Raw genomic sequence first — 57671 nt, 5'->3', positions numbered from 1 at the left:
CGCCGGGATGTAGTCGGCGACGCGGCCCTTGCCGATGTGCGGCCGCACCTCCTGGTGCACGACGTCGAGCAGGTCCTGGTAGTCCATGCCGGTGCTCCGGTGGGTACGGCGCTCAGCCGCCGCGGCGCGATTCCGACGGCTCGGGCGTGGGCTCGGCCGGCGTGGTGTCCTCGGTGCGCTCGATCTCCGGCGACTGCCAGGGCCCGTGCACCTCGTAGCGGTAGCGCGCCAGGCGGTCGATGCCGGGGCGCAGCAGGCGCTCCAGCACCGCGCCGGCCGCCGCGCCGACCGGGCCGGCGGCGATCGCGCCGGCGATCGGCAGCGCCACGCCGACGCGCGGCGTCACCGTCACCACCTGATCGTACTCGCGCCGGCGCAGATCGACCTCGCCCGACAGCTCGATCTTCGCCGCCGGGCCTTCGAGCGTCAGCCGCTCGGTGTGGGCGAGGCCGCCGGCGAAGCGCACCCGCCCCTCGATGCGGTCGAAGGCGAAGCCCTGGCCGAAGAAGTCGCGGAAGTCGAGCGTCAGCCGCCGCGCCACCGCGCCGAGGCTGAACAGGCCGAGGAAGCGCCCCATGCCGGGGTCGACCTCCAGCAGCTGGCCCTCGCCGGTGGTGAAGTGCAGCGCCCCCTCGGCGCCGGCCAGGCTGATGTCGGGCAGGTCCGCGGCCCAGCCCAGCTCGGCGTCGAACTCGGTGGCGCCGCGCTCGATGCCGGCGACGTAGCCGAAGGCTTCGAGCGTCTTGCCGATCGCCGCGCTCGAACCCTTCAGCGTCAGCGTCGAGCGCGGCCCCTGCGCCGTGCGCCGCCACTCGGCGTGCCCGCTGAAGTCGTGGCCGGCGGCGTGCAGTTCGAGCTGGGTCAGCGCGAGGCCGTCGGGCAGCGGCGCGCTGGCGAGGTCGAAGCGGCCGAGCACGCGGCCGTCGAGGCGCAGGTCGTCGATCGCGACGCGCAGCGGCGGCAGGCTGCGCGGGTCGGTGGCGGCGGGCGCGGCGGGGGCGGGCTCGGCGGCCTCCTCCGCCTCCTCCGCCGGCGCGTGCAGGTTGAGCCGCTGCAGCCGCACCTGCACCGGCCGCTCGGCGGCGGGCAGCCGCGGCAGCGTGAGCTCGCCGCGCAGCGCGGCGCTGTCGAGCGCGAGCTTGAGGCCGTCGCGTGCGCCGGTGGCGACCACCCGCACGTCGTTGAAGGTGTGGCCGGCGAGTTCGAGCTCGCCGACGTGGGCCTCGACCCGCGACAGCCACGCCGGGTACTCGGGCAGCTCGCCGCCGCCCCCCGCGTCGAACTCGAAGCGCGGCACGTCGGCGGTGATGCGGATGCCGGGCGTCGGCGGCAGTTGCGCCTCGCCGGCGCCGAAGCGCAGGTCGCCGCGCTCGATGCGCGGGCGGCGCGGGAAGTCGAGCAGTTCGAGCAGCGCGCGCACGTCGGTGCCGTAGCTCGCGGCGAGCCGGCTGCGCCCGTTGCGGCCGACATCGATGCGCAGCTGCGCGGCGCGCTTCTCGCCGGCGGCCTTGGCGAGCGGCGCCGGCAGGCGCACGTTCACCCCCTCCAGCGCGCTCTCGAACAGCAGGCTGTAGACGTTCGGCCCGCCCGCGTCGGCCGGCACCGCGCAGACCAGCGTGCCCTCGGCCGCTCCCTGCACCAGCGCGCCGCGCCCGCTGCCGAGCAGCGCCTCGGCGTTGGCGCGGCCGAGCAGGGTCCCGGGGCCGAAGCGGCCGCGGATGCGGAACTGCGTCTCGGTGCGCCCGCGCACCGTCACCGGGCCGACGTCGAGGCGCATCGGTTCGCCCTCCAGTGCGAGCGCGATGTCCTCGCCGCGCAGCCCAGCCTCGGAGAAGGCCAGCGCGCCGCGCAGCCCGGTCAGCGCCACGTCCCAGTCGGCGATCGCGAGCGCGGCGTCCTCGAAGTGCAGCGTGCCGCGGCCGCTCGCCGGGCGCTCGTCGGTGGGGATCTCCAGCGTCAGGTCGAGGCGGTGCGGCCCGCGCAGCTCGACCGTATCGGCGAGCCCGCCCATGCGCTCGGCGAGCGGGGATTCGCGCAGCAGCCGGGTCAGCGGCGCGCCGTCGGCACGCAGGCTGCCGGCGACCTCGACCACGGCGTCCTCCAGGTCGGCGATGCGCGTGTGCAGGCGCCCGACCGGCACCTCCCACAGGCGGGCGGCGGCGGTCTCGATGTCGAGCCCCTGGTTGTGGAAGTGCACGTCGGCAGCGAGCCCTTCGAGGCGCGGCCAGCCGGGGGCGAAGTCGAGCAGGCCGTCCTGCACCTGCAGGCGGGCGTCGAACTCGCCGCTGCCGTCGCGGAATGGGAAGGCGGCGAGCGGGCCGCGCAGCAGCGCGCGGCCGCCGCGGCCCTCGCCGCCGATCAGCGCGCGGTCGAGCCAGGCGACGCCGTCCGGCGGGATCACCGCGGTCGGCAGGTACAGCCGCGTCGCGGCGACGGCGACGCGCTCGACCTCGGCGTGCAGGTCGGCGTACGGCGTCACCCCCGGCACCAGTGCGAGCGTGCCGCCGACGCGCGCGCTGAGCGTCGGGTTGTCGACGCGGGCCTCGTCGATGCTGACCAGCCAGCCGTCGTCGCCCTGCGCCGCCCAGTGCACCCGCCCGCGCGCGTGCGTGAAGTCGAGCGGCGCGCGGAACACCGCGGGGGCGTCGAAGCGCAGCCCGGGGCTGTCGAAGACCAGCTCGCCGCCGCCGCCGGTGGCGCGCAGCTCGCCGCTCAGCCGCTGCAGGCCGGGCACGCCGTCGGCGGGCTGCCAGCCGAGCGCATCCAGCCGCGCGGCGAGCGCGAAGTTCCGCGGTCGCTCCGGGTCGAAGCGCAGCGCCAGCTCGTCGATGCGCCCGCCCGGCGCGAAGCGGGCGAGCGGCGCGGCCAGCGCCGGCTCGGCCTGGGCGGCGGCGAGCAGCGCCGGCAGCGGCGGCTCGTGCAGCGCCACGGTGTAGTCGTGGCCGTCGAAGGCGAGCTCGCCGCGGAAGGTGTCGCGCACCACGCCCTGTGCATCGTGCAGCGTGGCGACGCCGGCCGCGCTCCAGCGCTCGGCGTCGCGGCCCCAGTCGAAGTCGAGCGCGAGCCCGGCGGCGAGCCACGGCGCCAGGCGCGCGTCGAGCGCCGCGGGCAGCACCCCCGCCGGCGGCACCAGGTCGCGCGCCGACACGCGCCCGAGCAGGCGCTCGAAGGCGAGCCCGCGCCAGTCGCCCCACAGCTCGACGTCGCCTCGCCCGCCCTGCGGCCGCGCCGTCGGCGGCAGCGGCAGCGCGGCGAGCTCGATGTCGGTGGCGTGCAGGTAGAGCGTGCCGGCCCAGTCGGCGTAGCGCGCGCCGCGGCTGTCGATGCCGATCACCGCGCGCAGCCCGGCGGCGCCGGACGGCACCCGCGCCGCGGCGAAGGCGATGCGGGCGCGCTCGCCGTCGCGGCGCAGGCTCAGGCGCAGGCCGTCGAAGTCGAGCTGCCCGCCCGGCGCGGTGGGCTCGGCGAGCGTCATGCGCCCGTCGCTGATGTCGAGCGCCTGCAGGTGGCCGAGCCAGCCGGCGAAGGCGGCGAGCGGCAGCGGCTCGCCGCCGCGGCTCGGCAGCAGGCGGATGCGCCCGTCGGGGCCGCGGTCCAGGTGCAGGTGCACGCCGCGCAGCGTCAGCCGCGTCACCACCGGCTGGCGCGCGAAGAGCGAGGCGAGCGCATCGAAGCCGATCTCGGCGTCGCTGAAGGTGGCTATGGCGGCACCGGCGTCGGGGCCGTACAGGCGCAGCCCCGTGACCCGCACCGCCGGCCCCCAGGTGCGCCAGTCGGCGGCGAGCGCATCGACGCCGACGCGCACGCCGAGCGCCTGCGACAGCCCGGCCTCGAGGTCGCCGCGGTAGGCGTCGATGTGCGGCAGCCACAGCCGCGCCGCGCTCACCGCGAGCGCGAGCGCGAGCAGCAGCGCCACGCCGAGGCGGTGGCTCCACAGCCAGGTGTGGCGCAGGGTGGCGCGCAGCAGGCTCATCGCGGCGGCGGCCGGCGACGCGGTGCTACATCAGCACCACGTCGTACTGCTCGCGGGTGTACTGCGCCTCGGCCTGGAAGCGGATCGGCGTGCCGATGAAGGCCTCGAGCTCGGCGACGCTGGTGGACTCCTCGTCCAGCATCAGGTCGACCACCTCGGTGGCGGCGAGCACCAGGAACTGGCGCGCCTCCTCGTACTGGCGGGCCTCGCGGATGATCTCGCGGAAGATCTCGTAGCAGACCGTCTCGGCGGTCTTGATGGTGCCGCGGCCGCTGCACAGCGGGCAGGGCTCGCAGAGCACGTGCTCCAGGCTCTCGCGGGTGCGCTTGCGCGTCATCTCGACCAGCCCGAGCGCCGACACCTCGCAGATGTGGTTCTTGGCGTGGTCACGCTCCAGCGCGCGCTCCAGGGTCTTGAACACCGCCTGCTTGTGCTCCTCCGACGACATGTCGATGAAGTCGATGATGATGATGCCGCCGAGGTTGCGCAGGCGCAGCTGGCGGGCGATCGCGCCGGCGGCCTCGAGGTTGGTCTTGAAGATGGTCTCCTCGAGGTTGCGGTGGCCGACGTAGCCGCCGGTGTTGACGTCGATCGTCGTCATCGCCTCGGTCTGGTCGATGATCAGGTAGCCGCCGCTCTTCAGCTGCACCTTCTTGTCGAGCGCGCGCTGCAGTTCGTCCTCGATACCGTAGAGGTCGAAGATCGGCCGCTCGCCCGGGTAGTGCTCGATGCGCGGGCGCATCTCCGGCACGAAGCGCTCGGCGAAGGTGAGCAGGCGCTCGTGGGTCTCGCGCGAATCCACCCGCACCTTCTCGACGTTGCCGCCGACGAAGTCGCGCAGCACCCGCAGCACCAGCGGCAGGTCCTCGTGGATCACGGTGCCGGGGCGGGTCTCGCGCGCGCGCTCCTGGATCGACGCCCACAGCTTCTGCAGGAAGGCCATGTCGGCGCGCAGCGCCGGCGCCTCCACCCCCTCCCCCGCGGTGCGCACGATGTAGCCGCCGCCGAACTCGGCGCGCGCCGCGCCGATGATCTCCTTCAGGCGCGCGCGCTCGGTGTCGTCGTCGATCTTCACCGACACCCCCACCGCCTCGGTGCCCGGCAGGTAGACCAGGTAGCGCGAGGGGATGGTGACGTGCGTCGTCAGGCGCGCGCCCTTGGTGCCGAGCGGGTCCTTGACCACCTGCACCAGCAGCTCCTGGCCCTCGCGCACCAGGTCGGTGATCACCACCGCGCCGCGCTCGCCGGGGCCGGCCTCGCCGTCGACCACGACACTCGCCTGGATGTCGCTGACGTGCAGGAAGGCCGCGCGCTCCAGGCCGATGTCGACGAACGCCGCCTCCATGCCCGGCAGCACCCGCACCACGCGGCCCTTGTAGACGTTGCCGACCAGCCCGCGCTTGCGCGTGCGTTCGATGTAGAGCTCCTGCAGCACGCCGTTCTCGACCACCGCCACGCGCGTCTCGCGCGGCGTGACGTTCATCAGGATCTCCTCGCTGGTGCGCACCACCTCGGCGCCGGCACCCCCGGCCTCGTCGGCCGCCACGCCGCGATGCATGTTCACAGGACCTCCCGCCCGAAGGCGCGCAGCAGTTCACAGGTCTCGAACAGCGGCAGCCCCATCACCCCCGAGTAGCTGCCATCGAGCCGCTCGATGAAGGCCGCCGCACGCCCCTGGATCGCGTAGCCACCGGCCTTGTCGGCGGGCTCGCCGCTCGTCCAGTAGGCCTCGCACTCCGCCGCGCCGAGCGGACGCATCCACACCCGGCTCACCTGCACGCGCGCCTCGATGCGCTCGGCACTCGCCAGCGCCACCGCCGAATACACCCGGTGGTCGCGCCCCGACAGCCGCGCCAGCATCGCCAGCGCGTGTTCGCGGTCGGTCGGCTTGCCGAGGATTTCGGCGTCGACCACCACCGACGTGTCGGCCCCGAGCACGAGCCCGCGTCCGCCGAGCCCGGCCAGCCCCGCGCGCGCCTTGGCGAGCGCCAGGCGCTCGACGTAGGCCGCCGCGTCCTCGCCGGCGAGCGGCGTCTCGTCGACCTCGGCGTGCACGGTGGCGTGGCGCAGGCCGATCTGGTCGAGCAGTTCGCGGCGGCGGGGGGACTTGGAAGCCAGGTAGAGCGTGGTCATGGGCAGCGGCGAAGACGCGGCAGCGGCGCGCAGCGGGCGCCGGGCTGCACAGCGTGGCGTGGGCGTGCGTTCGGCGCAACCCGTCGCGGCGATGGCAGCGGCGGGATGCCGCGGGCACGGCGGGCGCGGGGACGGGTTCAGCGCAGGCTCGGGAACGCGAACTGCGCGCCTTCGCGCACGCTGGCGGAGGGCCAGCGCTGGGTGATGGTCTTGCGCCGCGTGTAGAAGCGCACCGCGTCCGGGCCGTAGGCGGCCAGGTCGCCGAACAGCGAGCGCTTCCAGCCGCCGAAGCTGTGGTAGGCGACGGGCACCGGCAGCGGCACGTTGATGCCGACCATGCCGACCTGGATGTGGTCGCTGAAGTAGCGCGCCGCCTCGCCGTCGCGGGTGAACAGGCAGGTGCCGTTGCCGTACTCGTGGGCGTCGATCAGGTCCATCGCCTGCTGCAGGGTCGGCACGCGCACCACGCACAGCACCGGGCCGAAGATCTCCTCGCGGTAGATCGTCATCGCCGGCGTCACCCGGTCGAACAGGCAGCCGCCGAGGAAGAAGCCGCCCTCATGGCCGGGCACCTGCAGGCCGCGGCCGTCGACCGCCAGCTCGGCGCCCTCCGCCACGCCGCGGTCGACGTAGGCCTTGACCTTGTCGAAGTGCGCGCGGGTCACCAGCGGCCCCATCTCGCAGCCGGCGCCGGTGCCGGGGCCGACCTTCAGCGCCCGCAGCCGCTCGGCGAGCTTGGCCACCAGGGCGTCGGCGACCTCGTCGCCGACCGCGACCACCACCGAGATCGCCATGCAGCGCTCGCCGCAGGAGCCGTAGGCCGCGCCCATCAGCGCGCTGACGGCGTTGTCGAGGTCGGCATCGGGCATCACCACCGCGTGGTTCTTGGCCCCGCCCAGTGCCTGCACGCGCTTGCCGCGGGCGCTGCCGGTGGCATAGATGTACTCGGCGATCGGCGTCGAGCCGACGAAGCTCACCGCCTGCACGCGCGGGTCGGCCAGCAGCGTGTCGACCGCCTCCTTGTCGCCGTTGACGACGTTGAGCACGCCCGGTGGCAGGCCGGCCTCGTGGGCGAGCTCGGCGATCAGCAGCGTCGAGCCGGGGTCGCGCTCCGAGGGCTTGAGCACGAAGGTGTTGCCGCAGGCGATCGCCAGCGGATACATCCACAGCGGCACCATCGCCGGGAAGTTGAACGGCGTGATCCCGGCCACCACGCCGAGCGGCTGCAACTCCGACCAGCTGTCGACCGCCGGCCCGACGTTCTTCGAGTACTCGCCCTTCAGCAGCTCGGGCACGCCGCAGGCGTACTCGACGTTCTCGATGCCGCGCACGAGTTCGCCGTGGGCGTCGTCGAGCACCTTGCCGTGCTCGTCGGTGATCAGCGCGCAGATGCGCCCGGCGTTGTCCTCGAGCAGTTGCTTGAAGCGGTACAGGGCACGCGCGCGCTTCTGCGCCGGCGTGTTGCGCCAGACCGGGAAGGCCGCCTGCGCCACGGCGATCGCCGCCTCGACGGTCGCGCGGCCCGCCAGCGCCACGCGCTTCGTGGTTTCGCCGGTGGCGGGGTTGTACACGGCCTGGCTGCGGCCGTCGGCCTCGGCGACGTGCTCGCCGTTGATCAGGTGTCCGACAAGGCTCATCGAAGTCCTCCTTCCAGCGTCGCTCGACTGCAGGGTGGCACGGCGTGTGCGCGGCGCATCGCCCCGACTGGAGCGCGTCACCGGGCGCGCTCATCAGGCCGTCGCTGCGTCGTGCCCGCAGAGGCAGGGCGGGCCGGACGACCGCGTGCCGCCGCCGTGGCACACGTCATAACCCGCATCCCGGCATTTTGCATCGGGATCGCCCCTGACCGCCGGGCCGGTGCACCCGGCAGGGCTTTGGTCTGCGGCACACCGGCCAGCCCGCCGTTGCGGGTGCCGGCGAGGTGCCCGAACCCCTTCGGTGCACGCGGCCAGCCGCTCCTTTTCGAAGCACTCGGGCGCCGCGAGGCCATCGGCTGGGCACGGCCAGGTATGGCCGTGCAGGCACCCGCCCCAGTACACGAAAGGGTGAGCAGCGCACCAGCGGCCACGCGAGAACGGCACAAATGAAAACGGCCCAGGCGCTTCCGCCTAAGCCGTTGTTTTATCTGGTGGGCGATGGTGGGATCGAACCACCGACCCCTTCCGTGTGAAGGACGGGGCAACGGATTTTACCGGCCACTCACGAACATCAAGCACCGATAAATGTTAATTTAAAATCAACATATTAAAACAACAACTGTTCGTACACTTTCGCCGAAGTACCCTTGCAGCCGGTAAATTTGTTGCCCATTCTGTTGCCCACGGATGCAATCCGACTGGCTGAAACCGCAAGGGGTTACCGCATGCTCACCGATGTGTCGATCCGCAAACTCCCCCCTGGCGAACACCCGGACCGCGACGGTTTGGCACTGCGCGTCGGCACCTCGGGCACGGCCACCTTCCGCTTTTCCTATCGCTCGCCGGCCGATAGCCGCATCCGCCGAATCACGCTCGGGCGCTACCTGCCCGCGAACCAGCGCACCGGCACCAACCAGGGCGAGGGGCTGACCCTGAAGGAAGCGCGCACCGAGGCGTTACGCCTGCGCGAGCTGGTCAAGGCCGGAATCGACCCGATGGCCACCGTGAAGGCCGAGCAGGCCGCCGCGGAAGCGGCGAAGCTCGCCGAGCTGCGCGCCCCCACCTTCGCCGCGCTGCTCGCCGAGTACGATGAGCGCGAGTTGTCGACCAAGCGCACGGGAGCCGACATGCGCAAGCTAGTGGAGCGCAACGCGCTGTCGACGCTCGGGCCGCGCAAGGTGAAGGAAATCACCCGCCGCGAAGTCGTGCTGCTGCTCAACGACATTCGCGATGCCGGATCGCCCGCCACGGCCGACAAGCTGACCACGATCTTGGTGCGCTGCTTCAACTACGCCTGCGAGGCCGGCATCCTCGACGCCAACCCCCTGGCCGGCATCAAGCGCAGCAAGAGCGAGCCGCGCGAGCGCGCCCTGAACGACGCCGAAGTGCGCGCGGTCTGGTGTGGGCTAGACACCAGCGGCATTCATCGGGGTACAGTGCTGGCGCTGAAACTGATCCTGGCGACCGGGCAGCGCCCCGGCGAAGTCGCCGGGCTGGCGTGGCGGGAGATCGACGACGACGTGTGGACGCTCCCCGCTGCCCGCACCAAGAACGGACGGGCGCATCGCGTGCCGCTGTCAGCGCTGGCGCTCGGACTGCTGGAAGACGCGCGCGCCCTCGCCGGCACGTCGGCCTATGTCTTCCCCTCACCACAGCGGCGCGTCGAGCAACCGGAAGCAGACCGGCCACTGGATCGGCACAGTCTGTCGCGCGCGGTACTGCGCAAACTCGAAGCCTTGGGCATGCCCGCCTGGACACCGCACGACCTGCGCCGGACGATGCGCACCGGACTGGCGGTGCTCGGCATCCCGCACGAGATCGCCGAGCGCGTCGTCGGACATGCGCAGGACAGGATCACCGCCACTTACAATCAGCACAGCTACGATCGCGAGAAGCGCGCGGCGCTGGACGCCTGGGGGCGACGGCTCGTCGAAATCACGGGTGACGAGGCACTGACGCCGAACGTCGTGGCGCTGCGTGGAGCTGCCTAGCGGCTTCGCCCTCAACTGACCGCCTGTGCCTGGCATAGGAACCTCTAGATATGAGTACTTCCGAGCGCATCACCATCGAACCCGGCAAGCGCGGCGGTCGACCCTGCGTGCGCGGCTTGCGCATCACGGTGTCCGACGTGCTCGGCTGGCTGGCCGATGACATGACACCAGCGGAGATCGTCGCCGACTTCCCCGAACTGGAGCTTGAGGACATCCGCGCGTGCCTGGCATTCGCCGCCGGGCGCGAACATGCGACGGTAACGGTACGGGCCGCGTGAAGTTGCTGCTGGACGAAAACCTGTCGCGGCGCATCGTTCCGCTGATCGAGCCCGACTACCCCGGCACGACGCAGGTAGCGCTGGTGGGCTTGGAGCGAGCGCGCGACCGCGAGGTATGGGAATACGCCCGCGCGCACGGGTATGTGATCGTCACCCAGGATGCCGACTTCAATGATCTGGCCGCTCTGCTGGGCGCGCCGCCGAAAGTGGTTTGGCTGCGTCTGGGGAACCGTACCCGACAACACATCGCCCGAAGCCTGATCGAGCGACGACACGAGATCGAGGCCGCACTGGCGGATGCCGCGGTGTCCTGCGTCGAGTTGATCTGACGCCGTAACAACGGCTGGCCCGCGCGCCCGACGGCGAAGCCGGACAAAACGCGCACGGCATGATGCCGCCTGCGCGTCGACTGCGGTTTTTACGAAACAGATTCAACCCCGCCACCCATCCAAGATACCCAGCCTCTGCGCCATCGCAGCCAGTGCCTGCGCGACGAAGGCATCATGCTCCGCGCTCAGGCGCTCGAAGGTGCGCCAGCGCATCCCTTTGAGCTTCCATAATTTTACCGAAATCATCAGGCCAGCGTGCCTCATGATTTTATTCCCGGTATGCCGGACGTTTCCCTAAGCCATTGCCCGGAAGCCGTTTTCGTCGCCTGTCGCGGCGTCCCGCGGCACCGCGATGCCATGCCCGATTACGCGTCTCAGCGCCGGCTGCGCAGTTCCTTCAGCTTCACCAACATCGCCAGGCTGCGCTCGAACTTGCGGTCGAGGTGCGTCTCGTAGCGCGACAGCTTCTCCAGCCGATGCGCCTGCAGGCCCTCGCCCAGGGTCTGGGCCTTGATCGCCTCATGGTGTCGGGCTTCTTTCTCCAGGCCGATACACAGCGGCTCCAGGTGCTCGCGGATGAAATCCGCCAGCCCTTCGGCGGTTGCCGGATACTCCTCGTCCTCCACATATGCGTGCCACCAGTCGCGGGAATCGGGCAGCAGCGTGCGCAGGGCCTTGTCGTAAGCCTGTGCGCCGCCGCGCCGGAGGATCGCCGCGGCCTTGCGGGTCGCCTCCAGATCGTGCCGTGCATCGCGCTGGCGTCTTTCGACCTCGTCCGGCGTCAGTACCAACAGGTCGCGCAGATCAGAACCCCGCCCCGAAAGCCCGAACTCGAACGGTACGGCTGCCGGAATCACACCCTCGGCGTTACGCGTGGCGCCCTTCAAGCCCTGATTGATGCTGGCACCCTCGGCCTGCAGCACCCGCCGCTTGCGCCAGACGATGCTTGCCAGTTCTTCGACCAGGTGCGCCTCGGTCGCCCCCGCCGGCTGATGCTCCTCCAGCAGCGCCGTCAGCAGGGCCTGGTATTCGTCCGCGTCCTCATGGGACAGCACGGTGTGGCGGCTCAGGATGCCGTGCTTCAGTGCATTGAAGCGCACCATCGCGTAGTTGCCCTGCGTCGTCGATGCAGCATCCGCGTTCGCCGGGAGCGGAATCACGGCGATGTCGGTTTCAAGTGTCGGCATGGTGGTCTCCTCGTTGCAGCAGCCCCGGCCAGCGCTCACGACCGGGTCGGCAGTCCGGATCGTCTGGACCTGGCGTGTAGCCTTCGCAGCGCCGGGGTGTATCGCGCCTCGGCGTATAACGCCGGCTCGCCACGATCCCGCCGCGCCAGGCCGCCAGACAGAGCCCTGACCCGGTCAGGTTCGCGCACTGATCGCAGCGCCGACGGTCATCGTCGAAGGGGTCGGGCCGCACCGGCGCCGCAGTTCGCTGCGTGAAATAGCGCCGCGCATCCGCGTCGGTGCAGCACCGCTCCAGCACCTCGACGATGATCGTCGCGTCGGTTTCTCCGATCTGCGCCAGCCAGGAGCGGATCGCCGATTCATCACGCGCCGTCATGGGAACGGCCACGTCGGCTTCGTGAAAACCGGCCACCGCTGCACTGCCATGGCTGCCGATAGAGGTCGCCGCGATCACGGTCGTGTCCGCTTCGGGCACTGCCGTTGCTGCCGTTGGATGTCTTTCGGCTCGATTGGCAGCAGGCCGTTCAACCCCAGAAGGATTCATCTGCCGCGCCCGCTCAAGCCAGTTCGCCATGACCGCCCCCCGGCTTGCATGGCTTCAAAACCTTCGGGTTGATGGCATAGCGCACGGTGCGTCGCCCGCTTCCAGGGCCGGTGCCGCCGACCTCGTCGCCCCGCAGCCAGTCCTCGGCTTCGAGCCAGTCGAGCGCCGCCTGCACGGACTCATCGGTGGTCAAGCTGCGCCACTGGTGACGTCGCACGTCCCGCGCCGTGAAGCTGTCCGCCAGTTTGCCCTGGCGCAGCTTGTCAACCAGGGCCTGCGCCGCGCGCAGGCCATCGTCAATCAGCAGGCCGTAGCAGCGCCGGGCATGGGCTTCGAGATACTCGCACCAAGCCGCCGCCCGCATGGCGGATATGGCCGTCACCGGCCCACGGATGCCGGTCGCGGCGCACTCGATCAAGTGCAGAATCAGCGCGAGGGCCGGGTACAGCTTGTCGAACTTCGCCAGGTGCTGCGCGATGAGCGGATGATCTTCAGCGGGCAACCGCACGCGATGCAGATCGCCCGACCATTCGATGAAAATCTCCTGCGCCGCGTCGTCGAAACGGAAGTACGGAAACTTGGCGACGTCGTCGTTGGGAGCTGCGCCACAGCCCTCCGGATCGAAATCGGCCAGCCTCTCGAACACGGTAAAGGCTTGGTCGCGCGCTGCCTTGTCCGGCATACGGTCGCGCCACTCCCAGGCCAGGGGATCGGGATAGAGCAGCATCTGAAAGCGTTGCAGCATGCCGTCATTCGCCAGCATATTCGCGGCTTGTTCGAGGTAGACCATCAGTTTGTCCGGCTGGATACCGCCGAAGATCGAAACGCACAGGTTCTGGATGAAGATCGAACCGCGCCCGATGCGGTCGGTATCGAAACTCGCATTGCCGTTCCAGGCCTCCAGATAGAAAGCGCGTTCGCCCTCGCGCCCCTCCCGGTCCCACGAGGCAATCAGTCCGACCAGTTCGTCGCGAACTACCAGTAACCCGGTGGGGTTGTCCCGCAGCAATTCACCCAGTTTTTCGATCGTCGGATCGTTTGATTTGAAGCGCCGCAGCATCGGTGCGCACGGCGCCTGCCGTCGATAACCCTGCAACTCCTTGGCGATACTGTCCAGGTCCTCGCCTTTGCCGTCCTTGGCTTTGGCCGCCGTCTTGATGCGCGCTTCGATGGCCTCCCTCCTTGCATCGAATACCATTTTCTCGGCCTCGAAGGCTTCCATATCCACCTGATACGTTTCCATCGCCCGTGCGATCAGGCGTTCCAGCGGTTTCAGCGCTGCGCCGATGGCCGGAGACTTTTTCGCCGACGGATCTCCAACGATGCCACCCCACAGATTCGGCACGATTAGCCACGTGTCGCGCGCCTTGGGCTTGATTGCGCAACGTGCCCCGATGATCGCTCCCAGCGCCACCAGCGCCGCCGCCGCGATGAACTCCGGCGGACACGGCATTCGATCGGCCTCGTCCACGATCCAGCCACGCAGGGCCTCGGGTAGCAGGGTCCCCGGGTCGAAGGCGGGTACGGGGCGCAGCGCCGCCTGAATCGGTTTCGGGTCAGGCCAGTCAGCACTGGCCGAGGGCTGGTCCACCACCGTCGCGTCGCCCTCGGGCCTGTGTGACCGCTCCGTGGTGGCAAGGGCCAGGATGTCCGCCTTCGTGGCGTCCGGGTGCGCCTCCAGCCACTCGACCGCATCGCCTTTAGGCCGCAGGTTCAGCGCCGCCACGTCGATCTGGCGCACGCTGCAGCCCAGCGCGCGCAGCGCCGCCGTCACCGCCGCGGCGTAGCGATGACCGGCGTCGTCGTGGTCTGCCCAGATCAGCACATCGCGCCCGACGAGGGTTCGCCAGTCGGCCTTGTCGGCCGAGTCCGCAGCGCCCGATGTCGTCACCAGCAACCCCAGCGCTGCCAGCTTGTCGGCCTTGTACTCTCCCTCGGTGACGATGACGGTTTCGGTGGGCCGCTCAGCCAGCTCGTGCAGGCGATACAACGGCTTGCCGCCCGGATACACCGGCTCGCCCAGCGTGTAGCCGGTGCCGTTCAGCTTCATCGGCCGAATCCACTTGACCCCGGTCTTGGGGCGTTTCAGACGAATCCGCCAATGCAGCGGCTGGCCACGAGCGTCGGTGTAGACGTGCAGGGCCTGCAGCTCGAAGCCTTGCCGGATCGCAGCGGCGGCGAGGCGAAGAGCGGCCTGTTGGGGGGATTCGGTCATCGCGAGGCCTCCCAGGCGCCCAGCGCCTTCGCCGCCTCGATGAAGCGCAGCTCGTGGCGCCGCATGTGGAAGGCCAGCACGTCGCCACCGTGCGCCCCGCACGCCATGCAGCGGAAAGCGCCGGTCTCGATCCGCACCCGCAAACTGGGCGAGGTGTCGCCATGGAACGGACAGAGTGCGGATCGCCAGTCGCCGCCGCCGGTCAGCTTCAGGCCCTGGTCCCGGTAGTAGTCGGCCGGCGCTGGCAGGCGGTCACGCCTGAAGGCGAAGGCCGGCTGATATCGTCCCCGCGTGGGGTTTGCGCGTCGCATCGCTCGCCCCCCTACACCACGACCATACGGGCCGCCTCGAGCGCCCTGACCAACGCGCGAATGTCCTCGTCGGATTTGCCGGCAATGCGTGCGGCGTTGAGCGCCGCCACCTCGTCGGCGGGCCAGCCCACTGCCCGCGCGCCGATCAGCACCGGATGGGTGAACAGGCCCTGCTGGATGTCGGCGTAGTGGGCACTACGCGACCTGCCACGTGCGCACAAAACGCTCGGAAGGCGAAGGATAAGGGGCACCATCATCAATCCTCTCGGAACGTTACGGGACTTACCGAGAGGCAGCGTAGGTGGGCGATTTGGGCGAAAAAACGCCCGAACAAGATTCGGCCCCATTGGAGCAATGCCGAAAAAACAACGTGTTACACCAGAAACGGAACACTATGCGGGAGCGACCTGATAGCGTGGCCGCGCCGTCTAGCGATGAAGAACAACAGCTTGGCGGGGGTGCGGATTGGGCGAAAAAATTCCGCCCAGCTTTATTTGGTCATCTGCTTGCGGATGGTCTCGGCATCACGACCATTCGCGATGTCCATCCTCGCGATCCGCTGTGAATACCACGTGCCGGACTTGCCCGGCTGTTTGAGCTTCAGATTCCGATACTCCTGCCGCCAACTCGCGTACATCGTCGCCGTAGTCTGTTTGCGCGCTTCACGCCGGGCGTTACTTGGCGTATGGCGGTTATCCGCCGTGCTCGCGCAATCCACCAGCCGGCGGATTCTGGCGCGATCCAGCGAGTACGCGCCGTCGTGATAGACGATCACATCGACCAAGGGCAGCGCGTTGCTGCCGGCGATCAGTTCCAGGGGACCCCCGACGCGCAGGCACAGCATCTGGCTGTGCTTTTTGCCGCTGACCATACCGATGTTCTGCAGATCGGCGCTGGCCGCCCGCTGCACGCTGCGTCGGACGCCCATGCTGTGCGCGACGAATTCGCACACGGCGTCAACGCTACACTGCCACTGCGTCAGCCACCCGAGCGGAACCGGTACGCGGTTGATATCGCTGCGCTTGTCGCAAACGATAAAGGCTTCAGCGCGGCGCCCAGGATCGGACAACACGCGCACGGGCATGACGCACTCACGCTCGCAGCCGGGGCATACCGCGCTGGTGGCCGGACGTGTCTCCGCCAGCAAGCCTTGATTCTTCATCGCCGCGACGGCGGCACTGGGCCATGCGCTCAGTTCGTGGTCGCTGATGATGACCGCCGCACCATGCCGCGCCCCCACACGCTCCAGTAACTCGACCAAGGCGGCTTCCGGTGTCATACCTCAGCCGTTTCCCCATCGGCCGCCGCAGGCGTCGGCTCCTTCGGTTCAATGCCGGAGGCTTCCAGCATGTCGCGCAGCTTCAAGTCCAGTTCGTCGTACTTGAGCGAGCAGGAATTGGGATGGGCGATGCGGATCGTCACCGCCTTGGCGGGCTTATCGGCATCCACCACGACCGACACCGCCAGTTCGACCTGGGTGACGTTGTACAGGTGCAGCGGGATGGACTTGCCGATCTGGTCGAGCAGGGCATAGACGCCATCCGGGTCTTGCGGGGTATCGGCTTCCAGTGTGATGCGGGTGCCTTTGTTCACCCGCGACGACAGCCGTATCTTCTTCACGACCACGTATTCAATGCCGCTACCCACCGCGTAGGTGAAGCTGAAGCTTCTCTGGCGCAGCGGGTCCAGATCATAGATGCGCTCGTCTTTGGGGGCGGGCGCTAGTTCGTCCAGTTTGAGGATTGCCGTGGCGAACATCTCTTGCAGCGGCCCGATGGCCTTGCGTGAGCCACGGCAGTGCAGGTCTAGCGTGCCATCCCTTTGCGAGTAGGCGTAAACGACCTCGAAGGCGGGGTTATGCGGGCGGCGATCGAACTGCCCTTCCACCCATTCGACGTCGTACCGCGAATGGTCTTCCGGGTAGGCGAAGAAGTAATCCCGCTCGCCACGGCGGAAGTGTTCCACCACGCAGTTCTTGCCTCGGCCCTCGGTGTGGTGGAAGTAATGGCGGATCAGGTGGGCAAGTTGCTGGGTGCTGGCGGCGTCCACCGCCGCCAGCCGCTGCGGCAGATTCTTGCGCTTGCGCCAATAGCTCAGGGTGTCGGCGCGGTAGAAATGGGTCGCGCCCTTCCAGAACGCCTTGTGCTCCAGGAAGGTGACCATGGCCCGCTCGAAGTGGTTGGGAAGCGCCGAGAGCTTTTCAACCAGTGCGGTGATGGCCTCCGGGGTTTCACGCAGTTGCCAGCGCGCCTCGTCGAGGATCGCCAGAAACCCCTTCTCGCAGCTTAGGGCGAAGATCTCCTGCAGTTCCGTATTCATCGCGTTGCGTTGATCGTCCGGCAGTTCCAGCCACGCCGCGAACAGCGCGTCCGGCCTGGTCTCCTTCATTGACGGGAAGTCCAGTTCGTCGAACACCCCTCGCGCCTCGAAATAGCGCGCGAGCAACGCATTCGGCATCTGCCGGAAGAACGCCTTCGTCGAGTAATGTCGGGTCATGCGTCCCCTCCCTGGCGTGAGGCGAAGTCGCTGTGATTGGACGATGCAGGATTTTACCGTATTGTACAGCACATCCGCAGTACAACCGCTGTGCAAGGGCACACTATGGCCTCGGGCAAGACCAGCACACTGACCTTCCGCATCGAACCGGCCCTGAAGGAAGCCCTGCGCATGGCCGCCGAGCGCGAGCACCGCTCCCTCGCCAACATGGTGGAGGTGCTGATCCGCGACTATTGCGGGCGCAACGGCATCGCCATTCCCGAACAGGGTGCTCTGTTCGATGACGACGGCGCGCCACCGGCCGGTGGCGCGCCGGCATGATCACGACTTGCCTTTCGCCCCTCGATCGTCGTTCTCCCCGCTATCCGGCACGGGCCGTCAGCGCCTACAGTCACAGTGTCGGACTCGCGGCAAACTCCGGAACAGCCCAGGGTGAGCAACGGGGACATCGGCGGCATCGCCTCACGGAGAAGAATCGCCATCAAGGCGAGACGTGAGGTGCAGTTGACATGGTGGAGCCAATCTTGAACCCATCGGTGAACGCTGAAGCGGTCGGGCATGCGCTCGACTTGGACAGACTGCTGAAGTTGCGTCTGCTGGTCGCACGCTTCGGCGAGATGGACCGAGCCAAATGGTGGAACACCAAAGGGCAGCTAGGGCGCCTCGGAACGGCAGCGCTGCGTCGCGGCTTTCCGCGCACCCACCGATTCGCGCAGGCCCGCGCGGTCTTCGCGGTCGCGGCGCACCGGTGTTCGGAGGTGTTCGACCCGCCGGGCTGCGTCACGCTGTGGCGCTTACCCGAAGCAGTCGAGGAAGCCTTCGATGCGCGCTGGGAGCACTGGCTCGACCACGCCGGCGAGTGGACTCCATTTTTCGAACAGCTCGAAGCCCTCCCGGGCGACAATCTGCTTGCCATCCTGCGGGCATTCGAGGTCGTGAGCGATTCAGACCTCGAAGCCTGCCACAAGCTGCCCCGCTCATCGGAAGGCCGCGCTGTCCCGCTCCCTAGCCTATTCGCCGGTACCGACGCCGATATCGCGCTGCTCGCACTTGGCTTCGCGTGCAGCGAGCCGGCAGCGTTGGTCGTCCCATACGCCCGGAGAGCAGACGCATGACACCAGCTCCGCGCACGAACGTGGCGTCGTCCTTCACCGTCATCAAGGGGGCAATGATCGAAGAAACGTACGCCGTCTTCGCAGCATGGAACTTCGAGCGATCGAAGCGCGAGAATCTCGACCGCCTCCGCGACGAGAACTTCATCGGCGCGAGCACCACCACCTGGCTGCGCGACGTCGCCAAGGTGCTGAACCGCCGCTTCGATCCCGCCGACCGCGACAAACCCCTCGTCGTGCTCGCGCAGCATGGCTTCCCGCTCGACGAGTGGAAACCGCTCTTGCTCTGGCACATGACGCGCGACGAATTTCTCGTCCGGGACTTCCTCGAAACATGGCTGTTCAGCGTGTACGAAGCCGGGACTTTTCGCATTTGCTCGGAAGACGTCGAGGTGTACCTCGGAGACATCGGCAAGCGCGGGGCAACCACAGAACATGCGTGGTCCGAAACGACCACGAAGCGCGTCGCCGCGGGACTACTGAAGATAGCCGCCGACTTCGGCCTTCTCCGCGGCACGATCACCAAAGAGTTCGCATCGTACCAGTTGCCGGAGCGCAGCTTCCTGTACCTGCTGCATGCGATGCGCGACGAGGAGCTCAGCCCGCGCAAGGTGGTCGCTTCTCCCGAGTGGCGCCTGTATTTCATGCGCCCCGCCGATGTCGAGCACGAGCTCCTCCGGCTCCACCAGTACCGCAAGCTCGACTATCAGGTCGCCGGTAGCCTCGTGCAGTTGACCCTCCCATGCGCGAACGCCCGCGAATACGCAGCAAAGATGGTGGTATGAGCGATCTCGAACACCGCATCAGGCAGAGCCTCGAACCCGTGCTCGAGCTACCGGATCCCCGGCAGCGCATCAGCGCGTACCACGACATGCCGTACGCGTTGTTCCGCTACGACCCGGAGGACGAGTTCGACCTGCGCAAGCAGGTGACGCTGCTCGAGACGCGGCTGTCGCAGAAGGGCAAGCGCGTCCGCCGCATCTCGCTCGCCGAGCGCCTCGACGCTGCCATGCGCCTCCAGCACCCCCTGTCCGAGTGGTTCGACGTCGAGCGCCAACTCGGCACCGACACGCTGGTGGAGACGGTCCACGCCGTGCTTTCGGAGGGCGAAACGACGCTCGTCGATCTCGTCGCCTCCCAGCTCCCGGCAGAAGGCGACCCACTGCGCGACGTCGTTTTCATCGTGCGCACAGGGGCGCTGTTCCCCTGCTATCGAACCTTCTCATTGTTGGAACAGTTGAAGGGGCGCGTCCACGTTCCGACAGTCCTCTTCTACCCCGGCGACCTCGATGGCGCGGCAGGCCTGCGCTTCATGGGCGTGCTCGACGCGGAGCACAACTACCGCCCGAAGATCTTCTGAGAACTACCGACGATGACGACGCCCATCAAGACCATCTTCGCCAACGACATCCACCGTCGCATCGAAGAAGTCATCAAGGTTGATCAGGCCGACGAGGAGATCATCCTCGACGAGATCAATGAGTACGTCGTCACGGGCGCGATTCTGTCGCACTACGCCGATATCTTCGATCGGTACGCAGAAACGCCAAACAAGCCGCACGAAGGCATTGCCATCTGGGTGTCGGGCTTCTTCGGCTCCGGTAAGTCGAGCTTCGCGAAGATGCTCGGCCTCGCAATTGCGAACCGTCGTATTGCTGGGGCGTCCGCGGCCGAACGCTTCGCCCAGCGCGCTGGCGACAACAAGCTCTCGGTGTTGCTTACCACCATCAGCGAGAAGATCCCGACCCACGCGGTCATCTTCGACGTCTCGACGGACCGAGGCATCCGCAGCGGCAACCAGACGCTCACCGAGATCATGTACGGGCTCTTCCTGCAGAGTCTCGGCTACGCGAAGGATCTCGACCTCTCGGAGCTGGAGATCGGCCTCGAGGAGAAGGGCTCGCTCGGCAAGTTTGAGGACGAGTACAAGCGGCTCTTCAAGAAGGACTGGGCCACCGAGAAGGGCAAGGTTGCCTTCGCGCTGTCGGAGGCGAGCCGCGTGCTCCACAGCCTCGATCCCGACACCTACCCGGTGGCCGACTCGTGGGTGAAGGCGGTTAAAGGCAAAGCCGACATCAGCCCGGGCAAGCTCGCCGAGCGGGCGAACGAGCTGATGAAGCGGCGCAAGACCGGCTACTCGCTGATGTTCGTGGTCGACGAGGTCGGTCAGTTCGTTGCCCGCGACATCCAGAAGATGCTCGACCTGCAGGCCGTCGTGCAGCAGCTCGGCGTGAAGGGGCGCGGCAAGCACTGGGTCGTCGTCACCTCACAGGAGAAGCTCGGCGAGCTCGTCTCCGGCCTCGACGACAAGAAGATCGAGCTGGCCCGCCTGATGGACCGATTCCCGCTCCAGGTCCATCTCGAGCCATCGGACATCTCCGAGGTCACGAGCCGCCGCGTGCTCTCGAAGAACGCCACCGCGCAGACCACGCTCGGAAAGCTGTTCGACGAGCACCGCGGTCGCCTCACCGAGCACTCGCGGCTCACCGCCGACATCAAGCTCCCCGGGCTGACGCGCGAGGCGTTCATCGAACTCTACCCGCTGCTGCCGTACCAGATCGACCTCATCATCCAGGTCGTGTCGGGCCTGCGCACGCAGGGCGGCGCCAGCAAGCACGTCGGCGGTGCCAACCGCACCATCATCAAGCTCGCGCAGCAGCTCCTCATCAACCCGGCGGTGAACCTCGCCGACGGCGCGGTCGGCGACCTCGTGCGGCTCGATCAGGTCTATGACCTCGTCGAGGGCAACATCGGCTCCGAGGTGCGCGCGAAGATCGCAGCCATCTCCAAGCTCGTCGAACACCCGCTGGCGCAGCCGGTGGCAAAGGTCATCTGCCTGCTCCAGTACGTGAAGAGCGTCCACCGCAGCGCGGAGAACCTCGCGGCAGCCCTGCACGGCCAGGTCGGCGGCGACTCCCAGCTCGCCTCGGTGAAGGAGGCGCTCCGCGCGCTCGAGGCCGCCCACCAGGTTCGCCACGGTGACGATGGCTACCGCATCCCCACGCCCGCCGAGGACGATTGGGAGCGCCTGCGTAACGGCATCAGCCCGAAGCCTGGGGACTCGCACCGGCTCTACCAGGAAGTGCTCTTGGGCTTCTGGCAGCCGCAGCCCTCGCACACGCTCTTCGACACCAAGACCTTCAAGGCGGGCCTCGCCATTCACGGCCGCGAGCTCACGGCGGGCGACATGATGTTCCAGGCCCATCTCGCCGAAGACGGGAAGGACTTCGACGGCCTCGCCGCCGAGCTGCGCACGCGCAGCCAGCAGGAGCGCAAGCACGTTTTCTGGGCCATCGCGCTCACCGACTCCATCGACCGCGAGACCGTCGAGCTGTTCCGCTCGAAGGAGATGCTCGCTCGCAAGGAGCGCGAGACCAAGGGCGAGGACACGCCCGCCCTCATCGCCGAGGAGCGCGTTCGGCTGCGTCGTCACGGCGACGAGTTGCGTCGCCTGTTCAAGGCGGCGGCGCTCTCGGGCCGCATCTACTTCCGGGGCAACGACAGGAGCCCCAGCGACCGCGCCGTCGACGTCGGGAAGACCGCCGCCGAGGTGCTCGGTCAGGTGCTGCCCGAGGTCTTCGACCGCTTCAAGGAGGCCGCCGCCAAGGCGACGGACGTGAAGAAGGGCACCGATGCGCTCTTCACCGCCGAGAACCTTCAGGGCCTGCCGAGCGTGTTCGGCAGCATCGGCCTCCTGCGCGACGAGAAGGGCAAGACCGTCTTCCGCACCGAGAGCGGCCCGCTCAAGGAGGTGCTCGACCGCATCGAGGAGCGCGCCAACTACGGCGACACCGCGAGCGGCCGCTACCTCACCGACGAGTTCGCGAAGGAGCCGTTCGGCTGGGACTTCGAAGCGGTGCGCCTGCTCGTTCTCTCGCTGCTGCGCGCCGGGAAGATCGAGGCGACCAGCAAGGGGCAGACGCTCGACACCGTCACGGGCGTCGAGGCGCGCGACACCTTCTCGAACAACAACCTGTTCCGGCAGGCCTCGTTCCGCCCCAAGAAGGGCATCGAGTTCGAGGAGCTGGTGAAGTCCTCCGAGGCCTTCAAGGACACCTTCGGCAGTGAGGTGAAAGAGCTGAACGCCGGCGCCATCGTTGCCGAGCTGCGCAAGGAGGTCGCGCGCAACGAGGACACCGTCGCCTCGGCGCTCGGCACGCTCACCGCGCATCGCCTGCCGGGCGGCGCAGTGCTCGACGGCGCCATCGGCCAGATGAAGGCCATCCTCCGGGGATCGGAGGACAACGCCATCGCGACCTTCAACACGAGTCACCGCGCCATCAAGGACGCCATCAAGCGCGCCGTCGAGCTGGAGCAGGTGCTGAGCGACCCGCGCCTCCACGACCTCGAGCGCGCCCGCAAGGCGCAGAGCGGCCTGTGGAGCTTTCTGAGCCAAGAGGCGGACCTCGCCGACGACCTGCGCACGCGCGCGACGGAGCTCGACGACATCCTGCAGCGCGAGACCTTCTTCAAGGAGCTGCCCGCCATCGAGCAGCACACCAAGGCGCTGGAGGTCGAGTACCAGAAGCGCTTCGATGAGGCGCTCGACGACCGCGTCGTCGCGTATACCAAGGCCTTCGACAAGCTGGTGAAGACGCCGGGCTGGAGCGAGATCGACGAGGACCAGCAGCGGCGCCTCGCCGAGCCCTTCGAGCGCGGCACGAAGCGGGACGAGGCCCGTGTGCCGATCCCGCAGCTTCGCGCCGACCGCGACGCCTGCGGCGGCCGCCTCAGCGCCGCCATCGCCGAGCTGCGACGCATCATCGACGGCGAGCGCGTCGTCACCGTGAGCGTCGGCAGCTACTTCGCCGGGGGCGTCGAGACCGAAGAGCAGCTCGAAGCGGCGCTAGACGGCGTGCGCGAGGAGTGCGCGCGCCTCATCGGCGCCGGCAAGAAGGTGATTGTTCAGTGAGCAGGGGTCAGGGATCAGGAGTCAAGAGCAACGGTTACCGAGACCTTCAGGTCTGGGAGAAGGCCATGCTGCTCGTTGAGCAGGTCTATGCGCTGACGGCCTCGTTCCCTGCCGACGAGCGCTTCGGGCTCACGAGTCAGCTTCGTCGCGCTGCCGTTTCGGTCCCCTCGAACATCGCTGAAGGCTACGGGCGTGGTGGTGGCGAGTACCGCCGCTTCGTGGACATCGCCTACGGTTCGCTTTGCGAGGTCGAAACCCAGCTCGAGCTCGGATCCCGTCTCGGTTTCGCCCGCCCTGACTCCCTGACAACTGCCCGTGACCTGGCGTCAGAGGTCGGCCGCATGCTCAACGGCTTGCGCAAACACCTGACCCCTGACTCCCTGAAACTTGAGCCCTGACATGGACAAGGACACACGCAACGCCATCGAACGCGCCACCCAGCGAGCGCGGAAGCTCCTCGAGGAGGACTTCGCCGCCCAGCTCGAGGGCGACTTCGACGTGCATCGAGACGGCGAGGTGGCCGCGAAGGCGGGCAAGCACCTCTCGGCCCGCCAGGCGTTCGCGCGCGAGCGCATCGTCGCCGCCATCGAGCACAAGCGTGCCGCCGGCATGACGGCCGCCGACGCCGCCCGCGACTACCTGCGCGACGCCGCCTTCACGACGCTCAACCGCTTCGTCGCCTTGAAGATGCTCGAGGCCCGAGAGCTGGTGCAGGAGTGCATCACCAAGGGCGAGCAGTCCGGCGGCTACCGCGAGTTCTGCGGCATGGCGCCGGGCCTGCCGCTCTTGCCCGAGAGCGCGGGCTACCGGCTCTACATCGAGTCGCTCTTCGACGAGCTGTCGACCGAGGTGAAGGTCCTCTTCGACCGGCGCGATCCGTCGAGCGTGCTGTGGCCCAAGCGCGCGACCTTCGAGCAGCTCCTCGACATCTTGAACGCCACCGAGCTCGCCCGCGTATGGGGCGAGGACGAGACCATCGGCTGGGTCTATCAGTTCTTCAACGGTCAGGACGAGCGCCGCAAGATGCGCGAGGAGAGTCAGGCCCCGCGCAACAGCCGCGAGCTGGCGGTGCGCAACCAGTTCTTCACGCCGCGTTACGTGGTGCAGTTCCTCACCGACAACACGCTCGGCCGCATCTGGTACGAGATGCGCGGGACGAAGACCGCGCTCGCGGACAAGTGCGAGTATATGGTCCGCAAACCCGGCGAGGAGTTCGCCCCGCGGGCGAAGAAGGACCCGCGCGACCTGCGCGTGCTCGACCCGGCCTGCGGTAGCGGGCACTTCCTGCTCTACGCGTTCGACCTGCTGCTAGCGATCTACGAGGAGGCCTACCTCGACCCGGCGAGCCCGAAGAGCGAGGCGACGGGCAAGGCGCTCGCCGAGGACTACCCGAGCCTCGACGCGCTGAAGAAGGCGGTGCCGGGGCTCGTGCTCGCGCACAACCTCCACGGCGTCGATATCGACCCGCGCTGCGCGCAGATCGCCCAGCTCGCCTTGTGGATGCGGGCGCAGAAGGCGTACCGCGACTTCGGCATCGGGCGCGGTGAGCGCGCACAGATCCGCCGCTCGAACATCGTCGTGGCCGAGCCGCTCGTGGCCGACGACCAGCTCGCAAAGGAGTTCGTGGCGAAGCTGGGCGACGCCGAGCTCGGGCTCGTGTTCACGTCGCTGGTCGAGTCGCTGAGCCTCGCGGGCGACCTCGGGCTCTTGCTGCGCGTCGAGCAGCTCGTCACGCGTCAGGCGAAGCGCGGTCATACCGGCGATCTGTTCGCGCCACCCGAGGAGCGCATCCGCGCCGCGCTCGACCGCTTCGTGCGAGAGGAGGCCGGAGCGACGAACACGCGGAGGAGGCTCTTCGCCGACGACGCCGCGCATGGCGTGGCGCTCCTCACCGTCGCCGAGAAGAAGTTCGACGCGGTCTTGATGAACCCGCCATTCGGCGCGGGGAGCATGCGGTCGAAGAAGACGTTCGACCAAGCATATCCACGGACCAAGAACGACATCTACGCGGCTTTCGTCGAGCGTGGGACGGAACTACTCGTCCCGTCGGGGATGGTCGGCGCCATCACTTCTCGAACCGGCTTCTTCCTCCCGCGATTTCAGCGTTGGCGCGAAGAGGTTGTGTTGAACTGCGCACCGCCCGTCGTTGTGGCTGACCTCGGCTTGGGGGTGATGGACGCCGCGATGGTCGAAGCCGCTGCGTACTGCTTGCAGCTTGGCGGCACGGACCGTCGCTCCCAAACGACCTTCATCCGCGTTCTTGAGGAGCGCACGGACAAGAAGGGTGCGCTGGAGACGGTTCTACGCTCACCGGACCGCGCGCTAGGACGACAGTGGTTCGAGGTCGACCCGAGCGCGTTCGGGGCTGTGACCGGGTCGCCGTTTGCCTATTGGGTGAGCGACGCGCTGCGAGCGGTGTTTGCGCGCCTCCCTAAGCTCGAATCGCAGGGACGCGTTGCGCGACGAGGCGTCAACACGAACGACGACTATCGCTTCCTTCGGCTCTTGTGGGAGGTCAGCGGCGACCATTGGGCCCTGCATGTCAAGGGTGGGCCCTGGTCGCCCTTCCATGCCGATCCACAAATGAAGGTGAAGTGGGGCCAGAGTGGCGAAGAGATGCTTGCGGAGCGCGTAACGACCCGCACGTACAAGTTCGCCATCGTGCCTAGTCGGGAACTGTATTTCCGACCCGGACTTACTTGGACGCGGCGCACGAAGGGAGAACTGTCCATTCGCGCATTGCCTGCCGGATGCATCTTCGGCGACAAGGGGCCTGCTGCGATCGTTGAAGGAGATGACGAAGAAGAGTTGCTCGCCCTTCTCGCCATCAGCAATAGCAAGGCATTCCGATCACTGATCGAGTTCCAGCTTGCCGCGGCGGAGCCGACCGGTCGCGGAGGCGCCGCACGGTCGTATGAGGTCGGGATACTCCAGCGGACGCCCGTGCCGGAGCTTCCTCCTACGGTTCGTACTGAGCTCGGACAGCTTGCACTCCAAGCTTGGAAAGCTCGCCGCGGACTGTCGCTTCGATCCGAGACGTCTCCGTCGTTTGCTGGACCGGCACTCTTGCTCGTTTCCGGCGAAGATCTGGCAGCGCGAACGAAGGCATGGAGCGAGCACGTTGACCAACTCCAACTGGAGTACGCGCGTGTACAGCAGGTCATCGACGAGAAGTCCTTCGCATCGTACGGAATCGGTGCGGACGATCAGTGCGCGATTTCGGCGGGGTTCGGAGCCAGCGAAGAGGAGGAAGAACAGAACGGAGAGGATCCCGGGCAGGAGGACGACGATGGCGACGAAGTCGAGGAGGCCGCAGGCGCAGATTCGTCGGAACTGGCACGTGAGCTGATCGGTTTCGCATTCGGAGTCGTCGCTGGACACTTCTCGGCTCGTGATGCCTCGGCGCCCTCTCAGCAGCCCGACGCTCTGCGTCCCTTCGACGCAGTAGGCACATCCCAACATGGCTCGAGGAAGCGCGGGGTGGTGGGTGTCGATGATCCGGGCAGTACGGAGGACATCACGGGCGCCGTGCTTCAAGTGCTCGACGAGCATATGGGTTCGCGGGCGGATGCCTGGCGCGAGGAGATTTGTCGGGCTGTCTCGGGCTCCGACGAGCTGAGACCGTGGCTGTCCCGGGAGTTCTTCTCCTACCATCTTCGACGCTACTCGAAGAGCCGTCGCAAGGCGCCGATCTACTGGCAGCTCGCGACGCCATCGGCGGGCTACTCGGTGTGGCTTTACCTCCACGCCTTCAGCAAGGATACGCTCTTCCGCGTCCAGAACGACTACGTCGCGCCCAAGCTCGCGCACGAGGAGCGGCGCCTTGAGTCGCTCGCCAGCGAGCTGCGCGACGGAGCGACCGCCGCCCAGCGCAAGCAGCTCGCCGCGCAGGAGGGGCTCGTCGAAGAGCTGCGCGCCTTCCTCGATGAAGTCAAGCGCGTCGCGCCGCTCTGGAAGCCGAACCTCGATGACGGCGTGGTCATCAACTTCGCGCCGCTCTGGCGGCTCGTTCCGCAGAACAAGCCCTGGCAGAAGGAGCTGAAGTCCACCTGGGACGCGCTCGCCGACGGCAAATACGACTGGGCCCACCTCGCGATGCATCTCTGGCCCGAGCGAGTGGTCCCGAAGTGCGCCAAGGACCGCAGCCTCGCCATCGCCCACGGGCTCGAGGACGTGTTCTGGGCCGAGGGCACCGACGGCAAGTGGACCGCCCGCAAGACGCCCATCAAGAGCCTCGACGACCTGGTGAAGGAGCGCACGTCGCCCGCCGTGAAGTCCGCGCTGAAGAGCCTGCTCGAAGCGCCCGCGCCGACGGGTAGCGCTAAGAAGACGCGAAAGGGAAAAGCCAATGCTTGAGTCCATTCACCTGAAGAACGTCGGGCCGGCGCCCGAGATGAAGATGGACCTCGCGCCCCGACTGAACCTCATCACCGGCGACAACGGGCTCGGCAAGAGCTTCCTGCTCGACGTTGCCTGGTGGGCGCTGACGCGCACCTGGGCACGGGAGATGGTGATCCCGAAGCCCGGCGCGAAGGCGGAGATCTTGTACTCATATACAAAGAAGACAGCGGGTGCGTATGCGTTCAAGAGCACCTACGAGCCCGACAAGATGCGCTGGACGGTGAAGGCAAGCCGTCCACCGATTCCAGGAGTGATCCTCTACGCGCAGGTCGACGGCGGTTTCTCGGTATGGGACCCAGCACGAAACTACTGGACGCAGGACGCGCCGGACCGGCCTAACGCTTTTCTTTTCACTTCTGAGGCCGTCTGGAAAGGGAACAGATACTGCAAGGGGCTGCTCGATGATTGGGCGCTCTGGCAGGCCGGCAATGACCAGTCTTTCCAGGTACTGAAGCACGTTATCGAGACGCTTTCTCCGTCGCACAGCGAGAAACTCGTCCCAGGCGACTTGCGGAAGCTCACCATCGACAATCCACAGCGCTACCCGACGCTGCGCATGCCCTATGGCGAAGACGTTGCGATCATTCACGCCTCGGCGGGAATGCGTCGCGTGATCGCGCTGGCCTACCTGCTGACCTGGGCGTGGCAGGAACACGTCGAGAGCACGAGGATTCGAGGGGACAAGCCGGCCCGAGAGATCGTGTTCCTCATCGACGAGATCGAGGGGCACCTGCACCCCCAGTGGCAACGCCGCATCGTGCCCGCACTGCTCAAGGTGATGGACGCTCTGACGGGCGAGCACGGCTCGAAGGTGCAACTCATCGCCGCGACGCACTCGCCGCTCGTCCTCGCGTCGCTGGAACCGTTCTTCAATGCCAATGATGACGCGTGGTTCGACCTCGACCTCGAGCAACGACAGGCCGTGCTCAGGAAGCGCCCCTACGTGCGTCACGGCGAGATCGGCAACTGGCTCGTCAGCGAGGCATTCGATCTGAAGGAGCCCCGTTCGCTCGAAGGCGAGCAGGCCATCGCTGCGGCGCAGGCGATACTCGATGCACCCGCGCCATCCGCGAAGGAGATCGCGCAGGCAGATCAGGGGCTTCGCAAGGCAGGCCTGCCGGACATCGACCCGTTCTGGGTACGCTGGGGCTATTTCATGGAGCAGCACCGGGCGCCTTCGAAGCGCACCTCGACTGGGGACAAGGGCAAGGGGGGGACGAAACCGTGATCCCCGTTGTGCTTGCACCCGAGCCTGCAGGCTTCGACCGCATGGTCCGCCAGCCCGGTCGCGCGGCGATCGACGAACTGGTGGGGCGTACGCCGCCCGGCAAGCGTCGCGGCCGGCGTCGCGCGCCGGTGGCCGACACCGAGTCGAACATTCCTGCGGACAAGTTCCCGCCGTTCTGGCGCAAGGCTCTCGACGGCATGATGCAAGCCTATGAACAGCGCTGCGCCTATCTGGCGATGTTCATCGAGGACACCGGCAACCCGACCGTCGACCACGTCATCCCGAAGTCGCAGGCATGGAGTCTCGTGTACGAGTGGTCGAACTACCGGCTGTGCGCGGGCATCGTGAACTCGAAGAAGGGGGAGCTGCTGGGGTTGGTGGATCCGATCGACGCGGAAGTCGGCTGGTTCGAGCTCGACCTCGCGAGCTACCGCATCGTGCGCGGGAGGCCGGCACCCGAGGCACAGCATCAGAAGATCGATGCAACGTTGGAGCTCTTGAACCTTCGGGACTGCTGGCGGCAGCGGCAGCGCTACGTCGAGGACTACTGGCTGGGGCCTGATGCCGGGGGCATCTCCTTGTCGTATCTCAAACGTCGTGCTCCGTTCATCGCATCCGAACTCCGGCGGCAGGGACAGCTCGTGCGAGGAGACGCCTGATGCACGCGCTTCACGACTACGTGGCGAAGCAGCTCGCCGACAAGATCAAGTCTCGGCGTGTCGTCGTCTGGTACGACGAGCGCGGTGAGTTCCGACCCTTCGTCGATGAGGTGCGCGGTGGCCCGCGCGCGGCGAGCGAGCCCGTGACGGTGGGCGTCGCCGGCATCAAGGCGAGCCTCGCCGAGTACGCGGGCTCGCTGTTCGAGCTGCGCGCCGTCGTCGAGCCGCTGGTGAGCGGAGACACGCCCGACTCGGTGATCATCTACGTGCCGGGCATCGCGCGCGACCGCCGCGCGTCGGTGCTGATGGAACAGGAGAAGGCCGGCACGACCTGGGAGCCGCAGCTCAAGCAGCTCGCCAAGAACGTCCTGCTCCAGAAGTACACGCTCGGCGTCGTCGACGAGATGCTGCCCTTCGACCGCAAGGTCTCCTATGAAGACCTCGCGCGCGCGGCCGCCGGCAACGCCGGCGCGGAGCCGCCGTCGATCTTGAAGAGCATCTTCCACGACGCCAGAGGCAACGACGGGCTCCTCACGGCGTGGCTCGTGAGCGACGCGCGGGACGCGGAGATCGTCAGCAAGGAGGCGACGCGCGAGCTGATCAAACTCGTGAAGGCGCGGCTGGGGCTCGACCTCGCTGCAGACTCACCGCTCTCGAAGCTGCGCGCCATCGTGCTGCGCTACGTGCTCGCGGGCGAGTTCCGCCTCGACCTCTCGTGTGACGCGCCCGCCTCGCTCGACAGCGTCGCGAAGCCGCCCACGAAGGACGAGGAGTCGGCCGTGCGCGAGCTCGCCCGGCGCCTGCGCACCGGCCACGCCGACACCTACGCGGCGCTCGCCGACCGCGTCGAGGAGGAGCTCGGGCTCAAGAACGCGAAGTTGCCCTCCGGCGCGCTCGGCGCCATCGACACGTTCCGCTTCGAGGAGCGCGCGCTCCTTCGCCACGCGGGCGACCTTATCTCGAACGGCAAGTTCGGCGAGGCGCTCGCGCTCGTTGCGAACCGAGAGCAGAGCTTCTGGCTTGACCGAGACGTCAGCCGGAAGGCCCAGTGGGAAGCGAGTCGGCGCATGGCCGAGCTGGGCAACGTCGCGATGGAAGTGCGAAAGGCCGTCAACATGACCTCGGGAGACCCTGCCGCGTGGCTCGATGCCTACGTGTCGAAGGACGGGTGGTTCCGCCTCGACCAAGCGCAGCGCCGCCTCGAGGCCTGGGTGGCGAACCTCGACGAGGAACCCGAGGAGCGCCCGCTCGGCGTGGTCCGGCGCGCCCACGAGGACACGTGCCACGCGATGGCGGAAGGCTTCACCAAGGCGCTCGTGAAGGCCGGGTGGACCGTGCCCGGGGCTCTCCACCAGACGCGCGTCTGGAGCGAGATCGTCGCTGACAAGCCCAAGCCCGTCGCCTACTTCCTCGTCGATGCGATGCGCTACGAGATGGGCGTCGAGCTCGCCGAGCGCTTGCCCAAGACGTCCGAGGTTTCCGTGCGCGCCGCCGTGGGCGCGCTGCCCAGCATCACGCCCATCGGCATGGCCGCGCTGCAGCCCGGGGCGTCCGCGAGCTTCTCGGTGGTGGAACAGGGTGGCAAGCTCGGTGCTCGCATCGACGACAGCTTCCTGCCCGACCTCGCCTCTCGGAAGAAGCACGCGGCCGCGCGTGTGCCGAAGCTGGTCGACCTTGCGCTCGACGAACTGTTGAGCCTCCAACCGTCGAAGCTCACGAAGAAGCTCGATGGTGCGCAGGTGGTCGTGGTCCGCTCGCAGGAGATCGATCACGCCGGCGAGACGGGCTTCACCTTCCAGGCGCGGCAGGTGATGGACACGGTCATCGACAATCTCGCGCGCGCGATTCGCAAGCTCGCGGCGACGGGCATCGAGCACGCGGTGGTCAGCGCCGACCACGGCCACCTGTTCTTCGCCAACGACCGCGACGAGTCGATGCGCACCGACGCCCCCGGCGGGAACACGGTGGAGCTGCACCGGCGCTGCTGGATCGGTCGTGGCGGGAGCACGCCGCCAGGATGCGTGCGCGTCACAGCTTCCGCTCTTGGCTACGCATCCGATCTCGAGTTCGTCTTCCCGGCGGTCTCCGGTGTATTCCGAGCGGGCGGCGACCTTGCCTTCCACCACGGCGGGCCATCGCTCCAGGAACTCGTGGTGCCTGTGCTCACGGTACGCACGCGGGCCAGGGAATCCGCCCCCCCTTCCGCCGGACCGATCGCGGCGTCTGCGCTTCCCGATGTGGTCACGAACCGCATCTTCAGCGTGACGTTCACTTTCGGCGGGAGGCAGATGATGCTCGACGCGACGGACATCCAGGTCCGCCCTTTGCTGGTAGCCGCGGGAAGGCAGGTCGGGGCCGTCGGAATGGCCGTCGACGCGCAATTCGATCGAGCAAGCGGGTGCGTGAGGCTCGAACCGAACAGTCCGGTCACAGTCGCGTTCCTGCTCAACGACGAAGACGTGGTTTCGCTGCGCGTCGTGGTGCAGGACCCGGCGACCGACGCGGAGCTGTACCGATCGCCCAATGACATCCCAGTTCGACTTGGAGTGTAAGCCATGACCAACGGGGCAGCCTCGACACGGGATGCACTCGACGACAAGGTGAACCGCCTGTTCGCCGGGAAAGTGGTGCGCAAGGACCTCGTCCGAAAGGTGAAGGTCGGCGCCAACGTGCCGGTGTTCGTGCTCGAGTTCCTCCTCGGGAAGTACTGCGCCTCCTCCGATGAGGTTGCGATCCAGATGGGGCTGCAGGTCGTCAACGACACGCTCGCCAACAACTACATCCGCTCGGACGAGTCGATGAAGGCGCAGGCGATGGTCAAGGACCGCGGGCGCCACACCTTCATCGACAAGGTGAAAGTGCGCCTCGTCGACTCGGACTACTGGGCCGAGGTCACGAACTTCGGGCACCGTAACGTGCACGTACCCGAGCACTATGTGCGCGAGTACGAGCGACTCGTCATGGGCGGCGTGTGGGCGCAGGTCGACATGCGCTTCGAGTACGACGAGGAATCGAAGGGCAAAAACCCGTTCTGGATCGACAAGCTGACCCCGATCCAGATCGCAACCTTCGACCTCGACGAGTACCGAGACGTACGCAGCCAGTTCACGACCGACGAGTGGCTCGATCTCATCGTTCGAAGCATGGGGTACGAGCCGGGTGAGATGTCGCGGCGGCTCAAGCTGCTGTTCCTGGTACGCCTCATCCCGCTCGCGGAGCGCAACTACAACTTGGTCGAACTCGGCCCACGGGGCACCGGAAAGACCTACGTCGTACAGGAGGTGTCGCCGTACTCGGCACTGCTCACGGGAGGAACCACGGTCGCGAATCTTTTCGGCCACATGTCGGGCCGGCAGAAAGGCATGGTGCAGATCTGGGACGTGGTCGGCTTCGACGAGGTTGCCGATCTCCAGAAGATGCCGAAGGAAGTCATCACAACGATGAAAACCTACTGTGAGTCAGGTACTTACCAGCGTGGCCAGGAAGCCGTCTCCGGCGATGCAAGCATCGCGATGTTCGGCAATACGAACCAGCCCGTCGACGTGATGGTGCAGACCAGCCACCTGTTCGCGCCGATGCCTGACATCATCCGCGACGACATGGCCTTCATCGACCGCATGCACTTCTATCTCCCCGGCTGGGAAATCCCGAAGATGCGGAACGATCTCTTCACGGACCACTACGGCTTCGTGGTCGACTACCTTGCCGAGGCGCTCCGCGAGCTGCGCAAGCACAACTTTACCGAGATCATCGATCGCCATTTCTCGTTCGGCGCGCACCTCAACGCGCGTGACCGCAAGGCGGTGCGCAAGACGGTTTCGGGTCTCGTGAAGATCCTCTTCCCGCATGGCGAAGTGACACAGGACGAACTCGGAGAAATCCTCGAGTTCGCTCTCGAAGGCCGCCGGCGTGTGAAGGAACAGCTCAAGAAGATGGGCTCGTTCGAGTACTACCACACGTCGTTCAGCTACACGCTGCAGGAAACCGGCGAAGAGAGGTTCGTCGGAGTACCCGAGCAGGGCGGGCGCGATCTCATCTCGACAGATCCACTCTCCCCCGGAACGGTCTACAGCGCCGGCGTCACGTCGGATGGAACGGTTGGCCTCTACCGTGTGGAGATCTCGGTTTCGAACGGTACCGGCAAGCTCCGACTGGCCGGTGGCATCACCGGTGCCACGAAGGAGTCCGTCCAGCGCGCCTTCAGCTACCTGCTAGCCAAGAAGACCGACCTCGGCATTGCGCGCGATCTGGACGTCTCCGACCTGCACGTCGAAGTCATCGATCTGCTCGCGAACCGCGTCGAGGCTGAACTCGGGGTGGCATTCTTCGTCGCGGGCTATTCAGCGCTCCGCAAGGCGCCTGTGAGCCCCGCGCTGCTGATCCTCGGTGACATGAGCGTCCAAGGGAACATCAAGCCGCTACGCTCGCTCACGGAGCCGCTGCAGGTGGCCAAGGACAACGGCGCGAAGCGCGCACTCATCCCCATCGAGAACAAGCGGAACTTCCTTGATGTCAGCGCCGACATCATGGAGCACGTCGACCCGATCTTTTTTGGCGATCCGAAGACGGCGGCGATGAAAGTGCTGGGACTGGTATGAGGGTGGCAATTACCGGACAGGGGAAGACGCGAGATATGCCCGCAGTGCTGGAGATTGAGGCCACCATCAATCAGCACATCGCCTTCATTACACCTCTGTATTCCGGTGGCGTCGCCCGCTTCCAGAGCCGGTGCCGCCGCGGCCCCCACTCCACTCGAACTCCCCCACCGGTTGCGCGCCAGCCGAGCAGCAACATGCCATCGCCCTGTACCAGGCGCGCAGCACCAGCGACGACCTCGCCGTACTGGTCGCCGTGCGCATCGGCCTGTGCGACCTGATGCGCCGGGGCCTGCTGGACCCGGGGCGGGCCGCGCTCCTGTTTGAGCAGGAGCGTGACCGCGTGTCGTCGAGCCTGTTTCGCCGGTGACGAACAACGACCCAACCGACGACTCGCCGTCCACCGTGCATGCCGCCAGGTCGATAACCGGGCGAGCGGCCGACGCCGGACGCTACCGCTGGCGTGTGCACTTCGCCGAGTCCACGCGCCTCGCCACCGAGCACCGGGCCACGCAGTAGGGCGGCACCACGTCGTATGCCCGTGGCCAAAAGAAAAACACCGCTACCCGGAGGCGGCGGTGCTTCGATGTTGCCGTGTCGCGCCCCGGTCGGGGCGGCGGGCTCAGGCGAGCTGCGAGCCGGTGCCGCCGAGGTGCGCGCGCATGTAGGCGAACTGCTGCGCCGGCGAGGCGATGTCGCGGGCGTAGCGCAGGCGGCGGCCGCGGACGGCGGCGTCGGCCGCCTCGACCACTGCGGTGATTTCGGCGCGCTCGATGCCGATGTCGGCGAGGTTGCGATCACTGAGCGCGGCGAGCTGGCGCTTGGCGGCGCGGTTTTCGAAACGGTTCTGGGCCAGGCTGAACAGTTGGATGAGCGTAAACATGGGGCACCTCTTACTGCGTGCTGCACGCCGGTGCAGCTTTGATGCGTTGCAGCATACGACGAATGTCCGCATTCGCCGAACGAGTAATGTGCAAGTGCAGCATGAGATTATCTATACGGACCGATGCCTTGGCGTCCGTTGAAGGTCTTCGGCACGGTTCCAGTCAGGCGCAGGAGCGTTCGACCACCGCGTGCCGGGGATGACGGCCATCACGTTCGGCGAATGTCATCAGCAGGGCCGCGTCGCCGAGCACGTTGGCGGCGTGGGCGATTCCGGCTGCCAGGCACCGCATCGTGGATGAACACCCGGCAGCGCATCCTCGAATGCCTGCACAACTGGCGCGCAACGCGCGGCGGGGCGCCGACGGTGGCGGAGATCGCCGCGGCCGTCGGCCTGCGTTCGCACGGCGTCGTCCACCGCCACCTGAAGGCGCTGGAAGCCGCCGGGCTGATCGCGATGCCCCCACGCCAGCGCCGCAGCGTACGCCTGCTCGGAGCAGCCGCTACGGGCACCGAACTGCCGCTGCTCGGATGCATCGCGGCGGGGCGGCCGATCGAGGCCATCACCGATGCCCACGGCTTCGACCTGCGCGCGCTGCTCGGCGTCGGCCGCTACGCGTTGCGCGTCCAGGGCGACTCGATGATCGAGGCCGGCATTCTCGACGGTGACGCAGTGGCGATCGAGGCCTGCGAGCAGGCGCGCAACGGCGCGATTGTAGTGGCGCTGCTCGACGATGGTTCGGTGACGCTGAAGTACTACCACCCGCGCCCCGACGGCAGCGTGGTGCTGGCGCCGGCCAACGCCGCGCTGGAGCTACTGCGCTACCCCGCCGAGCGCGTGCGCATCCCAGAGGCGGCTGGTGGGCGTGGTGCGCCTCTACGGGGGGCGCCGTGAGCCTGGAGCGGTTGCTCGAACGGGGGCTCGTGTGGCGAGCCGGCACCAAGGCGGTGCCGCTGCGCGACGCAGCAGCGCCGAGCGGGCGGGCGGCGCTAGACGCCGCCATCGGCGGCGGCTGGCCCCTCGGCACGCTGATCGAGGTGCTGCTCGCCGACCCTGCGATCGGCGAGCTCGGCCTGGTCGCCCCCGCGCTCGCTACGCTCGCCGCCGGCGAGCGCTGGATCGTGCTGGTCGATCCACCGCAGCCGCCCTACGCCCCGGCCTGGGCGGCGGCCGGTGTCGCGCTAGAGCGCCTGCTCTGGGTACGCGTGGGGGACGCCGCCGCCGCCTGGGCCTGCGAGCAGGCCCCGCGCGACTCGGCCGCCGGCACCGTGCTGGCCTGGGGCGACGGTTTTGGCATGACGCAACTGCGCCGCCTGCAACTCGCCGCCGCGCATGGCGGCACGCTCGGCTGGCTGTTCCGCGCCGAGGCGCACGCACACGCACACGCACCCTCGCCGGCACCGCTGCGCCTGCACTGCACGGTGAGCGCGCAGGGGGTGTGCGTGGCTGTGCTGAAGCGGCGCGGCGGGCCTGCGCGTGCCGTGGTCGCCGTCCGCTGTACCGCTGTTCGCCGACGAGGAGGCATGGAGCGACCCGCGAGCCGAGGAGCCCCCGGTAGCCAGGGAGAATGGCGTCAAGCCATTTGAGCGTCGGGTCTGCGCAGCGCGTCTCGACGGGCGTAGCAGGCCCGATGCGCAGGGCGAACCGGGGCCGTTGGACACGCCGTAGAGGCACGGGATGGGCGCCCGCGAAGCCGGGATGCTCGACAGGGATGGCGAGTGGGTGCCCAACAGCTTCTACTCCACTCCGCTGGGCACCGATGCTCTGGCTCGATCTGTGGTGTGAGCACCTGGCGCTCGAATGCTTCGCCGACGATGGGCACACACCACTGGCGATCACCGCGACCGTCGCCGGGTGCGACCAGGTGCATGCCTGCAACGCGGCCGCGCGCAAGCGCGGGGTGACCGCGGGCGATGCACTCGCCGAGGCGCTCATCCGCTGCGCCGGACTGCGGCCGCACCGGCGTGAACCGGCGCTGGAGCGTGCCACCCTGCACACGCTGGCACAGGTAGGCCTACGCCTACAGCGCGCCCAGGTCCGCGCGCGGCTACGCCGACGCCTTCGCGCGACGCATCATCCGACAGATCGAGGGTTTCGGCGAATACGGCTTCCCCGAGTCACACGCCGCGAGCTCGCCTACGTGTCGGCCTGGCTCAAGTGCCACGAGCCGGCCGCCTTCTTCTGCAGCCTGCTCAACAGCCAGCCGATGGGCTTCTACGCCCCCGAGCAGCTGCTGCAGGATGCCCGCCGCCACGGCATGGAGGTGCGGGCCCGTGCGGATCGAGGCGAGCGCCTGGGATTGCGCGCTGGAGCCCGCCGGCGCGGCCGGCCTCGCGCTGCTCCTCGGCCTGCGGCTGGTCAAAGGGCTGGCGCAGGACGTGGTGCGGCGTCTGGTCGACGCGCAGGCACGGCCCCTGTTCCGCGACCTCGATGACGCGGTGCGCCGCGCCGCTCTCGACCGGCACGCCCGCGACGCGCCGGTCGCAGCCGACGCCTTCGCCAAACTGGCCGGCGACCGGCATCAGGCCCGCTGGCAGGCGCTGGCGGTGCACGACGCCCGGCCCCGCGGGCGCCCGCACCAACGCAGGAAGCGCTCCCGTGCCTGCCCGTGGTCACCGAGGGCGAGGCGCTGGTGGCGGATTACGCGAGCCTTGGGCTGACGCTCGGACGCCCTGCAGCGCCGTGGCGCCTGCCGCTGCGCCGGCGTGCAGGCCGGCGCCGACGGCACGCGCGTGCACCTGATCGGCCTAGTGGTCGCGCGCCAGCAGCCCGACAGCGCGCACGGCGCGGTGTTCGTGACGCTGGAGGACGAGACTGGCAGCACCAACCTGATCGTCTGGGACCGGGTCAAGCGCCGCTACCGCAACACCGCGGCGCACGCGCGCCTGCTCGGCGTGATCGGCACGCTGCGCCGCGAGGGCGAGGTCGTGCACCTGATCGCCGAGCGCCTCGCCGATCACACCGCGCTGCTCGGTGCACTGACGGTGCGGTCGCGCGATTTCCACTGGACCTCGCGCACACCGGCGCCCAGTGGGGCGGCCCGGGTGGCGGGTGGCACGTACGGGCGGCAGCGGCGAGGCTTACGCCGTACGCGAACCAGAAGGCCGGCGCGCTCGCTATATCCGCTCGGCGCGGGCATTGAACGTCACGTGGGTGATCTCAGGCTTCTGGTTCCACGTCGGCACCAGGCCCCAGCGGTAGCGGCCGAGGTGGCGCGCACCGTCGCACCAGCACCAGCACCAGCACCAGCGTGGTCAGCGCGATGTTGTAGCGCGGTTGCCAGTCGTCGAGGCCCCGCGGCGCCAAGCAACGCGCCCAGGGTCTCCAGGTTGCGGTGTTGGGCGGAGCGACCACACATGGCGTACCTCCTCGGGCCAAGGCCCCCAGCCTAGCGCTGACAGTGCCAACACCTTCTGCACTTCCTGCAGCGCCCACATCGTCCCGCCCCCTCGACTTGCCTCGACCTCAGGAGGTCGGGCGAATACCTCTTCCATCTCGACCTATCTCTTCAACGAAGGAGGCAGTTCTCAGTGTCGCCAGGGGTCAATTTTTTGTGTCGCCTGACACGTCGCAGGCGGCGACAGTTGCTACATGCACTGCCATACGGCCAAGCAATCGCCGCACCGACTGCCACACGTAGTGCCACATACAGTCAGAAAAAACAAAAACGGCCTAGGCGTTTCCGCCTAAGCCGTTGTTTTATCTGGTGGGCGATGGTGGGATCGAACCACCGACCCCTTCCGTGTGAAGGAAGTGCTCTCCCGCTGAGCTAATCGCCCGAAACAGGCGGCGAAGAATAAAGATCGGCCCGGTGGGCGTCAACCCTCGCGCGCGATGCCGGCTAGCCGCCGACGCCGGCCTTGCGCAGCAGCGCGCGCACGTGCTCGACCGGGATCGCGTAGCTGATGCCGCTCGGCTTCTGCAGCACGTTTTCCTTGGTCTCCTTGACGAACACCGAGTTGATGACGCCGACGACGCGCCCGCTCGCCGGGTCGTAGACCGGGCTGCCGCTGTTGCCGGGGTAGGCGGTGGCGTCGAGCTGCAGCACGTCGTAGGGCTTGCCGAGCCGGTGGATGGCATTGGCGTCGAGCTGTCCGGCCGAGGGCGAGGGGATCGCGACGGGTGTCACCGCGGAGACGATGCCGCGGTGGGTGACCGGATACAGGCCGAGCACGACGCCGATCGGGAAGCCGGTGAAGGCGATCTCCTGCCCCTCGCGCGGCAGCCCGCTGCCGAGCTTGAGCGCCGGCAACGGGTCGGCCTTGATCTTCAGCAGGGCGAGATCGTGTTCGAGGTCGATCTCGACCTTGGTCGCCTCGCGGGTCGCGAACTCGCTGCCGCGGCCGGCGAACACGGCGAAGAACTCGCGGTTGGCGGCATCGAGCGTGGCGGCCACCACGTGCGCGTTGGTGACGACGTACTGGCCGTTGGCGACGACGAAGCCGGTGCCGAGGAAATTCGCCGGCGGCCGGCGCGTCGCCTGGAAGGTGCCGATGGCGACGACACCGGGGCGCACCGCGTCGATGGTGTCGGGCAGGCCGGCGGCGGCGGCCGGGGCGGCGAGCAGCGGGCCCAGGCAGGCGAGCAGCAGGTGGAACAGGCGGGTGACGGCGATCATCGGATCCCTCCCGGGTCGTTGAAACGCGACGGGCAGCCCGCAGGCTGCCCGTTCGCTCGGCGAGGCGCCCGCGGCAGCGCCACTCAGAGGTGTTCGACGGCGACGATCTCGTAGCGGCGCACGCCGCCCGGGGTCTGCACGTCGACCGTATCGCCCTCCTGCTTGCCGATCAGCGCGCGGGCGATCGGCGAGTTGACGGAGATGCGGCCGGCTTTGATGTCGGCCTCGTCCTCGCCGACGATCTGGTAGCGCACCTCGTCGCCGCTGTCGCCGTCGTCGAGGGTGACGGTGACGCCGAAGATCACCTTGCCGGTGTTCTCCATCTTGGTGACGTCGATCACGTGCGCATGCGAGAGCTTGTATTCGAGCTCCTGGATGCGCCCCTCGATGAAGCCCTGCTGCTCGCGGGCGGCGGCATACTCGGCGTTTTCCTTCAGGTCGCCGTGCGCGCGCGCCTCGGCGATCGCCTGGATCACCGCCGGACGGGCCACGCTCTTCAGTTCCTGCAACTCGTTCCTGAGTCGTTCCGCCCCAACGGCGGTCATCGGCACCTTCTGGCTCATGCCTGGAGTTCCTCGTGCAGATCCTGCAAACGGTTGACGGTGTCGGTATCGATGTAATCCAGCGCCAGGCAGGTGGCCTCGGCGGCGGCGATCGTGGTCGTGTAGCTGACCTTGTGCATCAGCGCGTTGCGCCGGATGGAGAAGGAGTCGGCGATGGCCTGCTTGCCTTCGGTGGTGTTGACGATGAGGCTGATCTGGTCGTTCTTGATCATGTCGACGACATGCGGCCGCCCTTCGCCGACCTTGTTGACGATCTCGCAGGCGATCCCGGCGGTGGCGAGCAGGCTCGCGGTGCCGCGCGTCGCGCACAGCGCGAAACCGTGGCGCAGCAGCTCGCGGGCGATGTCGACGAGCTTCTGCTTGTCGGCGTCGCGCACCGACAGGAAGGCCCGGCCGCCGGTCGGCAGGCGGTTGCCGGCGGCGAGCTGCGCCTTGGCGAAGGCTTCACCGAAGCTGCGCCCGACCCCCATGACCTCGCCGGTGGACTTCATCTCCGGCCCGAGCAGCGGGTCGACGCCGGGGAACTTGATGAACGGGAACACCGCCTCCTTGACCGAGTAGTACGCCGGGATCACCTCGCCGGCCACGCCCTGCGCCCGCAGCGTGCGCCCGGCCATGCAGCGCGCGGCGATCTTGGCGAGCGGCCGGCCGGTGGCCTTGGACACGTAGGGCACGGTGCGCGAGGCGCGCGGGTTGACCTCGAGCACGTAGATGTCGTCGCCCTGGATCGCGAACTGCGTGTTCATCAGCCCGACCACGCCGAGTTCGCGCGCCATCGCCGCGGTCTGGTCGCGCAGGCGGTCCTGCACCGATGCCGGCAGCGAATACGGCGGCAGCGAGCAGGCGGAGTCGCCGGAATGCACGCCGGCCTCCTCGATGTGCTCCATGATGCCGCCGATGACGACCTCGCCGTCGGCGTCGCAGATGCAGTCGACGTCGATCTCGACGGCATCGTTGAGGAAGCGGTCGAGCAGCACGGGGCTGTCGTTGCTGACCTGCACGGCCTCGCGCATGTAGCGGCGCAGGTCGTCCTCGTTGTAGACGATCTCCATCGCCCGGCCGCCGAGCACGTAGGACGGGCGCACCACCAGCGGGTAGCCGATCTCGGCGGCGAGGCGCACGGCGGTGTCGGGGTCGCGCGCGGTGCGGTTCGGCGGCTGGCGCAGCCCGAGCTCGTCGATCATCTGCTGGAAGCGCTCGCGGTCCTCGGCGCGGTCGATGGCGTCGGGCGCGGTGCCGATGATGTTGACGCCGGCGGCCTCCAGCGGGCGGGCGAGCTTCAGCGGGGTCTGGCCGCCGTACTGCACGATCACGCCGCGCGGCGACTCGACGCGCACGATCTCCAGCACGTCCTCGAGCGTCAGCGGCTCGAAGTAGAGCCGGTCGGAGGTGTCGTAGTCGGTCGAGACGGTCTCCGGGTTGCAGTTGACCATGATGGTCTCGAAGCCGTCCTCGCGCAGCGCCAGCGCGGCGTGCACGCAGCAGTAGTCGAACTCGATGCCCTGACCGATGCGGTTCGGGCCGCCGCCGAGGATCATGATCTTGTCGCGGCCCGTCGGCGCGGCCTCGCAGGTTTCCTCGTAGGTCGAGTACAGGTAGGCGGTGCTGGTGGCGAACTCGGCAGCGCAGGAGTCGACGCGCTTGTACACCGGGTGCACGTCGAGCGTGCGGCGCAGCGTGCGGATCTCGTGCTCGCTGGTGCCGGTGAGCGTGGCCAGGCGGCTGTCGGAGAACCCCTTGCGCTTCAGCAGCCGCAGGCGCCTGCGGTCGCGCAGCGCGGCGACACCGTGGCGGCCGACGTCGGCGGCGAGCTGTACCAGCTCCTCGATCTGCACCAGGAACCAGGGGTCGATGCGGGTCAGCTCGTAGACCTGGTCCACCGAGTAGCCCAGGCGGAAGGCGTCGGCGACGAACCAGATGCGCTGCGCGCCGGGCACGCCGAGCTCCTGCTTCAGGCGCGTGTGGGCATCGGGATCGTGCGGGTCCAGCGCCGGGTTGAAGCCGTCGGTGCCGATCTCCAGCCCGCGCAGCGCCTTCTGGACCGACTCCTGGAAGGTGCGGCCGATCGCCATGATCTCGCCGACCGACTTCATCTGCGTGGTCAGGCGGGCGTCGGCCTGCGGGAACTTCTCGAAGTTGAAGCGCGGCACCTTGGTGACGACGTAGTCGATCGACGGCTCGAACGACGCCGGCGTCAGCCCGCCGGTGATCTCGTTGCGCAGCTCGTCGAGCGTGTAGCCGACGGCGAGCTTGGCAGCGACCTTGGCGATCGGGAAGCCGGTGGCCTTGGAGGCCAGCGCCGAGGAGCGCGACACGCGCGGGTTCATCTCGATGACCACCATGCGTCCGTCGTCGGGATTGACGCCGAACTGCACGTTGGAGCCGCCGGTGTCGACGCCGATCTTGCGCAGCACCGCCAGCGAGGCGTCGCGCATGATCTGGAGCTCCTTGTCGGTCAGCGTCTGCGCCGGGGCGACGGTGATGGAGTCACCGGTGTGCACCCCCATCGGGTCGAAGTTCTCGATCGAGCAGACGATGATGCAGTTGTCGGCGCGGTCGCGCACGACCTCCATCTCGTACTCTTTCCAGCCGAGCACCGACTCTTCGAGCAGCACCTCGGTGGTGGGCGAGAGGTCCAGGCCGCGCTCGACGATCTCGACGAACTCCTGGCGGTTGTAGGCGATGCCGCCGCCCGAGCCGCCCATCGTGAACGAGGGGCGGATGATCGTCGGGAAGCCGATATCGGCCTGCGCCGCCAGGGCTTCCTCCATCGTGTGGGCGATGCGCGCGCGCGGCGTGGCCAGGCCGATCTCGGTCATCGCGATGCGGAAGCGCTCGCGGTCCTCGGCCATGTCGATCGCATCCTGCGAGGCGCCGATCATCTCGACGCCGTACTGTTCGAGGACGCCGTGACGCACCAGGTCGAGCGCGCAGTTGAGCGCGGTCTGCCCGCCCATGGTCGGCAGCAGCGCGCCGGGGCGCTCCTTGGCGATGATGCAGGCGAGTGTCTTCCAGTGGATCGGCTCGATGTAGATGGCGTCCGCCATCCCCGGGTCGGTCATGATCGTCGCCGGGTTGGAGTTCACCAGGATGACCCGGTAGCCCTCCTCGCGCAGCGCCTTGCAGGCCTGTGCGCCGGAGTAGTCGAACTCGCAGGCCTGACCGATGACGATCGGACCGGCGCCGATGATCAGGATGCTCTGGATGTCGGTACGTTTCGGCATGGGGTGTCCCGCGTGGGCGGCGTGTTAGACCGTCGGCGAATGCGAGGGCGGAGGCGCGCGACGGGCGGCTCCGCCCCGGAAGGAGGGCTTCAGCGCGCGCCGTGCGCGGCGACCAGCAGCTCGATGAAGCGATCGAACAGGGGCGCCACGTCGTGCGGCCCGGGGCTGGCTTCGGGGTGCCCCTGGAAGCTGAAGGCCGGCGCGTCGGTGCGCTCGATCCCCTGCAGGGTACCGTCGAACAGCGAGCGATGCGTGGTGCGCAGCACCGGCGGCAGCGTCGACTCGTCGACCGCGAAGCCGTGGTTCTGGCTCGAAATCATCACCCGCCCCGTGGCCAGATCCTGCACCGGATGATTGCCGCCGTGGTGGCCGAACTTCATCTTCACGGTACGCGCGCCGGACGCCAGGCCGAGCAACTGGTGCCCGAGGCAGATGCCGAAGATCGGCACCCGCGCTTCGAGCAGCTCGCGGATCGCGCGGATCGCGTAGTCGCAGGGCTCCGGGTCGCCGGGGCCGTTCGACAGGAACACGCCGTCGGGCGCGCAGGCCAGGACGTCCCGCGCCGGCGTCTGCGCCGGCACCACGGTGACCCGGCAGCCGCGCTCGACGAGCATGCGCAGGATGTTGCGCTTGACGCCGAAGTCGTACGCCACCACGTGCCAGGGCAGGTGCGCAGGGGCGGCGAAGTCGTCGCCCGCCAGCCGCCAGGTGCCCGCGCCCCACTCGTAGGGCTCGGTGACCGACACCACCTTGGCGAGGTCGAGCCCCTTGAGGCCGACGCAGGCCCGCGCCGCGGCGAGGGCGGCCTGCTCGTCGACCGCATCGCCGGCCATGATGCAGCCGCTCTGGGCGCCGTGCTCGCGCAGGATGCGCGTCAGCCGCCGCGTGTCGATGTCGGCGATCGCCACCACGCCGCGGGCGTGCAGGTAGGCGTCCAGCGGCTGGCGGCTGCGCCAGTTGCTCGCACGCCGCGGGCAATCGCGCACGACCAGCCCGGCCGCCCAGATCCGCGCAGCCTCCTCGTCGCCCGGATTGGTGCCGACGTTGCCGATGTGCGGATAGGTGAGGGTGACGATCTGGTGGGCATAGGACGGGTCTGTCAGGATTTCCTGATAGCCGGTGATCGAGGTGTTGAAAACCACTTCACCGGTCGTCAGACCGTCGGCCCCGATGGATTCGCCCCAGAACAGACTGCCGTCTTCCAGGGCCAATAGCGCGGGCTTCCTCAAGACTTACCTCCACCGGACACACAAAAGCGGGAGGGTTCCGTCATGGCCCCTCCCGCCCGATGTCCGTCGCGACACGTTACCCGTTCAAAGTGCGGGGAGCTTACTGCACGGCACCAATTACTGTCCACGCGGCCGCAGCGGGCACGGGCCCCGCGTCAGCGCAGGCCGAGCACGTCCTGCATGTCGTAGAGCCCCGGCGCGCGGCCGTACACCCATTGTGCCGCCCGCACCGCCCCTTTCGCGAAGGTCATGCGGCTGGAGGCTTTGTGGGTGATCTCGATGCGCTCGCCGACGTCCGCGAACAGCACCGTATGATCGCCGACCACGTCCCCGGCGCGCACGGTGGCGAAGCCGATGGTCTTGCGGTCGCGTTCGCCGGTGACCCCCTCGCGGCCGTACACCGCGACCTCGGCGAGGTGGCGGCCGAGCGCCTGCGCGACCACCTCCCCCATGCGCAGCGCCGTGCCCGACGGCGCATCGATCTTGTGGCGGTGGTGCGCCTCGATGATCTCGATGTCGACCGCATCGCCCAGCACGCGCGCGGCGACGTCGAGCAGCTTGAAGCACAGGTTGACGCCGACGCTGAAATTCGGCGCGAGCACGATCGGCAGCTCGCGCGCGGCCCCGGCAATCAGGGCCTTTTCCTCGGTGCTAAAGCCGGTGGTGCCGATCACGATCGGCTTGCCGGCCTCGCGGCAGATCGCGAGATGCGCGAGCGTGGCGGCCGTGCGGGTGAAGTCGATCAGCACGTCGAAGTCGTCGAGTACCGCGCGCAGATCACTGCCCACGTGCACGCCGCTGCGACCGGCGCCGGCCAGCTCGCCGGCATCCAGGCCGACGAAGGCACTGTCGGGGCGGGCCAGCGCCGCGCCGAGGCGCGCCTCGGCCGTCGCGAGGCACGCTTCCACCAGCGGCCGGCCCATGCGGCCGCCGGCACCGGCAATCGCCATTCTCACCATGGACTGACTCCGTATCGATCAAACGCGGGGGTTGCTACGGAATGACGCGCGCGTTCGTGACCACGGAAAGCGCGCGCACAAAAAAACCGCGGCGGGCGCGGTTTTTATGAAAATCTGGAGCGGGTGATGGGAACAGCACCCGGTCGCTAACTCGTTTATTACGAACGTCTTTTCCGATCCATGGGTCACGGAATGGACTCGATTGTGGACTCATGTCTTCGGTCTGGTCAACGCAGGCCGTTTCGGTTGATCCAGAGTGGGCCATGCACATCCACCCGAAGCCACAGCGCGTCGGACTTCATCCGGACGTCCATCGTAGTACTGGCAAACCACAGGCGGCAACGGACAGGTGAACTGCGTCTTCAAAGGCCTGGCGCATCATCGACCGGTGCAGCCCCGTCTTTCACTCGCTCGATGAACCGCTTCATGGGGTCCGTGGGCTCGCCTTTGCGGCGCAGCAGGTAGGTAGAGAGCATCGGCGGGGTGCCGGCCAGGGGACGAATGGAGATGTCCGGGCGCTGTAGCGTCTGCACTTGCGAGGCGATGGCGAAGCCGATGCCGTAACCGGCGCCGACCAGGGTCAGCATCACGCCCAGGGTGGTCACTTCATCGACCACCCTGGGCGGCGTCTTTGCGTTCTGCAGCATCGCTTGAATCTGATGACGGTAGCCCGATCCCGATTCGGGATGACACAGAACCAGCGGGAATTTCAACGCTTCTACCAGCGACACGTCCACGTGCGCGAGCAAGGGATGGCGTGTGGGCACGATCACCGCCAGCGGATCGGTCCACACCGACTCGGCGACGAGGCCATCATGCACTGCGCTTGAAAACGCAAAGCCGATGTCCAGCAGATCGTCGTGCAGCATCTTGAGCTGCTGCGCGAACGGTAGTTCGAAGACTCGAACCTCCAGCTCGGGCTCATCCTCGCGGCTGCGAGCCAGCAGGGTTGCGATCCGGGGCTGCGCCATGCTGTCGCAGATGGCGATGCGCAGATGGCCCTGGTAGCCCTGTGCCGCGGCCTTTGCGCTCCTCACTGCCTGCTCAACGGTGGCCTGCACGCGTCGGCATTCGCCGAGAAACACTTGGCCGGCCCAGGTCAGCCGCGTCAGGCGTGTGCTGCGGTCGAACAACTGTACGCCGAGTTGGCTTTCCAGTTCCCGCATTGCGCGCGACAGAGGCGATTGCTCGATCCCCAGACGCTGGGCTGCACGGGCCAGATGCAGTTCTTCCGCAACTGCGATGAAGTAACGCAGCAATCTGAAGTCCATGGCCGCCTCCTGTCTGTCGTCGTCTGGTTCGGGCTCTTCGGCGCCAGCACTTACATCAAGATCCCGCCTGCATCCTGCTCTATGACACTGCTTCAAGGGCTCATGCTTGCTAGGTTTAGGTGACGGTCGATTCCCGCGGATCAGGCCGGCGCCAGCCCTGACGCGTGCAGGAGTTCGTATCGGTGCGGCTGGCGACGACTCGCTGACGTCAGAGCGAGCGTTTCAGCACATGCATTATGGAACTTTGTATCTATTTTGCGTGCTCTTGCATGGCGAGGCAATACGTTGAAATAACCAGCCTTGTCCGGCCACGCACAACCTCCTGGCGCCAAGGAAAGGTCGGCCGGCGGTGAATGGAAACCCTCTGTGACAGGCACCGCAACAGGCAGGCACTCATGCGGTTCCCTGCGGTCATACGAACGAACTCCATGTTCCGGGGTGAAAAGATGAAATTGCGCCATCTTCGCTGCTTCATCGCGGTGGGCGAGGAATTGCACTTTGGCCGGGCGGCGCGGCGGCTGCATGTGGAGCAGTCGCCCCTGTCGAGGACGATTCGCCAACTGGAGGCTGACCTGGGCGTGACGCTGCTGGAGCGCATGCCACGGGGCGTGTGCCTGACCCCGGCCGGGCAGGTGTTTCTGGAGGAGGCCCGGCATGTGCTGCTGACCCTTGAGCAAGCGCGGACCAAGGCGCGGGCGGTGGCGGCGGGACACCAAGGCACCCTGCGGATCGCACTGACCGGCTTTGTTGGGCAGGTCCGATTGCCGGCGCTGCTCGCGCTGTGCCGGGAGGAGGCGCCGGAAGTGGGCGTTCGGCTGTTCGAGGCACCGCTGCCGCAGGTGGTGGGCGGGCTGGGAAGCGACCTGTACGACGCGGCTTTGGCGATGGCCAGCGTGATGGAGTCCGGTGTGGTCGCCATGCCGCTGTGGCAAGACCCGTTGGTCGTTGTCATCCCTGCGCGGCACCCCTTGCTAGAGCACAAGCGGGTGCCGTTGGAAGAGGTGGTGCGCTACCCGCTGGTTCTGTTCGATCCGCAGGCGTGTGAAGAGTGCAGCCGGCAATTTGAGCGCCTGCTGCGCTTGGCGGAGATGCTGCCGATCGTGGCCGAGTATGTGACGACCCACTCGCTGATGCTGGCTCTGGTGGCGGCCGGCTATGGCATCGGATTTTCCAGCGCGGCGCACGTGCCGACCTGCCGGCAGATGGAATTGATCTTCCGGCCACTGGATGAAGAGTCGGCGGTGCTGACGACCTACCTGCTGCACCCCGAGGGCACTTTGTCGGGGTCGCTGCGCCACTTCATCGACCGTGCGCAGCGCGTCGGCCATATGACACTGGATACGCAACGGACCCCATGAGGCTGTTGCAGGCGGGCTGACCGATTCCATTTTGGTCAAAGCGCCAGACCTGTTTTGCCACGGCCGGAATTGCTTACTGCGGTCCGCTGGCGCAGTTACTCAGCCCTTGCCTGCGCTTGCGGTCGGCATTCTGCGATGAGATTCGCATGCATATCGTGACCCGTCACAGCAAAGACGCGCAGCGCAAGAGTGCTTGCGATATGCGTATCGGTCCTGACGTGTTGAGCTGATCGCGCTTTACGAGGTTCATTTCCCTGCAAAGACTTTGGCCTGGCTTTCCGGGTCAAGCACGGCGCCCGCGGTCGATGATGTTAACGGCATTTTTCGCGCCTTAGGAATTTTGCGTGATGGGGCCATGCACGACAAGGGGCACATCCCGCGCTGGTAAAGGCGGCATCACCGATGCCACAGACTTCGCCGCTGCTTCGCCTGCTCGTTTTGCCCCGAGACGTCCTGGACGTCCACGCACGCCGCCTGCATGGCGGGTGCGGGTGCGCGCCCCGGGTGTGATGACAAATGGAGGCGTGCGATATGTCGAAGTCGAGCAGTCTGGCCGGTGGCGCCAAGATCTACTACCGCCCGATCGAGGCAGCAATCCGCTGGAGCGGATTGTTGCGCTTCGAGCGGCGCATCCTGGCCACCTTGGGGCAGCGGCCTCTGCCGGAGACAACTGAGTTTCCGCGCTGGCCCTTGCTGCGGTTGAACACCGAAAGAGTCTTCGATGCGCTCGCACACGGCGAGATGCCGTATGGCAAGGAGGGCTTGGTGCGCGATACGCAGCGCCTGGCGATGGACGATCCGTCGCTGACGGTGCGGCACGTCGATCTGAAAGCCTGGATGGCACACTACTACCCCGGCGAGAAACCGGCGTTCCTGTTCGACGAGGTTGAGCGTGCGCTTCACCCGGCGGTCAGTCTGGACACGGTGGGCGCATTGCTGGCCGAGCGGGAAGTGATCAAGGCGCGGTTGGCGGAGTTTCTAAGCGCACACGAGACGCTGCGCGTCGAGCACGAGGCGCTGCTGAAGAAGCACGCCGCCTGTTCGGCTGACGCCGAGCGTGCGAACACGCCGGGGCCGCGCAGCGAATCGACCTATCTCAACATCGTTGGCGGCTTGCTTACGCTGTTGTTGGGCAAGTCGCCCCGCGGCATGCCGTATTCCAGCTTCCTGACGCAGGAGGCCATCATCAGTGCGATGGTGGCGCACCACGGCAACGCGATGGGCATCAACGAGCGCACCCTGCAGGCCAAGTTCGCACTGGCTCGGCGCAACTTGCAGCGCACGATTCTCTGAGCGATGCCAGACCGTATCTGCGGTCGCCCACACCGCATTTACGGTGTCTTTCCTCGACGCGGCGTTCCAAATTCGAGTCACGCCAATCAACGCCACTGAGCGTTAAGGAGTGACTCTCATGTCTTCGCAGACCACCGCCACGGCAGCGACGGCCGAGCACCGCATCCTGCGCCGCGCCGAGGTCGAAGCCAAGACCGGCTTCAAGCGCGCACACATCTACAGCCTGATGAAGGAAGGCAAGTTCCCCAAGGCGCTGCGCCTGGGGGTGCGTGCAGTGGGCTGGGATTCGGTGGAGATCGACCAGTGGATCTCCGATCGCCTCAAAGAACGCGCCTGACGCTTCTTCTCCGTTCATGCCATTCGACGAGGAGAAGCGCATGCAGGTGGTATCCATCATTTCGACCAAGGGCGGCGTCGGCAAGACTACTACGGCAGCCAACCTCGGCGGCTTCATCGCCGATGCGGGGTTGCGCGTGCTGCTGCTGGACCTGGACGTGCAGCCCACGCTGTCGAGCTATTTCACGCTGAACGTGCGTGCGCCCGGCGGCATCTACGAGATGCTGGCCTTCAACGAGCGGCGCATCGAGCAACTGGTGTCGCGCACCGCGATCGCGGGCCTTGATCTGGTGCTCTCCAACGACGACCGCGGTGAACTGAGCACGCTGCTGTTGCATGCTCCGGACGGGCGTCTGCGACTCCGGCATTTGCTTCCCATTTTCCGAACGAACTACGACCTGTTGCTGATCGATACGCAGGGGGCGCGCAGTGTGCTGCTGGAGATGGCCGTGCTGGCGTCCGACCTGGCGCTGTCGCCCGTGACGCCGGAAATCCTCGCGGCGCGCGAGCTGCGGCGCGGCACGCTGCAACTGATCGAGGACATCGCGCCGTATCGGCACCTGGGCATCGAGCCACCGCCGCTGCGTCTGCTCATCAACCGTGTGCATCCGGTGTCGTCGAACGCGCGGATGGTCCAGCAGGCGCTGCGACAGGTGTTCCAGGAACAGTCCGGCGTGCAGGTGCTGGGCACCGACGTGCCGGCCATCGAAGCCTATCCGCGCGCTGCGACACGAGGATTGCCGGTGCATCGGGTGGAATACCGGCAGCCGGCGGGGCGCACGGCACCCGCGGCGCTGGAGACCATGCGCACGCTGGCCGGCGAGCTGTTCCCCGCGTGGCGGGAGCGCTTCGCGCTGGTCTCCGGCCGGGCCGATGCGGGAGGGGCCGGCCATGGCGAGCGCGCATGAACTGGCGCGCGGCCGTGAACGGCTGCGCGCGCTGATCGAGTTCGCGCTGGGCGAAGGCTGGCGCGTGGTGCGCACGTCCGGTGGGCACCTGAAGTTCACGAAGCGAGGCTGCGCGTCGATCTACACCAGCTCGACGGCGAGCGACCACCGTGCCGACCGTAATGCCCGCGCGCAACTTCGCCGCGCCGACCGGCCGGCGCAGGAGAACGGCCGTGGCTGAGCTGACGCCGCAGGACATGGCTGCCAAGCTGCTGGCCACCGGCTTCGAGCGCAGCGGCCCTTCGGCCGCGACCTTGAGCGACCCCATCGCCGACACGCCGATGGTGGTGACGCTGGACCAGTTGCGGCCCTACGACCACGACCCGCGCGTGACGCGCAACCCGGCCTATGCGGAGATCAAGGCGTCCATCCGCGAACGCGGGCTGGACGCTCCCCCCGCGATCACGCGCAGGCCGGGCGAGGCGCACTACATCATTCGCAACGGCGGCAACACGCGGCTGGCGATCTTGCGCGAGTTGTGGAGCGAGACCAAGGAGGAGCGCTTCTTCCGCATTGCGTGCGTGTTCCGCCCGTGGCCGGCGCGCGGCGAAATCGTGGCGCTGACCGGGCATCTGGCCGAGAACGAGCTGCGCGGCGGGCTGACCTTCATCGAGCGGGCGTTGGGCATCGAGCAGGCGCGCGAGTTCTACGAGCAGGAAAGCGGCCAGGCGCTGTCGCAGAGCGAACTCGCGCGGCGACTGACTGCCGACGGCTATCCGGTGCCGCAGTCACACATCAGCCGCATGAACGATGCGGTGCGCTATCTGCTGCCGGCGATCCCGACGCTGTTGTACGGCGGATTGGGCCGGCATCAGGTGGACCGGCTCGCGGTGCTGCGCAAGGCGTGCGAGCGCACCTGGGAGCGGCGTGCGCTGGGCCGCACCGTGACCGTGGACTTCGCCACCTTGTTTCAGGACGTGCTGACGCAGTTCGACACACAGCCGGACGACTTCTCGCCGCAGCGGGTGCAGGACGAGCTGGTCGGCCAGATGGCCGAGCTGCTGGAGGCGGACTACGACACGCTGGCGCTGGAGATCAACGACAGCGAAAGCCGCCAGCGTGCGCTGACCAGCGAACCGGCGGCGCCGACGCCACCGGCAGCGCCTGTCGTGCCTGCTGATCCTCCCCCGCCGGTCTCCGCGCCTCAGCAGCCACCCGCCTCGTCTGTGCCGCGCGACACCACGCCGGTCGCGCCTTCGGCGCCAGCAGCGACTCCGCCTGCATCGCCCGAAGCGCCGGAGGACCAGCACGGGGAACGCGAAGAGCGCCTGCAAGGGCACATCGTGACACCGGCACCGACCACCGAGCGCCTGCAGTCCATCCAGCGGATGGTCGCGGACCAGCTCGGCGACAAGCTGCCCGACTTCGAGGCCGATGCGCTGCGTGCGATCCCCGTGCAGGTCGGCGGGCTCTATCCCATCTCGGACGTCTGGTACGTCGAGCCGGGGCTGGACGTGCCGGATCGCCTGCGCGTGCACATCGCGCAGTTCGCGCGCGAGATCGGCGAGGAAGCGGCGGTCGGCGACCACATCGAGGCCAGCGTCGGCGGCATCGGCTTCGTCTGCGCGGCGCCGGTTGTGGGCCAGGCGAAGGCGCTGCCGGCGTTCGCGCGGGCGGTGCTGACCCTGCTGCATGTGCTGAGTGCGGCTCCGCCCTCCGCGAACGGATTGGACCGCGCGCGGCTGGCCGACGAGCTGGCGGCGCTGCTGCATGGCCGCGGCGGCTCGGCCACACGCCTGAGCGATGCTGCGCTGGTGAAGCTGTTCCGTCTGCTGCGCCTGGCGCGCCGGCTGCTGGATCTGGAAGCCGGCGTAGCGAGCCAGGATTCCTGAGCGCAGGAGGCTCCCGTATGTCGGCACCGCACCCGCTCAACCAGGCCGTGATCGCCCAGGCTCTGCATGACCTGCGCAACGGCCAGTTGCGCCGCTGCAAGGCCATGGGCTTCGGCGAGGAGGAGCTGGATGCGCTGAAACACCCCGAGCTCGTGAGCATGCTGGTGAATGCCACGGTGTCTTGGTGTTCGGTGTCGGTGAACCGGGAAGTGTTGAAGCGGCTGCTGAGCCAGGTGCACGACGTGGAGCGGGAGATCGCCACGGTGGACCGCATGCTGCGCCTGGGGGCGAGCACGGAGATGGTCAGCAAGTTCTACGGCCTCACGCATCAGGAAGTGGCGCTGCGCCGCAACATCCTCGGGCTGCCCAAGCGCAAGGGCCGGCATCCGGTGCTCGACGAGGCGCAGGACGTGGCCTTGTGGGAGCGCTGGAAGGCCGGCGTCGCCGAGCGCCATGTCGCCCTGACCGACGACATGGAGATGCTGGCGCTGACCATGGACCTGGCCGAGGCCATGACCCTGCCCATGTCGGTGATCTGGTCGGCGATACGGAACTGGATCGACCAGGGGCTGGTGTAGCCATGACCACGGGCAGCGCACCACGGCGCGATGGCCCGGTTGCGCTGTCGGCGTTGTTCGACGAGGCGCTGCGGCACCTTGAGCCGAAGGAACCGGCGCAGGGCACGGCGCCGAGCCAGGACGGTTTTCTCTACAGCGGCAACCGGCACGAGAGCGTGCCGCGCGCGCTGTTCCTCGATCGACGCCTGACGCCGCTGGAGCGCAATGCCTGGCAGGTGTTCCGCCTGCAGCTCAACGACGACGGCGTGACCGCCTTTCCCACCTACGACCAATTGCGCCCCTACCTGGCCTCGATGCCCTGTGCGGCGCAGGCATCGCACGAGACCGTGGCGCGCGCCCTGACGCTGCTGCGGCTGACGCGCTGGCTGAGCCTGGTGCGACGACGGCGCGACCCGAAGACCGGCCGCATCCAGGGAAACCTCTACGTGCTGCACGACGAACCGCTGACACCCTTCGAGGCGATGCAACTCGATGCCGACTACCTCGGCCTGGTCAGCCAGGCGCTGACCCATGCCGCCAAGGCGGTACAGATCGTGGGCATGAACACGCTCAAGGAGATTGCCGAAGACCCGCTGCTCAGCGGCCGCACGCTGCCGACCCGCTTGCAGGTGCTGGCGCAGCGCATGACACGCCACGGCTTGGCGACGGGGAGTTATCCACAGGAGGTCGCCGACTACGATTCCGAAGAAGGCCAGGATGCCCTTCTTCGGAATGCTGCGCGCCCGTCTTCGGAATCCGAAGCAGGGCCGAAACCCGCACCGGACGGCTCTCCTCGGATTCCGAAGGAGGACCGTACAGTACGTAATGATCGTATAAATGAAGTACGTACAGTACCGCGCGCAAGGGCCTTGCAGAGCCTGCGGCTGCCCGAGCGTTTCCTGCGCTTGAAGGACGAGCAGCAGGCCGACGCGCTGGTGGCGCTGCAGCAGGTGGACGAGGCGCAGCGGCAGGCCGTTCTCGACGAGTGGGCGGCACGCTGCCGCAACAGCGCGGTACGCAACCCGGCCGGCTACCTGTTCGGCATCATCCAGAAGGCGCTGCGCGGGGAGTTCAAAGTCTGGGCCGGAGAAAGTGCATCGACGCCGCCAGCGTCCCCGCCATCTGCGCCATCGTCACCACCGGCATCCCGTGCGGCTGACCCCGAGGTGGCACGTGCCTACCTGGCACAGCTCCGAGAAGCCTTGCGTGATCGCTGATGTTGACTATCCCCAGGGGATAGCTGGAACAGACACCTTTCCGCCGCGCTCGATTGTCGCCCGCCGAATGACAGGCGAAACTGTCGCCTGTGAATCAGACGAGGACTGCCACGCACGAGCCCGGCCGACGATGGACATGACGACTTCCCCCGCCACAAACGCACTGCAACCACTACAGCGAGACGTTCAGCGCTTGCTGGGCAGATGCCTGTTGCGCCTTCAACAATACGAGCGCCTCATGAAAGCCATCCTGGCCCACCACGAGATTTCAGGCCCGGTGCATTCGCAGGAGGCCATTCTCGCAGCGCGGATCGAAGATGCCGCGACCAAGACCCTGGGCACGTTGGTCGGACAATTGTTTGGTTCGTATGTCGTCACCGAAGGAAATGGTGGCAAGGAACGCGACGACGATCTTCCCGGCGACGTGATTTCCTTTCGCACGCGCGTGCAACTGAGCCTCTCTGCGCAGGACTACGCCCAGACCCAGGCCGACCTCAAAGACCTGGTATCGCTGCGCAACACCCTGGTGCACCACTTCATCGACCAGCACGATCTATGGACCGTGGACGGGTGCCGCGCTGCACAGGACGAACTCGGTTCCGCCTACACGCGCATCGATCAACACTTCGAGCAGCTGCGCGGCTGGGCCGAGCATATGGATCAGGCGCGGCGCCTGGCAGCGGAGTTCGTCCAGTCGGATGTGTTCCACAACCTGGTGGTCAATGGCATCGCGCTGGACGGCACGGTGGACTGGCCGGCCGCCAGCATCGTTCGCGCGCTGCGCGAGGCCGCCGCGCAGTTGGCCGTCGGGGGCTGGACACCCATCGCCGCCGCTGGACGCTGGATCGCGGACCGACATCCCGAGCAGCTTCCAGCCAAGTACGGCTGCAGCAGTTGGCGGCAGGTGGTGCACGAGTGCCGCCTGTTCGAGCTTCGCTACCGTGAGGTGGAGGGGCAACGGGCCGCCTGGTACAGACCTCGTGAGGCATAGCCCCGCAACGCGGTCTCACCTCCGCGCGAGCCGCGAACGACTCCGCCGCGCTATCCCCAGGGGATAGCCGGCACACACAGCCTTCCGTACGGAACAAACCGGGCACGCATGGGCTGCGGTTTGTTGACTGACAGCCTTCCGGCCGATGCCGATGCTGGCGACTCGCCCCTTCACCGCGAGTCGCTCTCATGGCCAACGAACGCACAGAACCCTTGCAACTGAATCTCGGATCGCTGCGCAGCGCGATGTCGCTGACGCTGCACACGCACCACGCCTCGCGCATCTGGCACGGCCGTGCGCCGACCGAGGGGCGCCCCGGCATCATCGGACTCAACGGCTTCATCAGTGCGATGAACAAGATGAAGCGCGGCGCCGAGCAGGACGACCCGTACTCGGATTGGTGGATGTTGCGGATCGAGGACAAGCTCGCCGACACCAAGACCCGCCTGCAGACCCTGCGCGAACAGGTCGACCAGGCCCTGGCCGACGTGCCACCGGCGCTGTCGCTGGGCGAGAATATGAATGTGCAGCCGGTGAAGCTGCCGCTGTTCGTGAACGCCCAGCTCGGCTTCATGGCGGTCTACCTGCTGGCCGACTACGACGACCTCGCGCGCAAACTCATCCTGGCGCACCACACTGCGCTGATCGACCGCAGCACCTTGGAGCGCTGGCTCAATGATGGCGCGCACGCGCTGCGCAGCCTGTTCTCGCTGGCCCAGCAGTACCGCTACTCGGGCACGACGCGCGACGACTTCGCGGCGAAGAACGCCGCGGCGCGAGCGGCGTTGGAGAAGTTCGGCGAGCTGCCGCAGGACGTGCTGGAAGGCACGCGCCGCTCGCGCTTCGCGCCACCGATCGCGCGGCGGACGACCAAGCCCGGCACGCCGCCTGCTGCGCCCGCCATCGAGCCCGATGACCCGGCTCCCACGGATGGCGCAGCCAATCCAGCGACGGGTAATGAGGGTGCTGACGCATGACGGCATCGCCCCCCATCAGCCACTCCACGCGCTTCGTGGCGCTGGAACAGGCGGACTTCCAGCGGCTGGAACACGCAGGCTACCTAAAAGGCCTTTTACAGCCTTTTAAGGGTAAGGGGAGTCTGGAGACCTGGGCCAGCCAGTGCGCAGCGCTGCGCGACGACGTGATTGGCCTGGCGCAGCGGCGCGTACTGCCCCAGGCACGCGCCTACCCCTTCAGCCTGCTCGACGTGCAACTGGCCCAGCAGGCCACTGGCGCAGGGACGACCTTCCTCCGCTGGCGCAACCTCGACCGTTCCTCCATGGGCGTGGCGTTGTGGGAGGCCCTGCTGGCCAACCCCGCGACGCCGGCCTCGCTGATCGACGAGCTGTACGCGATGGAACTGCAGCGCATCGTGTTGAACATGCAGATCAGCCTGACCCACAGCATCGCTCGCCAAGCACTGGAATGCGCCAGCAAGGCCGCCCAGGCCGAAGCGGCTTACCTGCGGCGTGTCCACGGGCATGCCGCGGCCGTTCCACCCACCACCAAGGAGTCACCATGAGTACGCACTTCGTCGGCGAGGGCAACATCGGCTCTGCGCCGGACTACCGCGAATTTCCGAACGGCAACGACGAGCCGCGCCGGCTGCTGCGCCTGAACGTCTATTTCGACAACCCGATCCCGAAGAAGGACGGCGAGTACGAAGATCGCGGCGGCTTCTGGGCGCCGGTGGAGCTGTGGCACCGCGACGCCGAGCACTGGAAGACGCTGTACCAGAAAGGTATGCGGGTGCTGGTCGAGGGCCGCACCGTGCGCGACGAATGGGAGGACGCCGACGAGAACGAACGGGTGACCTTCAAGGTCGAGGCCCGGCGCGTGGGCATCCTGCCGTACCGCATCGAGTCGGTGGCGCTGAGCGCCAAGCCGGCCGGCGGACAGTAATTCGCCCATCGCCGTTCCCCCGAGGGCGGCTGTAGCAACCGTCATACGCCCGCGATGCACCAGCGAGCTATCCCCAGGGGATAGCTCCAAGGTCGTCCACGGAGTTCCAGCCGCCCTCCCGATACGACGCTCTTGCTGTGCCAGCTCCTACGATCTATGCACACCGCTGCGGCAACGAACCGCCTGCCAATCACAAAGCGGTGTCTGCATCAATCGACTTCCTTGCTGCCGGCATCTCCTGGCTCCGCCAAGCTGACGTCCATCCGATGAACCGCACATTTCCAAGGAGGCTTCATGCGCGTGTTCCTGTGCGAGAAGCCGTCCCAGGGCAAGGACATCGCCCGTGTGCTGGGTGCCGGTCAACGCGACAACGGCTGCTACAGCGGCGCGGGTGTCGTCGTGACCTGGTGCATCGGTCATCTGGTGGAGGCGGTTCCGCCCGAAGGCTACGGCGAGCAATACAAGCGCTGGGCCCTCGAGCAACTGCCCA

Annotated in this window: 51 protein-coding genes, 1 tRNA gene and 2 pseudogenes (1 of these 54 running past the window's edge); 32 read left to right on the top strand and 22 right to left on the bottom strand. The window is 67.7% G+C overall.

From position 1 onward, the window contains the following. The 5 genes from EV699_RS02570 to EV699_RS02550 all read right to left on the bottom strand — a co-directional run. A protein-coding gene (locus tag EV699_RS02570; RefSeq protein ID WP_132538647.1) for a glutaminase crosses the window boundary here: on the bottom strand, positions 1-87 show its start. The gene continues 828 nt to the left of window position 1, outside the view; only the first 87 of its 915 coding nucleotides appear in the window; it begins with the start codon at positions 85-87; the stop codon falls past the left edge of the window. 25 nt (positions 88-112) lie between these two features. Then, positions 113-3973: a YhdP family protein gene (locus EV699_RS02565; RefSeq protein WP_132538645.1), complete on the bottom strand. Its 3861-nt coding sequence runs from the start codon at positions 3971-3973 to the stop codon at positions 113-115. A 25-nt stretch (positions 3974-3998) separates the two neighbouring features. Then, positions 3999-5531: a ribonuclease G gene (gene rng, locus EV699_RS02560; protein WP_165904012.1), complete on the bottom strand. Its 1533-nt coding sequence runs from the start codon at positions 5529-5531 to the stop codon at positions 3999-4001. Positions 5532-5533: 2 nt separating this feature from the next. After that, positions 5534-6106: a Maf family protein gene (locus tag EV699_RS02555; protein ID WP_132538643.1), complete on the bottom strand. Its 573-nt coding sequence runs from the start codon at positions 6104-6106 to the stop codon at positions 5534-5536. A 137-nt stretch (positions 6107-6243) separates the two neighbouring features. Further along, the gene (locus EV699_RS02550; protein ID WP_132538641.1) at positions 6244-7743 is read right to left on the bottom strand and encodes a CoA-acylating methylmalonate-semialdehyde dehydrogenase; all 1500 of its coding nucleotides are present in this window, start codon (positions 7741-7743) and stop codon (positions 6244-6246) included. 725 nt (positions 7744-8468) lie between these two features. Between EV699_RS02550 and EV699_RS02545 the strand changes: the two genes are divergently transcribed. The 3 genes from EV699_RS02545 to EV699_RS02535 are packed head-to-tail and all read left to right on the top strand — an operon-like array spanning position 8469 to position 10341. Further along, on the top strand, positions 8469-9734 hold the full coding sequence (locus EV699_RS02545) for a tyrosine-type recombinase/integrase (protein WP_132538639.1): 1266 nt from the start codon (positions 8469-8471) through the stop codon (positions 9732-9734). A gap of 50 nt (positions 9735-9784) precedes the next feature. Further along, the gene (locus EV699_RS02540) at positions 9785-10012 is read left to right on the top strand and encodes a DUF433 domain-containing protein (RefSeq protein ID WP_132538637.1); all 228 of its coding nucleotides are present in this window, start codon (positions 9785-9787) and stop codon (positions 10010-10012) included. Further along, positions 10009-10341, top strand: a complete 333-nt coding sequence (locus EV699_RS02535; protein WP_132538635.1) for a DUF5615 family PIN-like protein — start codon at positions 10009-10011, stop codon at positions 10339-10341. Before EV699_RS02540 ends, EV699_RS02535 begins: the two co-directional genes overlap by 4 nt. Before the next feature lie 102 nt (positions 10342-10443). Here the strand turns inward: EV699_RS02535 and EV699_RS19805 are convergent, their stop codons facing one another. The 8 genes from EV699_RS19805 to EV699_RS02500 form a co-directional block, all read right to left on the bottom strand. Next, on the bottom strand, positions 10444-10605 hold the full coding sequence (locus EV699_RS19805; RefSeq protein ID WP_165903996.1) for a hypothetical protein: 162 nt from the start codon (positions 10603-10605) through the stop codon (positions 10444-10446). A gap of 110 nt (positions 10606-10715) precedes the next feature. Next, positions 10716-11528, bottom strand: a complete 813-nt coding sequence (locus EV699_RS02530; RefSeq protein WP_207922984.1) for a hypothetical protein — start codon at positions 11526-11528, stop codon at positions 10716-10718. Further along, a complete protein-coding gene (locus tag EV699_RS02525; protein WP_132538633.1) occupies positions 11515-12102 on the bottom strand; it encodes a hypothetical protein in 588 nt (195 codons plus the stop codon). The genes EV699_RS02530 and EV699_RS02525 overlap by 14 nt, the downstream gene beginning before the upstream one ends. Beyond that, positions 12086-14287, bottom strand: a complete 2202-nt coding sequence (locus EV699_RS02520; protein WP_132538631.1) for a YfjI family protein — start codon at positions 14285-14287, stop codon at positions 12086-12088. The genes EV699_RS02525 and EV699_RS02520 overlap by 17 nt, the downstream gene beginning before the upstream one ends. Continuing rightward, on the bottom strand, positions 14284-14598 hold the full coding sequence (locus EV699_RS02515) for a CHC2 zinc finger domain-containing protein (RefSeq protein WP_132538629.1): 315 nt from the start codon (positions 14596-14598) through the stop codon (positions 14284-14286). Before EV699_RS02515 ends, EV699_RS02520 begins: the two co-directional genes overlap by 4 nt. Positions 14599-14609: 11 nt before the next feature. After that, positions 14610-14852, bottom strand: a complete 243-nt coding sequence (locus EV699_RS02510; protein ID WP_132539003.1) for a helix-turn-helix transcriptional regulator — start codon at positions 14850-14852, stop codon at positions 14610-14612. A gap of 236 nt (positions 14853-15088) precedes the next feature. Beyond that, positions 15089-15859 carry a hypothetical protein gene (locus EV699_RS02505; protein WP_132538627.1) on the bottom strand — a complete coding sequence of 257 codons (771 nt, stop codon included), beginning with the start codon at positions 15857-15859 and terminating at the stop codon, positions 15089-15091. 14 nt (positions 15860-15873) lie between these two features. After that, the gene (locus EV699_RS02500; RefSeq protein ID WP_132538625.1) at positions 15874-17094 is read right to left on the bottom strand and encodes a hypothetical protein; all 1221 of its coding nucleotides are present in this window, start codon (positions 17092-17094) and stop codon (positions 15874-15876) included. Positions 17095-17199: 105 nt separating this feature from the next. Between EV699_RS02500 and EV699_RS02495 the strand changes: the two genes are divergently transcribed. The 12 genes from EV699_RS02495 to EV699_RS02440 all read left to right on the top strand — a co-directional run bounded on the left by EV699_RS02495 (position 17200) and on the right by EV699_RS02440 (position 34371). Beyond that, positions 17200-17415 (top strand): type II toxin-antitoxin system antitoxin, encoded by a 216-nt coding sequence (locus tag EV699_RS02495; protein WP_132538623.1) that lies wholly within the window; start codon positions 17200-17202, stop codon positions 17413-17415. 203 nt (positions 17416-17618) lie between these two features. Beyond that, entirely contained in the window at positions 17619-18209 is a 591-nt protein-coding gene (locus tag EV699_RS02490; RefSeq protein WP_243662533.1) for a BrxE family protein, read from the top strand. Next, entirely contained in the window at positions 18206-18991 is a 786-nt protein-coding gene (locus tag EV699_RS02485) for a BrxA family protein (RefSeq protein WP_132538619.1), read from the top strand. Before EV699_RS02490 ends, EV699_RS02485 begins: the two co-directional genes overlap by 4 nt. Then, positions 18988-19566 (top strand): BREX protein BrxB domain-containing protein, encoded by a 579-nt coding sequence (locus EV699_RS02480; protein WP_132538617.1) that lies wholly within the window; start codon positions 18988-18990, stop codon positions 19564-19566. The genes EV699_RS02485 and EV699_RS02480 overlap by 4 nt, the downstream gene beginning before the upstream one ends. A 12-nt stretch (positions 19567-19578) precedes the next feature. Continuing rightward, positions 19579-23118: a BREX system P-loop protein BrxC gene (gene brxC, locus EV699_RS02475; RefSeq protein WP_132538615.1), complete on the top strand. Its 3540-nt coding sequence runs from the start codon at positions 19579-19581 to the stop codon at positions 23116-23118. Next, positions 23115-23516, top strand: a complete 402-nt coding sequence (locus tag EV699_RS02470; protein ID WP_279389393.1) for a four helix bundle protein — start codon at positions 23115-23117, stop codon at positions 23514-23516. Before brxC ends, EV699_RS02470 begins: the two co-directional genes overlap by 4 nt. Position 23517: 1 nt before the next feature. Further along, on the top strand, positions 23518-27474 hold the full coding sequence (gene pglX, locus EV699_RS02465; RefSeq protein ID WP_132538611.1) for a BREX-1 system adenine-specific DNA-methyltransferase PglX: 3957 nt from the start codon (positions 23518-23520) through the stop codon (positions 27472-27474). Continuing rightward, complete coding sequence (locus tag EV699_RS02460) at positions 27467-28747, top strand: AAA family ATPase (protein ID WP_132538609.1); 1281 nt, start codon at positions 27467-27469, stop codon at positions 28745-28747. Before pglX ends, EV699_RS02460 begins: the two co-directional genes overlap by 8 nt. Beyond that, positions 28744-29406: a hypothetical protein gene (locus EV699_RS02455; RefSeq protein WP_132538607.1), complete on the top strand. Its 663-nt coding sequence runs from the start codon at positions 28744-28746 to the stop codon at positions 29404-29406. Before EV699_RS02460 ends, EV699_RS02455 begins: the two co-directional genes overlap by 4 nt. Beyond that, positions 29406-31958 carry a PglZ domain-containing protein gene (locus EV699_RS02450; protein WP_132538605.1) on the top strand — a complete coding sequence of 851 codons (2553 nt, stop codon included), beginning with the start codon at positions 29406-29408 and terminating at the stop codon, positions 31956-31958. The genes EV699_RS02455 and EV699_RS02450 overlap by 1 nt, the downstream gene beginning before the upstream one ends. Before the next feature lie 3 nt (positions 31959-31961). Continuing rightward, on the top strand, positions 31962-34004 hold the full coding sequence (gene brxL, locus EV699_RS02445; protein WP_132538603.1) for a protease Lon-related BREX system protein BrxL: 2043 nt from the start codon (positions 31962-31964) through the stop codon (positions 34002-34004). A gap of 130 nt (positions 34005-34134) precedes the next feature. Continuing rightward, positions 34135-34371 carry a hypothetical protein gene (locus tag EV699_RS02440; RefSeq protein ID WP_132538601.1) on the top strand — a complete coding sequence of 79 codons (237 nt, stop codon included), beginning with the start codon at positions 34135-34137 and terminating at the stop codon, positions 34369-34371. A 252-nt stretch (positions 34372-34623) separates the two neighbouring features. Here the strand turns inward: EV699_RS02440 and EV699_RS02435 are convergent, their stop codons facing one another. Further along, complete coding sequence (locus tag EV699_RS02435) at positions 34624-34884, bottom strand: YjiS-like domain-containing protein (protein ID WP_243662532.1); 261 nt, start codon at positions 34882-34884, stop codon at positions 34624-34626. A 297-nt stretch (positions 34885-35181) separates the two neighbouring features. Between EV699_RS02435 and lexA the strand changes: the two genes are divergently transcribed. The 4 genes and pseudogenes from lexA to EV699_RS20500 all read left to right on the top strand — a co-directional run. Next, on the top strand, positions 35182-35778 hold the full coding sequence (gene lexA / locus EV699_RS02430) for a transcriptional repressor LexA (protein ID WP_132538597.1): 597 nt from the start codon (positions 35182-35184) through the stop codon (positions 35776-35778). A gap of 29 nt (positions 35779-35807) precedes the next feature. After that, positions 35808-36470, top strand: a complete 663-nt coding sequence (gene imuA / locus EV699_RS02425; RefSeq protein WP_243662531.1) for a translesion DNA synthesis-associated protein ImuA — start codon at positions 35808-35810, stop codon at positions 36468-36470. Between the two features lie 687 nt (positions 36471-37157). After that, positions 37158-37544, top strand: a complete 387-nt coding sequence (locus tag EV699_RS02420) for a helix-hairpin-helix domain-containing protein (protein WP_165904000.1) — start codon at positions 37158-37160, stop codon at positions 37542-37544. Positions 37545-37589: 45 nt separating this feature from the next. Further along, positions 37590-37775 (top strand): annotated as a pseudogene (locus EV699_RS20500) (hypothetical protein); the annotation flags it as partial. Between the two features lie 225 nt (positions 37776-38000). On the opposite strand, the pseudogene EV699_RS20495 reads toward EV699_RS20500, so the two are convergent. The 8 genes and pseudogenes from EV699_RS20495 to EV699_RS02380 all read right to left on the bottom strand — a co-directional run. Then, positions 38001-38093: pseudogene (locus EV699_RS20495) on the bottom strand (hypothetical protein); the annotation flags it as partial. Between the two features lie 495 nt (positions 38094-38588). Then, positions 38589-38663, bottom strand: a tRNA-Val gene (locus EV699_RS02410). Between the two features lie 62 nt (positions 38664-38725). Beyond that, positions 38726-39502, bottom strand: a complete 777-nt coding sequence (locus EV699_RS02405) for a S1C family serine protease (protein ID WP_132538591.1) — start codon at positions 39500-39502, stop codon at positions 38726-38728. Between the two features lie 83 nt (positions 39503-39585). Continuing rightward, positions 39586-40065 carry a transcription elongation factor GreA gene (gene greA, locus EV699_RS02400; RefSeq protein WP_132538589.1) on the bottom strand — a complete coding sequence of 160 codons (480 nt, stop codon included), beginning with the start codon at positions 40063-40065 and terminating at the stop codon, positions 39586-39588. Beyond that, positions 40062-43289 (bottom strand): carbamoyl-phosphate synthase large subunit, encoded by a 3228-nt coding sequence (gene carB / locus EV699_RS02395; protein WP_132538587.1) that lies wholly within the window; start codon positions 43287-43289, stop codon positions 40062-40064. The genes greA and carB overlap by 4 nt, the downstream gene beginning before the upstream one ends. A gap of 89 nt (positions 43290-43378) precedes the next feature. Then, on the bottom strand, positions 43379-44518 hold the full coding sequence (carA, locus tag EV699_RS02390; RefSeq protein WP_132538585.1) for a glutamine-hydrolyzing carbamoyl-phosphate synthase small subunit: 1140 nt from the start codon (positions 44516-44518) through the stop codon (positions 43379-43381). A 155-nt stretch (positions 44519-44673) separates the two neighbouring features. Beyond that, positions 44674-45477, bottom strand: a complete 804-nt coding sequence (gene dapB / locus EV699_RS02385) for a 4-hydroxy-tetrahydrodipicolinate reductase (protein ID WP_132538583.1) — start codon at positions 45475-45477, stop codon at positions 44674-44676. A gap of 362 nt (positions 45478-45839) precedes the next feature. Next, the gene (locus EV699_RS02380) at positions 45840-46748 is read right to left on the bottom strand and encodes a LysR family transcriptional regulator (protein WP_132538581.1); all 909 of its coding nucleotides are present in this window, start codon (positions 46746-46748) and stop codon (positions 45840-45842) included. A 446-nt stretch (positions 46749-47194) separates the two neighbouring features. On the opposite strand from EV699_RS02380, the gene EV699_RS02375 reads away from it, so the two are divergent. The 13 genes from EV699_RS02375 to EV699_RS02310 all read left to right on the top strand — a co-directional run. Beyond that, positions 47195-48106 carry a LysR family transcriptional regulator gene (locus EV699_RS02375; RefSeq protein WP_132538999.1) on the top strand — a complete coding sequence of 304 codons (912 nt, stop codon included), beginning with the start codon at positions 47195-47197 and terminating at the stop codon, positions 48104-48106. A 531-nt stretch (positions 48107-48637) separates the two neighbouring features. Then, positions 48638-49399 (top strand): ATP-binding protein, encoded by a 762-nt coding sequence (locus EV699_RS02365; RefSeq protein WP_165903998.1) that lies wholly within the window; start codon positions 48638-48640, stop codon positions 49397-49399. 118 nt (positions 49400-49517) lie between these two features. Next, positions 49518-49736 carry an AlpA family transcriptional regulator gene (locus EV699_RS02360; RefSeq protein ID WP_004362262.1) on the top strand — a complete coding sequence of 73 codons (219 nt, stop codon included), beginning with the start codon at positions 49518-49520 and terminating at the stop codon, positions 49734-49736. A gap of 40 nt (positions 49737-49776) precedes the next feature. Continuing rightward, on the top strand, positions 49777-50643 hold the full coding sequence (locus tag EV699_RS02355) for a ParA family protein (protein ID WP_132538577.1): 867 nt from the start codon (positions 49777-49779) through the stop codon (positions 50641-50643). Continuing rightward, on the top strand, positions 50627-50863 hold the full coding sequence (locus EV699_RS02350; RefSeq protein ID WP_062798518.1) for a hypothetical protein: 237 nt from the start codon (positions 50627-50629) through the stop codon (positions 50861-50863). Before EV699_RS02355 ends, EV699_RS02350 begins: the two co-directional genes overlap by 17 nt. Continuing rightward, the gene (locus EV699_RS02345) at positions 50856-52514 is read left to right on the top strand and encodes a ParB family protein (RefSeq protein ID WP_132538575.1); all 1659 of its coding nucleotides are present in this window, start codon (positions 50856-50858) and stop codon (positions 52512-52514) included. Before EV699_RS02350 ends, EV699_RS02345 begins: the two co-directional genes overlap by 8 nt. A gap of 17 nt (positions 52515-52531) precedes the next feature. Next, a complete protein-coding gene (locus tag EV699_RS02340) occupies positions 52532-53092 on the top strand; it encodes a DUF2857 domain-containing protein (RefSeq protein WP_132538573.1) in 561 nt (186 codons plus the stop codon). Positions 53093-53094: 2 nt separating this feature from the next. Continuing rightward, positions 53095-54288, top strand: coding sequence for an STY4528 family pathogenicity island replication protein (locus tag EV699_RS02335; RefSeq protein WP_132538571.1), 1194 nt, complete (start codon positions 53095-53097; stop codon positions 54286-54288). A gap of 238 nt (positions 54289-54526) precedes the next feature. Next, entirely contained in the window at positions 54527-55279 is a 753-nt protein-coding gene (locus EV699_RS02330) for an OST-HTH/LOTUS domain-containing protein (RefSeq protein WP_165903997.1), read from the top strand. Between the two features lie 188 nt (positions 55280-55467). Further along, positions 55468-56256: a PFL_4669 family integrating conjugative element protein gene (locus EV699_RS02325; protein WP_132538567.1), complete on the top strand. Its 789-nt coding sequence runs from the start codon at positions 55468-55470 to the stop codon at positions 56254-56256. Then, positions 56253-56801 (top strand): DUF3158 family protein, encoded by a 549-nt coding sequence (locus tag EV699_RS02320; RefSeq protein WP_132538565.1) that lies wholly within the window; start codon positions 56253-56255, stop codon positions 56799-56801. The genes EV699_RS02325 and EV699_RS02320 overlap by 4 nt, the downstream gene beginning before the upstream one ends. Next, complete coding sequence (locus EV699_RS02315; RefSeq protein WP_004362284.1) at positions 56798-57181, top strand: single-stranded DNA-binding protein; 384 nt, start codon at positions 56798-56800, stop codon at positions 57179-57181. Before EV699_RS02320 ends, EV699_RS02315 begins: the two co-directional genes overlap by 4 nt. A 294-nt stretch (positions 57182-57475) precedes the next feature. Further along, the coding region (locus tag EV699_RS02310; protein ID WP_132538563.1) for a hypothetical protein at positions 57476-57671 on the top strand (196 nt) is incomplete at its 3' end.

It is taken from the genome of Plasticicumulans lactativorans (genome assembly GCF_004341245.1).
GTDB lineage: Bacteria > Pseudomonadota > Gammaproteobacteria > Competibacterales > Competibacteraceae > Plasticicumulans_A > Plasticicumulans_A lactativorans.
This window is presented reverse-complemented; position numbering and strand designations above follow the sequence as displayed.

Bases quoted from the DNA above. Each gene is read 5' to 3' on its own strand.
- EV699_RS02565 (WP_132538645.1), bottom strand. From the start codon at position 3,973: ATGAGCCTGCTGCGCGCCACCCTGCGCCACACCTGGCTGTGGAGCCAC.
- rng (WP_165904012.1), bottom strand. From the start codon at position 5,531: ATGCATCGCGGCGTGGCGGCCGACGAGGCCGGGGGTGCCGGCGCCGAG.
- EV699_RS02555 (WP_132538643.1), bottom strand. From the start codon at position 6,106: ATGACCACGCTCTACCTGGCTTCCAAGTCCCCCCGCCGCCGCGAACTG.
- EV699_RS02550 (WP_132538641.1), bottom strand. From the start codon at position 7,743: ATGAGCCTTGTCGGACACCTGATCAACGGCGAGCACGTCGCCGAGGCC.
- EV699_RS02545 (WP_132538639.1), top strand. From the start codon at position 8,469: ATGCTCACCGATGTGTCGATCCGCAAACTCCCCCCTGGCGAACACCCG.
- EV699_RS02540 (WP_132538637.1), top strand. From the start codon at position 9,785: ATGAGTACTTCCGAGCGCATCACCATCGAACCCGGCAAGCGCGGCGGT.
- EV699_RS19805 (WP_165903996.1), bottom strand. From the start codon at position 10,605: ATGAGGCACGCTGGCCTGATGATTTCGGTAAAATTATGGAAGCTCAAA.
- EV699_RS02530 (WP_207922984.1), bottom strand. From the start codon at position 11,528: ATGCCGACACTTGAAACCGACATCGCCGTGATTCCGCTCCCGGCGAAC.
- EV699_RS02525 (WP_132538633.1), bottom strand. From the start codon at position 12,102: ATGGCGAACTGGCTTGAGCGGGCGCGGCAGATGAATCCTTCTGGGGTT.
- EV699_RS02520 (WP_132538631.1), bottom strand. From the start codon at position 14,287: ATGACCGAATCCCCCCAACAGGCCGCTCTTCGCCTCGCCGCCGCTGCG.
- EV699_RS02515 (WP_132538629.1), bottom strand. From the start codon at position 14,598: ATGCGACGCGCAAACCCCACGCGGGGACGATATCAGCCGGCCTTCGCC.
- EV699_RS02510 (WP_132539003.1), bottom strand. From the start codon at position 14,852: ATGGTGCCCCTTATCCTTCGCCTTCCGAGCGTTTTGTGCGCACGTGGC.
- EV699_RS02500 (WP_132538625.1), bottom strand. From the start codon at position 17,094: ATGACCCGACATTACTCGACGAAGGCGTTCTTCCGGCAGATGCCGAAT.
- EV699_RS02495 (WP_132538623.1), top strand. From the start codon at position 17,200: ATGGCCTCGGGCAAGACCAGCACACTGACCTTCCGCATCGAACCGGCC.
- EV699_RS02485 (WP_132538619.1), top strand. From the start codon at position 18,206: ATGACACCAGCTCCGCGCACGAACGTGGCGTCGTCCTTCACCGTCATC.
- EV699_RS02480 (WP_132538617.1), top strand. From the start codon at position 18,988: ATGAGCGATCTCGAACACCGCATCAGGCAGAGCCTCGAACCCGTGCTC.
- brxC (WP_132538615.1), top strand. From the start codon at position 19,579: ATGACGACGCCCATCAAGACCATCTTCGCCAACGACATCCACCGTCGC.
- pglX (WP_132538611.1), top strand. From the start codon at position 23,518: ATGGACAAGGACACACGCAACGCCATCGAACGCGCCACCCAGCGAGCG.
- EV699_RS02460 (WP_132538609.1), top strand. From the start codon at position 27,467: ATGCTTGAGTCCATTCACCTGAAGAACGTCGGGCCGGCGCCCGAGATG.
- EV699_RS02450 (WP_132538605.1), top strand. From the start codon at position 29,406: ATGCACGCGCTTCACGACTACGTGGCGAAGCAGCTCGCCGACAAGATC.
- brxL (WP_132538603.1), top strand. From the start codon at position 31,962: ATGACCAACGGGGCAGCCTCGACACGGGATGCACTCGACGACAAGGTG.
- EV699_RS02435 (WP_243662532.1), bottom strand. From the start codon at position 34,884: ATGTTTACGCTCATCCAACTGTTCAGCCTGGCCCAGAACCGTTTCGAA.
- lexA (WP_132538597.1), top strand. From the start codon at position 35,182: ATGAACACCCGGCAGCGCATCCTCGAATGCCTGCACAACTGGCGCGCA.
- EV699_RS02405 (WP_132538591.1), bottom strand. From the start codon at position 39,502: ATGATCGCCGTCACCCGCCTGTTCCACCTGCTGCTCGCCTGCCTGGGC.
- greA (WP_132538589.1), bottom strand. From the start codon at position 40,065: ATGAGCCAGAAGGTGCCGATGACCGCCGTTGGGGCGGAACGACTCAGG.
- carB (WP_132538587.1), bottom strand. From the start codon at position 43,289: ATGCCGAAACGTACCGACATCCAGAGCATCCTGATCATCGGCGCCGGT.
- dapB (WP_132538583.1), bottom strand. From the start codon at position 45,477: ATGGTGAGAATGGCGATTGCCGGTGCCGGCGGCCGCATGGGCCGGCCG.
- EV699_RS02380 (WP_132538581.1), bottom strand. From the start codon at position 46,748: ATGGACTTCAGATTGCTGCGTTACTTCATCGCAGTTGCGGAAGAACTG.
- EV699_RS02375 (WP_132538999.1), top strand. From the start codon at position 47,195: ATGAAATTGCGCCATCTTCGCTGCTTCATCGCGGTGGGCGAGGAATTG.
- EV699_RS02365 (WP_165903998.1), top strand. From the start codon at position 48,638: ATGTCGAAGTCGAGCAGTCTGGCCGGTGGCGCCAAGATCTACTACCGC.
- EV699_RS02360 (WP_004362262.1), top strand. From the start codon at position 49,518: ATGTCTTCGCAGACCACCGCCACGGCAGCGACGGCCGAGCACCGCATC.
- EV699_RS02355 (WP_132538577.1), top strand. From the start codon at position 49,777: ATGCAGGTGGTATCCATCATTTCGACCAAGGGCGGCGTCGGCAAGACT.
- EV699_RS02350 (WP_062798518.1), top strand. From the start codon at position 50,627: ATGGCGAGCGCGCATGAACTGGCGCGCGGCCGTGAACGGCTGCGCGCG.
- EV699_RS02340 (WP_132538573.1), top strand. From the start codon at position 52,532: ATGTCGGCACCGCACCCGCTCAACCAGGCCGTGATCGCCCAGGCTCTG.
- EV699_RS02335 (WP_132538571.1), top strand. From the start codon at position 53,095: ATGACCACGGGCAGCGCACCACGGCGCGATGGCCCGGTTGCGCTGTCG.
- EV699_RS02330 (WP_165903997.1), top strand. From the start codon at position 54,527: ATGAAAGCCATCCTGGCCCACCACGAGATTTCAGGCCCGGTGCATTCG.
- EV699_RS02325 (WP_132538567.1), top strand. From the start codon at position 55,468: ATGGCCAACGAACGCACAGAACCCTTGCAACTGAATCTCGGATCGCTG.
- EV699_RS02320 (WP_132538565.1), top strand. From the start codon at position 56,253: ATGACGGCATCGCCCCCCATCAGCCACTCCACGCGCTTCGTGGCGCTG.
- EV699_RS02315 (WP_004362284.1), top strand. From the start codon at position 56,798: ATGAGTACGCACTTCGTCGGCGAGGGCAACATCGGCTCTGCGCCGGAC.